This window comes from Serratia sp. ID 25-353 (assembly GCF_054792795.1).
The window spans coordinates 3,798,472-3,854,231 of sequence record NZ_CM139236.1; the positions used below are offsets into that span (position 1 = coordinate 3,798,472).

Consider the following 55,760-nt stretch of genomic DNA (forward strand, 5'->3'; position numbering starts at 1 on the left):
ATCCTGTCCGGCGCCAGCGCTGAACAGGAGCAGGCGCTGCAAGACTATGGCCGCTACCTCGGCACCGCTTTCCAGCTGATCGACGATCTGCTCGACTACAGCGCCGACGGCAGCACCCTGGGTAAAAACACCGGCGACGATCTGAACGAAGGGAAACCGACCCTGCCGCTGCTGCACGCGATGCACAACGGCGACGACGCGCAGCGTGACATGATCCGCGGTGCGATTGAGCAAGGCAACGGTCGTCACCTGTTGGAGCCGGTACTGCAGGCGATGCAACAATGCGGTTCGCTGGAGTACACCCGCAAACGCGCCGAAGAAGAAGCCGACAAGGCGATCGCCGCGCTGCAGGTCTTGCCGGCATCGGAGCACCGTACGGCGCTGGAAGGCCTGGCCCATCTGGCGGTGCAACGCGATTTTTAAGAAATAAATATTTCTTAAAAAACATCAGGCCCGCGTACGCGGGCCTGCCTAGCTATTGCTCTCTTCGTCGATGCGCGCCAACAGGCCGCCGATCCCTTCCCGCATCAGGAAAGCCACCATTTTCTCGCGCTCGCTCTCCGTCAAATGGTAGTAATACTCGATCCAGACCGCCAACGGTTCCTGGCGTTCTACGTCATATGCCGCCCCGTCTTCCTTCAGCACCAGCAGGTTACGCACACCTGAAGGCAGGCTGTCGATATGGTACTCCAACGCTTTTCCCTGCACGCCTTTACGCCTGCGGCTGACCCAGCCTTCGCGCCGGGCCATCAGATTGATTCCCTGTGGTGAGGAGGGTAATCCTGCGATGCCTGTCAGTTCCTTGGCGGCAAACCACTCGTTTTTCATAGCCATCATCTCTGGGCAATAGTGGGCAACGTCATTTTTTGGAAATTACTCGGGTATTTTTTAGGAAATTTAATGGTATTCTGGTTTCCTAATGAGCGTTTCACGTTGTTCAAGCACTTAACCTTGACCCGTTAGTTATACCACTAACGCAACTTTGGCTAATCAGAAAAGGAATGTAAACATGAATTCAAGGAACCCAGATTGGCACCCGGCAGATATCATCGCGGCGCTACGCAAGCAGGGCACCACGCTGGCGGCAGTGTCGCGCAAGGCCGGATTGAGCTCATCGACGCTGGCCAACGCGCTATCGCGCCCGTGGCCGAAGGGGGAATGGCTGATCGCCGAAGCGATAGGCATCCACCCTTCGGAAATCTGGCCAAGCCGCTATTACGATCCGCACAACGATTGCCTCCTGGATCGTAAGGCACGCATAAAATCGTGAACGCGGAGCAAAAAAAACCGCCGGAACAGCGTCCGGCGGCGTTTATCGGCTGACTATCGGCAACGATCAGTTATTGATGAACTTCTCGCCCAGCTCGATATCTTTGTGCAGCACGTCCAGCATCTCGTTAAGCGCTTTCTGCTCGAAGGCGCTTAAGGTGCCGATATCTTTGCGTTCTTCAACGCCGTTCTTGCCAAGCACCAGCGGCTGCGCGAAGAAGCGAGCGTATTTACCGTCGCCTTCAACGTACGCGCATTCCACCACGCCTTTCTCGCCCTGCAGCGCACGCACCAGAGACAGACCGAAACGGGCGGCCGCCTGGCCCATGGACAGCGTTGCAGACCCGCCGCCGGCTTTGGCTTCCACCACTTCGGTGCCGGCGTTCTGAATGCGTTTGGTCAGATCCACCACTTCCTGATCGGTGAAGCTCACACCAGGGATCTGCGACAGCAGAGGCAGGATGGTCACGCCAGAGTGGCCGCCGATGACCGGCACGTTCAGCTCTTCCGGCTGCTTGCCTTTCAGCTCGGCCACGAAGGTGTTGGAACGGATGATATCCAGCGAAGTCACGCCGAACAGTTTGTTCTTGTCGTAAACGCCGGCTTTTTTCAGCACTTCCGCCGCGATGGCGACCGTGGTGTTAACCGGGTTGGTGATGATGCCGATGCAGGCTTTCGGGCAGGTTTTCGCCACTTGCTCAATCAGGTTACGCACGATGCCGGCGTTAACGTTGAACAGATCAGAGCGATCCATGCCTGGCTTACGGGCCACGCCGGCGGAAATCAGCACCACGTCCGCACCATGCAGAGCCGGGGTCGCGTCTTCGCCGCTGAAGCCTTTGATTTTAACTGCGGTTGGGATGTGGCTTAAGTCGACGGCAACGCCTGGGGTAACAGGGGCAATGTCGTAGAGAGAGAGTTCAGAACCTGAAGGAAGCTGGGTTTTGAGTAGAAGGGCGAGGGCCTGGCCGATACCGCCAGCAGCACCGAGAACTGCAACTTTCATCCTATACTCCTTTATTATCTTAAATATATAAAGCGCCGTGAATGTGTTGGTAACGGACCTTAAGTTATTACACCTTTAAAAACAATAAATTAGCCAATTCTTGCCTGCAGGTGTAATAAAACGGCCGCTGTCGCGCCCATTTTAGATTAAATCGCTTACGCATGAAGGGCATAGCGCACACTAATCAAAAATAGTGCGAGGTTATTCACGAGCAAGTTAACCGGCCGTTACATTACACCCTTACGCAACATCAGAACAACATCATTTTAATAACATTTTATTTACCACCGCAGGCCGATTTTCCGTCGCCAAAAGGGCATATTCATCGCGGCCGGATTTTGTTAAAATGGCGCCCTTTCCTCGCCGCCCGGTCATGTTTATTTTCTTTGGGTCGGCCTTTGTTGCATAAAAATTCATCTATATGCATAATCATGACTTCCACTATCAACATTCCACGGTGCAAAATGCGTAATCCCGCAAAACAGGAAGATCTGATCAAGACGTTCAAAGCGTTATTGAAAGAAGAAAAATTCAGTTCTCAAGGCGAGATCGTTTTGGCGCTGCAAGAAGAAGGCTTCGAAAACATTAACCAATCCAAAGTATCGCGCATGCTGACCAAGTTCGGCGCGGTACGTACGCGCAATGCCAAAATGGAAATGGTGTATTGCCTTCCTGCCGAACTCGGCGTGCCGACCACTACCAGCCCATTGAAGAATCTGGTGCTGGACGTCGACCATAACGACGCCGTCGTGGTGATCCACACCAGCCCAGGCGCCGCACAGCTGATCGCCCGCCTGCTCGACTCATTGGGTAAATCCCAGGGCATCCTCGGCACGATTGCCGGCGACGATACGATTTTCGTCACCCCGTCCAACGGCTTTACCGCTCAGAAACTGCATGAAGCTATTCTGGGCGTATTCGAGCAAGAGCTGTGAAACCTGGCGCTAACAAAGTACGGCTGTAGCCCGCACTTTGTTAGCGCTTCTTTAACCTTCGCCTTACCTTTCCTACCCGCCACCGCGTTTAACACTGCTTTTTTATCCCTCAGGAACACATTTCCATGACATCTCCATGTAACCAGCAGTACCCACTGTGATCTTCCGCACTTTTGGTCAAAAGCACTTACCTCATTGAAATTACATAAATTTAACATCAAAAGATCGTTTTATGAGCGTTTTTTATTCCTTGTGGTTATAAAAAATAAGGATCATGAGGTTAAAGTTTCACTAGCAACTGTTAGCGAACTATTAATTTTTCACGTTACTAGCTGTATACTCATTTCCGTGAACTGAATCACAGTTCGTTGGAACTGATAAAAGAATACGATGAGGTGAGATGATGAAAATTAAAACTACCGTTGCAACCCTGAGCGTTCTGTCCATGCTTTCATTTGGTGCATTCGCAGCACAATCTGTTGACGCAACTCAGGCCGCAAAACTGCAGCCGGCCGGTGTGATCACCGTGAGCGGCGTCGCCGCTGCGCCTTCTGACATTCGTCAGGCGCTGTCCGACAAAGCTGACGCCAAAGGGGCGACCGCTTACCGCGTGATCGAAGCCCGCAATGAAGGCAACTTCCACGCAACCGCTGAAATCTACAAATAAGTACCGGCATTACCCGGCAACGGGCAATACATCTCTGGAATCAAACGCTGTCGTAACGGCCTTCAAGAATAAAAATCGCTGCCAAGCCCTTCCAGGCTGTTATGACCAAGGATCGCTACCATGAACATGAAAACTACTCTTGCTGCATTCGGCCTGCTGTCTGTCATCGCCTTCGGCGCGTCTGCCGCCCAGCTGGTGACTAACGATCAGACCGCCAACCTGCAATCTATCGGCACCATTACCGTCAGCGGCATCGACGGCGCGCCGACCGACATTCGCCAGGCGTTGTCGGAGAAAGCCGACGCTAAAGGCGCGACCGCCTACCGCGTGATCGAAGCGCGTAACGAAGGCAACTACCACGCCACCGCCGAGATTTACAAATAACAACTCTGGGAACGGCTTTGCAGAGCTGATTACCCTCGTCACTGCCACTGCCGAGTTCTGACGCAAACGCCGATTTCCCAGAGACCCTCTCGTCGTCCTATCCGACGAACCCCGTTGCCCTCGCTCGCGAGGGCTTTTTTATGGGCGAAAAAAAGGCCGCGAACGCGGCCCTTGATGTGGTTGAGCGATCAGTAGGTGACTTTCGGTTCCTGCTTTTTCGCCAGCGCGTCCAGCAGACGATCGTGAATACCGCCGAAACCGCCGTTGCTCATCACCAGAATGTGATCGCCCGGCTGTGCGGTTTTCACCACCATGTCCACCAACGTGTCGAGATCCGCGCTCCAGTGCGCCGGCTGCACGCAGGCATCCGCCACTTCCGCCACCTGCCACGGAATGTGGTGCGGCTGGAACAGGAACACTTCGTCGGCACGGCCGAGCGAAGGCGCCAGATCGTTTTTGCTGATGCCCATTTTCATGGTGTTGGAGCGCGGTTCCAGCACCGCCAGAATGCGCGCCGTGCCGCCGACCTTGCCGCGCAGCGCGGCCAGGGTAGCGAGGATCGCCGTCGGGTGGTGCGCGAAGTCGTCGTAAACCGTGACGCCGTTGGCTTCGCCACGCAGCTCCAGGCGGCGGCGGGCATTGATGAAATCGCCCAACGCGCGGCAGGCGTCCGCCGGCTGTACGCCGACATGACGGGTGGCGGCGATGGCCATCAGGCCGTTATGCATGTTGTGCTCGCCCACCAGCGCCCAGTTCACTTCACCGACCTGTTCGCCGTCGAGGAACACCGCGTAATGACTGGCGTCCGGCGTCAGCTTCTGCGCGCGCCAGGTACCCTCTTCCCCCACCAGCTCCTGCTCGCTCCAGCAGCCCATCGCCATCACCTGCTTCAGGTGGCTGTCGTTGTCCGGCAGGATGATCTTGCCTTTGCCCGGCACCAGGCGCACCAGGTGGTGGAACTGTTTCTGGATGGCTTTCAGATCGTCGAAGATATCGGCGTGGTCGAACTCCAGGTTGTTCATGATCAGCGTGCGCGGGCTGTAGTGCACGAACTTGGAACGCTTGTCGAAGAACGCGCAGTCATACTCGTCGGCCTCGATCACGAAGAACGGGCTGCCGCCGAGGCGGGCCGAAACGTCGAAGTTGCCCGGCACGCCGCCGATGACGAAGCCGGGCTGGTAACCGCAGGCCTCGAGGATCCAGGTCGCCATGCCGGCGGTGGTGGTTTTGCCGTGGGTGCCGGCGACCGCCAGTACCCAGCGATCGCGCAACACGGCGTCGTGCAGCCACTGCGGGCCGGAAACGTAAGGGATACCACGCTCCAGCACCGCCTCCACGCACGGGTTACCGCGCGTCATGGCATTGCCGATAATCACCAGATCCGGTGCCGGATCCAGCTGGGCTGGATCATAACCCTGAATAAGATCGATCCCCTGGTTCTCCAGCAGCGTGCTCATCGGCGGATAGACGTTGGCGTCCGAACCGGTGACGTCATGCCCCAGTGAACGCGCCAGCATCGCCAGCCCGCCCATAAAGGTGCCACAGATCCCAAGAATGTGAATGCGCATAGGTTTCTCATGTGAGTGCATCGAATGTCGGCATATTCTAACGCTCAGAATCGTCCAGAAGAAATGGATTTGCCTATGAATAGCGCGCATCTTTGGGCTACACTGCACGCGAAAACGTTGGCGGTTTGTTAACAGGCCGCTATCCATCCGTAGATTCAGGGATTGTGTCATGAAAACGTTAGGCGAATTTATCGTCGAGAAACAGCACGACTTCTCTCACGCCACCGGCGAGCTGACCGCGTTACTTTCTGCAATTAAACTGGGCGCCAAAATCATCCACCGCGACATCAACAAGGCCGGCCTGGTTGATATTCTGGGAACCAGCGGGGTGTCCAACGTACAGGGCGAAGTTCAGATGAAACTGGACCTGTACGCGAACGAAAAACTGAAAGCGGCGTTGAAAGCGCGTGGTGAAGTTGCGGGTATCGCTTCAGAAGAAGAAGATGAAATCGTGATATTCGACGGCGAGCGAGCTGAAAATGCCAAGTATGTCGTTTTGATGGATCCGTTGGACGGTTCGTCCAACATCGATGTCAACGTCTCGGTCGGTACGATTTTCTCTATCTACCGTCGCATCACGCCGGTCGGCACGCCGGTGACCGAAGAAGACTTCCTGCAGCCGGGCAGCGCCCAGGTCGCAGCGGGTTATGTGGTTTACGGTTCGTCCACCATGCTGGTGTACACCACCGGTTACGGCGTCCACGCCTTTACTTACGACCCGTCTCTGGGCGTATTCTGCCTCTCCCACGAGAAAGTGCGCTTCCCGGCGAGCGGCAACATGTATTCCATCAACGAAGGCAACTACATCAAGTTCCCTCTCGGCGTGAAGAAATACATCAAGTACTGCCAGGAGCAGGATGAAGCGACGCAGCGCCCTTACACCTCGCGCTACATCGGTTCCCTGGTGGCGGACTTCCACCGCAACCTGCTGAAAGGCGGCATCTACATCTACCCAAGCACCGCCAGCCACCCGCAAGGCAAGCTGCGCCTGCTGTACGAATGCAACCCGATGGCGTTCCTGGCCGAACAGGCCGGCGGTAAGGCCAGCGACGGCAAAAACCGCATTCTGGACATCACGCCGGTGAAACTGCACCAGCGCGCACCATTCTTCGTCGGCACCAAGTCGATGGTAGAAGACGCGGAACGCTTCATCGCCGAAAACCCGGACGAGTAACGCATTTCTGGCAAGGGTTCGGCGCCGCGCCGAACCCTTATCGCCTTACAGCTTGAACGCCGCCATGCTCTGCGCCAGCAGCTGAGCCTGATCTTCCAGCGAGCGCGTCGCCGCCGCCGACTCTTCCACCAGCGCCGCATTCTGCTGCGCCACCTGATCCATCTGCGCCACCGCCAGGTTCACCTGTTCGATACCGCTGCTTTGTTCGCGCGTCGCTGCCGAGATCTCACGCATCAACGCCGTCACCCGGCCTACTTCGCCGGTAATGCCGCTCATGGTCTGCGCCGCCGATTCCACCATCTGCTCGCCTTCCTGCACCCGGTTTTGCGACGCTTCGATCAACCCTTTGATCTCTTTCGCCGACTGGGCGCTGCGCTGCGCCAGGCTGCGCACTTCGCCAGCCACCACCGCGAAACCGCGGCCCTGTTCGCCGGCCCGCGCCGCTTCTACCGCCGCGTTCAGCGCCAGGATATTGGTTTGGAAGGCGATGCCGTCCATCACGCTGATGATGTCGGCGATGCGGCGCGAACTGTCGGTGATCGCCTGCATCTTGCTCATCACCTGGCTGACCACGTCGCTGCCCTGGTTGGCGATATCAGACACGCTCAGCGCCAGCTGATTGGCCTGCTCGCAGTTCTCGGCGTTCATTTTCACCGTCGAAGTCAGCTGTTCCATGCTGGCGGCGGTTTCTTCCAGCGAAGCGGCCGATTCTTCGGTGCGCTGCGCCAGATGCAGGTTGCCGGCCGCCAGTTCGCGTGAACCGGTGTCGATCTGGCTGCTGGCGTCGCGCACTTTGCTGACCGAACTGGCCAGCGCCTGCTGCATGCGCTGCATCGCTCGCACCAGGCGGCCCATCTCGGTATCGCCCTCGCCGCGGATCTCATGGGTCAGATCGCCGCCGGCGATGTGTTCCAGCTGCGCGATGGATTCGTCCAGCGGACGCAGAATGATCACCCGCAGCGCGAACCAGGCCAGCACCGCCAGCAGCACGCTGAGCAGGCCCGCCACCACGATCAACGAGATCTTGGTGTTGGCGTTGCTTTCCGCGTCATACACCTGCTGCGCGCCGAGCTTCATGGCAAAGCTGCGGAAATCGCTGAGATCCTTTTCAAACGCGATGCTCAACGCGGAGATGCGCGTCTCCTGAATGTGATAATACTCATCAATCTTGCCGGCTTTGATGGCGGCGGCCATCGGCTTCACGCCCTGCTCCAGATAGGCGTGATAGCTGTTTTGCAGACGATTGGAGAGTTCGCGGCCGCGATCGGTCACGGTGCCGACGCCGACAAAGCGCGCCATTTCCTTGTTCGACTGTTCGAGGTAACCGTAGATGCGGCCCACGGTGGCATCGGACACATCAGTCTGGCCTATCTCCCGTTGGCGCACCGCCAGCGAGGCGGCGGTTCGGGCGCGCAGCGTCAGGTTGGAGCTGTTGGCCAGCGAGCCCAGCTCTTCGCCGAGGATCTGGTTCAAGGTATGGATCGAGCGCGATCCTTCGTTAATCGCGTTGACGCCAATAACGCTGACCATGATCAGCAGCATGGTCATCAGGCTCAGCAGGGCGATCAGCCCAGCCTTCACCGTAATCTTTTTTAGCATGAGTTCTTCCCGGCTTCAGAATAGTGAGATCAGACGTAGTAGGGGTGGCAAAACGCGGAGCCAGCTTTGCTGGCTCATTATTGTTTGTTGAAGTTATCGGCAGGCGGAGGCAAAACTTCATGCCGCGGCGGGATTAATCTGGAAATTCTCCGTGCGCCGGCACGCTGGGTTTTCAACGATGAAAAGGGCAGGAAATCGCAAAAGAGTCCGCTATAATAGCCGCCACTCCATTTCTGGTTTGATGATTAAAGGAAACCGACATGAGCTTGAATCTGGTCCCTGCTGGCAAAGACCTGCCGGAAGACATCTACGTAGTAATCGAAATCCCGGCCAACGCCGATCCAATCAAATACGAAATCGACAAAGAAACCGGCGCGCTGTTCGTTGACCGTTTCATGTCCACCGCGATGTTCTACCCGTGCAACTACGGCTACATCAACCACACCCTGTCTCTGGACGGCGACCCGGTTGACGTGCTGGTTCCAACCCCATACCCGCTGCAGCCGGGCTCCGTGATCCGCTGCCGTCCGGTTGGCGTGCTGAAAATGACCGACGAAGCCGGTGAAGACGCCAAGCTGGTTGCGGTACCGCACAGCAAGCTGACCAAAGAGTACGATCACGTGAAAGACGTGAACGACCTGCCGGAACTGCTGAAAGCCCAGATCGCTCACTTCTTCGAGCACTACAAAGATCTGGAAAAAGGCAAATGGGTGAAAGTGGAAGGCTGGGCAGACGCTGCCGCGGCTAAAGCGGAAATCATCGCCTCCTTCGAACGCGCCGCCAAGAAGTAATTTCGCCGCCGTCCGATGAAAAAACACCGCTCATTGAGCGGTGTTTTTTTTTCTTACTGTTCTTCGAGGCGTTTCAGCCAGTCACCGCTGGTAATTCGCGGGTAACCATCCACGCTGTGTTTATACAGGTAGATCCACGCACTCCCATAAGGCGTCTGAATCAGCTCGCGCTTATAGTCCTTGGTGTTGCTTTTCAGTTCGTCCAGCTCTGCCAGAATCGATGAGTTAATACGATACACCTCGCAATGTATCGTGCCCTCTCCAGGGATCGCCGCCGGGTAATGGCCCAGGTTATAAATCTGGTAGCCTTCGAGCTCGTGCTCGCCGAGCCATTGGGCGTTGGTCATCCAATGGCTGTTTCCCTGTTTGCGCCGTAAACTGCCGTAGACAATTATTCGCATCGCTAAAACTCAAACTGATAGAGCAAATCTAATGCCTGGTCGAGACCAGACACCGCTTCAAGATACAACTTAGGCATCAGGCGATAACGCAACGTCAGCGTGGCCAGCGAGTCGAAAATGCCCACCCCATATTTTACTTGTAAGCCTGGGAGGACATAGCCGCTCACGACAACCTGGGAATTGTCGCCAACCCCTTGGGTGTCCAGAGCCAAATTACTCACGCCGAATGCCTCGCCGATTTTACCCACAAGTTGACCACTTTGTGCAACCCCCATGCCGATTAACATCGACGTCATGGCGTTGCCGTCGGCGCCGGAGCTGCTCAAGCCCTGACCGCGCAGCAGATAAGACAAGGCTTCCTGCTGCGATTTGGCCGGATCGGAGAACACTTCCAGCTTCGGTGCATCCGCCAGGCCGGTCACGCGCACGCCGGCGGTCACATCATCCTCGGTAGATTCCGGGTTGCGGATCGCTTCGATATTGAGCAGCGGCTGATCCGGCGGGCCGGAGAACATCAGTTGCCCTTTACGCACGATCAAATCCTGACCATAAGCATGGAAGCGACCGGAAGGGATGTCAATCTGGCCATTGAGGCCCAACCCTTTCTTGTCCTGCACCACTTTCAAATCGCCCTTCAGCCGGGCTTTCAAGCCGAAGGCATCCAGCCGCACGTCGTTACCGACGTGGATCATCAGGTTGCTGTTGATCGGGATCGAGGCGGTCTTCGGTTGAATCGGCTTGAGTTGGTCGTCCAGCATCACCTCATCGGAAGAAACGCCCACCGCGCTTTCCGGCAGCTCCTGCACCGTGATGCGCGCCCAGGGAATGTCGACCTTGCCGTTGAGCGAGAACAGCTGCGGCGTGGCTTCAAACACCAGATCCGGCGACACATCGATGCGGATCATCGGCGGCACCGTCACCCGCAGCTTGTCGCCTTTGGCGGCAATCCGCGCACGCCAGGCGTTGATGTCACGCCAGTCGGCGTCGCCCGCCAAATTCAGCTGGCCGCGCGTGGTGCTGAGCAACCCTTCCAGCGTCGAGGTCATGCCGTTGAAATTTACCGCCAGCCGCGCGTCGGTCATGTCGAACGGCATCCAGTGCCCCTGCACCTTCGCCCGATCCAACGCCAGGCGCCCGAACACCAGCGGCTTCTGCGCGCTGCCGCCCAGGCGCAGGTTGGCGTTCAGCATGCCCGCCGCGCTTTCGCCCTTCATCAGCGCCGGGTTGATCAGCGCCAGCGAGATATTGGTGATATTGACGTTGCCGCTAATGGTGCGCCGCACCTGCGGATCCGCCACCTGGATATTGCCGTCGAACTGGCCGTTGTTGGTCAGCTTGATCCGCCAGTCGGCCTGCGCGCGGCCGTTGTTCAGGCCGGCGTTGAGGGTCAGCGTATCGAAGGCGATCGGCAGCGCGTTGCCCTGCACCTGCTGCACCACCTTGACGCCGTTGCCGGCCAGCGTGACTTTCGCCTCCGGCAGCGCGCCGCCCGGCTTCCAGCTGACGTCGGCCCGGCCGGTGAACACGCCGCTCAGAGCGGTTTCCGGGCCGAGGAACGGCTTGATCATCGCCAGGTCGAACCGGTTGAGCACCACGCTGGCCTGGCCGCTCTGGCCGGCTTCAATGGTCTTAGGCACACACAGCTCGGCGTTCGGGTTCTGCCAACAGTGCGGCCCGACGCTGATTTTCTGCTCGGTGTTCAGGTAGTCCAGCGCGATGGCGCGCGTCAGGCGCCATTCCCCGACCGGCGTATCGAAGCGGGTGTTGTTCAGATTGCCGCGCCAACGCTGCTGCTGACGATCGAAACTGCCCTGCAACGCTAACTGGCCGGAGACCGGCTTGCCGTCAATCTTCAGCTGCAGCTGGTGCTGCTTCTCGCTGCCTTTGGCGTCGAGGGTCAGCAAGCTGACCTCCAGCGCGTCCTGCTTCAGCTGTTCGACGCGTACCGCCAACTGCCCCTGGATCTGATCCGTGGAGCGCACGTCGCCGTCTATTTTCACGCGGTTAATGCGCAGCGCCTGCCACTGCAAGCCGGAAGCGGTCAAATCCGCCAGCAGTTGCGGCGCCTGCAGATTGCCGCGCAGCTTCAGCAGCCCTTTGGCGGTGCCGCCCAGGCCCGGCAGCGCGCCATCCAGACGCGGCGCGTCGATGTTGGCGTCCAGGTTCCAGCTCTTCTCGTCCAATTGCCCTTTGACGTTCAGTTGGTTACGCCCCAGCGCCAGATCGATGCCGGGGATTTTCCACTGCCCGGCGGCGTTGCCGCTCAGCGTACCGCGCGCCGTGACCTTGTTCTGCTTCACGTTGCCGTCCAGCTGCAGCACCGGCACCTGCAGCTGCCAGCTGCCGCCGTGCAAACTGCCGCGCGTGGTGATCTTGCCGTCGAGTTTCGCCGGCCATTCCGGCCACTGCTTGGCGGTATTGATGCCGCTCAGCGTCAATTGCGAGGTCCAGCTGATGGCTTTGCTCCAGTCCACCAGCGCGGTGAGATCGGTATTGCCCTGCAGCGCCGCCAGCCGCAGTCGCTCCAGCTTGAACTGCTCGACGTTGCCTTTGCCGTCCAGCGTCAGCACCGCCGGCGGCAGATCCTGGCCTTTCAGATTGGCACGCGTCGACAGCGCATAGTCGGTCGCCTTGCCGTTAAAGCGCAGGCGGAAATCGTTGACCTGGTACTGCGCCTCACCGCTCAGCGGCCATTTCAGCTGTTTGCTCTGCAGCGTCAGCGCCAGCGGCAGGCCGGCTTCGGCCAGCCGGGTTTGCACATCAAGCTGGGCGCCGACCGGGCCGGACAGGTTCAGCGCGACCTTCAGCTCGTCGCGCAGTCCGCCGCCGATGTTCAGCTTCACCTTCTCGCCCTTCAGCGGCTCAATGTTCAGCGCGCTATTGGCGGTCAGGGCCACCGGCCAGCCGCCGGTCAGGGTCGCCTGCCCCTGCACCGACAGCGTGCCCTGCGGCGACTTCACGTCGAAGTTGTCCAGCTGGATATGTTGATCCTGCGTGCTGGCCTGCAACAACAGGCTCGTGATCAGCACGTCGGTATCGCCGGTCAAGCGCAGCTGCTCGCCGCGGATCTCTTTCACGGTGATATCCAGCGGCAGCCGAATGTCCGGCAGATCCGGCAACAGCGGTTTGGCAAACAGCTCCTTCAGCGTTTCGCCCAGCGGCTTCTCTTCCGACTGCGGTGCCGGCTTCGCCGCGTCGGTAACCTGTTCGCCGACCTTTTTCGCCACCTCGGCCGCCGGCTGCATCGCTTCCGGCAACGGGTTTTGCGGCGTTTTCGGCAATGCGATCAGCAGCGAGCCGATCTTGGTCGGCATCAGCGTCAGCGCGCGCTCTTGCCACTGCGCGCCGGTGCGGAACTCGGCCAGCGAGATGGCGGTGTCGTCGACGGTGACCTTGACGTTGTTCAGCGCCAACAGGCGCAGGGTGATCGGATAAGGGGTGCTGAGATTGGTGGTCGGCTCACTGCTCTCCTCCACCGGCGCGGAGGGTGCCATCTCTTTGGTGTTCACCGCCACGTCCACATCCTGGGCGGTCAAGGCGTTGACGCACAGCGAGCTGCGCTTAAAGCAGGACAGGTCAAGGGACAGATGGAACTGCCCGGCGTTGACCGTCACGCCCGGCATCTGATACTTCACGCCCTTCAGCGTCAAATCGCGCCAGCCGCCGCTGACGCCGGCGATCTCCAGCCCCGGCACCCAGCGCGCCGCGCCGTTGATGACCATATGCAAACCGGTGGTGGTACCCACCAGGAAGGCCAGACCGCCGATCAGCAACAGCAGAACGACCAGAAATCCGAGACAAATCTTTTTAACCAGGCTCATAGTTCAGGCCCCAAACCGATGTAGAACTGCATCCCGTGGGTGTCCTTGTCCCCCACGGGCGCGGCGATATCCAGCTTCACCGGCCCCACCGGCGACTGCCAGCGCACGCCTACGCCGGCGCCGGTCTTGAAGTTGCTCTTCTTGATATCGTTCACCGCTTCACCGGAGTCGACGAACATCGCCCCCCACCACTTGCCGGTCACGTTGTATTGGTACTCCAGCGATCCGGTCAGCATCTTGGAGGCGCCGGTCAGCTTGCCGTCGTCATCGCGCGGCGAAATGTCTTTGTACTTGTAGCCGCGAATGCTGCGGTCACCGCCGGCGAAGAAGCGCAGATCCGGCGGCACCTTGTCGAAGTCGTTGGTTTCGATCCAGCCCACCTGCCCGCGCGCCACGAAACGGTGCTTGTCGGCCAGGGTACGGATCCAGACGTTTTGCGCCTGCATCAGCGCGAAGTCCACGCCGGAACCCCAGGTGGTGTCGGACACGTCGATAGAGTAGCGCTGGCTGTCGCCCCAGGTCGGCATCAGGCCGCCGCGCGAGCGGGTGCGGTTGAAGCTGACGCCGGGGTACAGCAGCATGGTGGTGTTGCTGACGTTACCCTGGGTAAAGTTATCCCAGCGCCAGGTCAGGTTGATCGCCCGCTGCCAGCCGCTGGAAAGATCCCAGTTGCGCGAGGCCACAACTTTGGAGGTGACGGATTTAGTGTCGTTAAGATTGACGTTCTTGAGGCCGCCCTGCAGCAGGTAATACTGCTCCAGCGGGTTCTTCAGCAGCGGGATCTTGTAAGTCAGATCCAGCTGCTGCTCCGGCGCCGACACGCTGGCGCTGGTTTCCAGGCTATGCCCGCGATCGTTGAGCCAGGGCTTTTTCCAGGTGCCTTTCACCCGCGGGCCGACGTCGGTGGAGTAACCGATACCGGTTTCGACGGTGTTGCGCGTGCGCGGCGTCACCAGCGCGTCCAACGGCAAAATCTTGTTCTCTTTGGCATCGTTGAAATCAGGGGACACCACCACCGAGTTGAACCAGTTGGTGGCGGACAAACGGCGGTTCAGCTCGGCCAAATCCTCCGAACTGTAGTAATCCCCCTGATGAAAGGGCACCAGATTTTGCAGATAGTCTTCGCGGATTTGCGAACCGGTGAATTTCACCTTGCCGAAGCGGTAACGTTCGCCGCTGTTGAAATCGATATCCCAAAATGCCTTGTGCAAATCTTCGGCCACGCCGAGCTGGCTTTTGGTCATGTCGGCATCGAAATAGCCTTTGCGCAGCGCCAGGCCGGTGAGAGAGCCTTTGAAACTGTCATACTTGCCGTGGTTGAGGATCTCGCCGATGGTCGGCCGGTCCTTCTTTACCAGCGCCAGGTAGTCCTCATCGGTCTTCGCGCCGCCTTCCAGCACGATGTTGGCGCCGGCGATACGCACCGGTTCGCCCGGATTGACCTTGGCATGCAGCACCGGGCGCGACATCCCCGGCCGATCGTCCAGCGTAAATTCGATGGTCGGCTGGTAATAACCGAGCGCGCGCAGCCCCTGGCGCACCGCCTCATCCACCCGTGCGCGGAAGCGACCGTCGGTGCCGACCTCTTCAGGCGTGATCGACGACAGGCGCACCCGAACGTTTTTTTCCAACTCTCCGCTTAACCCTTCCACCTGCAACCGCACGTTCGCCGCGTAGGCTGCAGGTGCCGCAAGCAACACAGCTATCAAGCACATGACCGGGTACTTTGGCACGTGTTCTCCTTATTGATTTTACTTTCCTGTTATGGTGTTCGCTCCGGGGCCAGGGCAGACTCCGCGCTATCATGACGGCAGCCCTCTTCAGCCTTGTTCCGGACGCCGCCCGCCGCACTTTGCCACCGCCGCGCAACAGGCGAATTCTTCACTTTTGGCGCTCAAAATACTGCGTTAAGCTTATACAAAATCCAACTTGCCACTTATTGTGGGCAAAGACGCGGTGAGATACAACCGAACCGCCGCCATGTAGGGTCAATTCTTACTGTGACAACAGGAGTCAACCGTGGTGCCATTTTTTGATAAATCACAAACCGTCGATAAGGCAAGCGCGCTGCCAGGCCGCACCACGCCAATGCCTGTCGCAACGCTCAACGTGGTCACCGAACACTCGATGACCCAGGTGCCGGCAGGCATGGAGGTGGCGATCTTCGCCATGGGCTGTTTCTGGGGCGTCGAGCGCCTGTTCTGGCAGCAGCCGGGCGTCTACAGCACCGCCGCCGGCTACAGCGGCGGCTATACGCCGAACCCGACCTACCGCGAAGTGTGCAGCGGCCAGACCGGCCATGCCGAAGTGGTGCGCGTGGTGTTCGATCCGCAGGTCGTCAGCTACAAACAGCTGCTGCAGGTGTTCTGGGAAAATCACGATCCGGCGCAGGGCATGCGCCAGGGCGGCGACGTCGGCACCCAGTACCGCTCGGCGATTTATACGCTGAGCCCGGAGCAGCAGGCCGAGGCGGAGAGCAGCCTGCAGCGCTTTCAGCAGGCGATGGACGCGGCGGGCGACAAGCGCGTCATCACCACCGAGATCGCACCGGCGCTGCCGTTCTATTACGCGGAAGACGATCATCAGCAGTACCTGTTCAAGAATCCGGAAGGCTACTGCGGGCTGGGCGGCATCGGCGTTTGCCTGCCGCCGCAGGGCTGATCCGATGCCGGCCGGCGGCACTTTTTTAACCGCTGGCGGCCCCTGTGGGGCAACTGCTATACTATGCGGGCCGCTTCTGCGGCCCGATAGCTTCCCTTCTGGTTGTTATCGCTGCTTTTTTTACTATGTACTACCCTTCCTCAAGAGCGCCGGCATCCCGTCGGCACGTATGGATAGATTATGTTAAACAGTATTTTACTGATTCTTTTTCTGATCGCGGTGAGTGCGTTTTTCTCACTGTCGGAAATCTCTCTGGCCGCCTCGCGCAAGATCAAACTGAAGCTGATGGCGGACGAAGGCAACATCAACGCCGCCAGAGTGCTTAAACTGCAAGAAACCCCAGGTATCTTCTTCACCGTGGTGCAGATCGGCCTGAACGCCGTGGCCATCCTCGGCGGTATCGTCGGCGACGCGGCTTTTTCTCCCACTTTCAAGGTGTTGTTCGATCGTTTCCTGTCGCCCGAACTGGCGGAACAGGTCAGCTTCATCTGCTCCTTCGTGCTGGTGACCAGCCTGTTTATCCTGTTCGCCGATTTGACCCCGAAGCGCATCGGTATGATTGCACCAGAGACGGTCGCCGTCCGGATCATCAACCCGATGCGTTTCTCCATCATGATCTTCCGCCCGCTGGTGTGGTTCTTCAACGGCATGGCCAACCTGATCTTCCGCATGTTCAAGCTGCCGATGGTGCGTAAAGACGACATCACCTCCGACGACATCTACGCGGTGGTGGAAGCCGGCGCCCTGGCGGGCGTGCTGCGCAAGCAGGAGCACGAGCTGATTGAAAACGTGTTCGAACTGGAATCGCGCACCGTGCCGTCTTCGATGACCTCGCGCGAAAGCGTGGTGTACTTCGATTTGCGCGAAAGCGAAGAAAGCATCAAGGAGAAGGTCTCGACCCATCCGCACTCCAAGTTCCTGGTGTGCGACGGCCATATCGATCAGGTGGTCGGTTACGTCGATTCCAAAGACCTGCTGAACCGCGTGCTGGGCAACCAGAGTCTGGTGCTGAGCAGCGGCGTGCAGATCCGCTCGGCGCTGATCGTGCCGGATACGCTGACGCTGTCCGAAGCGCTGGAAAGCTTCAAGACCGCCGGCGAAGACTTCGCGGTGATCCTCAATGAATATGCGTTGGTGGTGGGCATCATCACCCTTAACGACGTGATGACCACGCTGATGGGGGATTTGGTCGGCCAGGGCCAGGAAGAGCAGATCGTGGCGCGCGACGAAAGCTCATGGCTGATTGAAGGCGGCACGCCGATCGACGACGTGATGCGCGTGCTGGATATCGACGAGTTCCCGCAGGCGGGCAACTACGAGACCATCGGCGGCTTTATGATGTATATGCTGCGCAAGATCCCGAAACGCACCGACTTCGTCAAATACGCCGGCTACAAGTTCGAAGTGGTGGATATCGACAGCTACAAGATAGACCAACTGCTGGTCACCCGCCTGAGCGACAAACCGGCGGCGGTGCTGCCGAAAGCACCGGAAGACACCCCGGCGGCTTGACGGCAGCCGGCAAAAACATCAGCGGCCCCATCGGGGCCGCATTTTTTTTACCGCTGTCAGCGAGGTGTTACCCCATCTCGGTCTGCAACAGCAGCACCTGACGGTTCACTTCAGACATCACGCTGAAATGGCGCTTGTCACGAATCTTCGGCGGCAGGATTTTCCCCTCGTCGAATTCAAATGCGCCTACGTCCTTGATATACAGCCTTCCGCGAAACAGGGTCTTAACGTACTTTGCCACTTTCAAAGGGTTATAACGCTGGAAGATTCTCATTCTTTTACGCTCCTCCCGTTGATCCATGCGCTCAGCGAGCCGCCAAAAGTGGCAGCCTCGAAATTCAGAACGCAACTTGATTGCATGTAGTAGACCCAGTAAAGACCAGAACGTTCACTTCTGCCCGGATATCTACGCTGGATTTACACTTTTTGACAGAATTGTATATGATAATTTATAACGTTTTCAGGATATCCCTTCAAAATCTGATGATTAGCGAACCAAGGGAAAATCTGCGATCCGGTTAACAGGACAGACCTCTTATCACATCCTATGCTTTAGGCTGTCGAAGTGCTGTCGCACAAATTCCCCCCATTACAAGGAGAAAGCATGAAAACAAGTCGCATGCTGATGGTATCCCTGCTGCTCGCCCCGCTTTTCGCTTCCGCGCACAACTTCCAGCTCCAGCAGCGCGTGGCGCCGGTTGGCGTCAGCGACAAAGGAGAGCTCAATTACGCTGACGGTAATTTTAGCTACCAGAACTGGAACAGCGCGCAGCTCAGTGGAAAAGTGCGAGTGATACAACATATTGCCGGCCGCAGCTCCGCCAAAGACATGAACGACCCACTGATTGAAGCGATCAAGAAGGCGAAGCTACCACACGATCGTTACCAAACGACGACAATCGTCAACACCGACGATGCCCTGATGGGCACCGCGATGTTCGTGCGCAGCAGCATTGAAGACAGCAAGAAGGAGTTCCCGTGGTCGCAGTTTATCGTCGACAGCGACGGTAACGTGCGCAAGGCCTGGGATCTGCAGCCGAAAGGCTCCGCCATCGTGGTGCTGGATAAGCAAGGGCGTATTCAGTTTGCCAAAGACGGCGCGCTGACGCCGGAAGAGGTGCAGCAGGTGATGTCCAAGCTGCACCAGCTGTTGGCGAACTAACTCAGAACAGCGACACCCGGAAGCCGGGGTTGAGGAAGGATTCACGCGGGGTATAGAGCAACGGCTTGCCCTGCCAATCGTGAATTTGCGCCCCGGCGGCCACCGCCACCGCATGCCCTGCGGCGGTATCCCAAATGTTGGTCGGCCCGAAGCGCGGATAAAGCTGCGCCTTGCCTTCCGCCACCAGGCAGAACTTCAGCGAGGAGCCGACGGACACGGTCTGGTGCTCGCCCAGTTGCTGTAAATAATCTTTCAGCTCGTCGTCGATATGCGAGCGGCTCACCACTACCAGCGGCGGATGCGCGTTGCTGACGCCGATCGCCTGCCGCACGCCCTTCTCTTCTTTCCAGGCCTTGCCGCGCTCTGCCAGATACAACACGTCGATCGCCGGGGCATACACCACCCCCATCACCGCCTGCCCCTCTTCAATCAGGGCGATATTGACCGTGAACTCACCGTTGCGGTGCAAAAACTCTTTGGTGCCGTCCAGCGGATCGACCAGCCAGTAACGCGTCCAGTTGCGGCGCTCTTCCCACGCCGGCGGATCTTCTTCAGACAACAGCGGCACCTCCGGCGTCAGCGCCGCCAGGCCGCGCTTGATGATGTGATGCGCCGCCAGATCGGCCGCCGTCACCGGTGAGTCATCTTTTTTCTGTGCGACATCAAGCGGTTGTTCACCGTCGTACACCGCCATGATCGCCGCCCCCGCCTCGCGGGACAGTTGGCAAATTCGCTCTAACATCATGCACCTCAACTCTGCATCTCCGTGGGAAATTTCCCTCTGTCTCTGCTAGCAGACTAGTTTTTTTTACGCCGAATATCCATCTCAACCGGCTAACCCCCAGGAATTCCTCAGATCTTGTTGGGCACAACTGTGAACTTCCCCGCGTTACCTGCTGCCGTTTTCTGCCACACTTCACAGTTTGCTGTGGCAAGCAGTGTTAATTACATTTCCCTCTGCGATAACACTCGAATAATGGAATGGAGAGAGCCCAAAATGATGAAGCATCCCCTGACGCTGTCCGCGCTTGCGCTACTGGTATGCGCCTCGGCGCAGGCGGCCACCGTCGACCTGCGCGTGCTGGAAACTACCGACCTGCACAGCAACATGATGGACTTCGATTACTACAAGGACACACCGACCGATAAGTTTGGTCTGGTACGCACCGCCAGCCTGATCCAGCAGGCGCGCCAACAGGTTACCAACGCGGTATTGGTGGACAATGGCGACATCATTCAGGGCAGCCCGCTCGGCGACTACATGGCGGCCAAGGGGCTGAAACCGGGCGACGTGCACCCGGTCTATAAGGCGATGAACACGCTGAACTACGTGGTCGGCAACATCGGCAACCATGAGTTCAACTACGGGTTGGACTACCTGAAGAACGCCATCGCCGGCGCCAAATTCCCGTACATCAACGCCAACGTCGTCGACGCCAAAACGCAAAAACCGCTGTTCACGCCGTACATCATCGTCGATACGCCGGTGAAAGACCGCGACGGCAAGGCGCATACGCTGCGCATCGGCTACATCGGCTTCGTGCCGCCGCAGATCCTGGTGTGGGACAAGGCCAACCTGCAGGGCAAGGTGACGGTGGACGACATCACCGCCACCGCCAAACGCTACGTGCCGGAAATGCGTAAACAGGGCGCCGATCTGGTGGTGGCGATCCCGCATTCAGGCCTGTCCAGCGAGCCTTACAAGGCAATGGCGGAAAACTCGGTCTACTACCTCAGCCAGGTACCGGGCATCGACGCCATCATGTTCGGTCACGCTCATGCGGTGTTCCCGAGCAAGGACTTCGCCAATATCAAAGGCGCGGATATCGATAAAGGCCTGCTGAACGGCGTACCAGCGGTAATGCCGGGCCAATGGGGCGATCATCTCGGCGTGGTCGACCTGCAGCTCAACAACGATAGCGGTAGCTGGAAAGTGACCGCCGCCAAAGCGGAAGCACGGCCGATCTACGACAAAGAGAACAAGAAATCGCTGGCGGTGGAAGACGCCGCGCTGGTGAAAGTGTTGGCGGACGATCACAAGGGCACGCGCGAGTTCGTCAGCCAGCCGATCGGCAAATCAGACGGCAACATGTACAGCTACCTGGCGCTGGTGCAGGACGATCCGACGGTGCAGATCGTCAATAATGCGCAGAAGGCCTACGTTGAACATTACATTCAGGGCGATCCGGATCTGGCCGATCTGCCGGTGCTGTCGGCGGCGGCGCCGTTCAAGGTCGGCGGCCGCAAGAACGATCCGGCCAGCTTCGTCGAAGTGGAAAAGGGCCAGCTCACCTTCCGCAACGCCGCCGATCTCTATCTCTACCCCAATACCCTGGTAGTGGTGAAGGCCAGCGGCAAAGAGGTGAAAGAGTGGCTGGAGTGCTCCGCCGGCCAGTTCAACCAGATCGACGTCAACAGCGCCAAGCCGCAGGGTTTGATCAACTGGGACGGCTTCCGTACCTATAACTTCGACGTGATCGACGGCGTCAACTACCAGATCGACGTCAGCCAGCCGGCGCGCTACGACGGCGAATGCCAGCGGATCAACGATAAGGCGGAGCGCATCAAGCAGCTGACCTTCAATGGCAAGCCAATCGATCCGAACGCCACCTTCCTGGTTGCCACCAATAACTACCGCGCCTACGGCGGCAAGTTTGCCGGCACCGGCGACAAACACATCGCCTTCGCTTCGCCGGATGAGAACCGTTCGGTACTGGCGGCCTATATCAGCGCCGAAACCCAACGGCACGGCGCGGTACACCCGCAGGCGGACAACAACTGGCGTTTGGCGACCTTCAGCAGCAAGCAGCCGCTGGATATCCGCTTCGAGACCTCGCCGTCGGACAAAGCGACGGCGTTTATCAAGGAGCACGCTCAATATTCGATGACCGCCGAGGGCAATGACCGCATCGGTTTCGCGGTCTATCGCATCGATTTAAGCGCGAAATAATCACCCGGCCGGGGCAATTCCCCGGCCATCTTCGCTATTTTCCCACTGGCGCGCCCTTTAAATTGCATTTAAAATGCATGTTATAAAATTCCTTCGTTTAAAGAGGCACTACCATGGATTACCGCAACCAATCCCTTGGCGCGCTCGCTATCGCCATTCCCCGGGCATCCCGTCTGTTTCGCCAGCATCAGCTGGATTTCTGCTGCGGCGGCCGGCAATCGCTGGCACGCGCCGCCGAGCGCAAAGGGCTGGACATCGACCAGTTGGAGAACGCGCTGGCCGCTCTCGCCGCCACGCCGGAGCAAAGCCGGGACTGGCGCACGGCGCCGCTCGGTGAGGTGATCGATTACATTCTGCCGCGCTTTCATCAGCGGCACCGCGAGCAATTGGCCGAACTGGTGCTGATGGCGGAAAAAGTCGAACGTGTGCACGGTGACAAACCCACCTGCCCGCGCGGACTGGCGAAGCAGCTGAATCTGATCCGTCTGGATCTGGAGAATCACATGATGAAAGAGGAGCAGATCCTGTTCCCGCTGATCAAACAGGGCATGGGGCCGCAGGCCGCCGGACCGATCTCGGTGATGGAGCATGAACATGACGAGGCGGGTGAACAGCTGGAGGTGGTGAAGTTCCTCACCGATAACGTAACGCCACCGGAGGGCGCCTGCACCACTTGGCGGGCACTGTACAACGGCATCGACGAGTTCATCGGCGATCTGATGGAGCACATCAGCCTGGAAAACAATCTGCTGTTCCCGCGCGCGCTGCGCGGCGCATAAAATAAGGGCGCCACAAAGGCGCCCGGAGCAATCCTCGGTGGGATTACAGGATTTCCAGCAGTTCGACGTCGAACACCAGCGCGCTGAACGGCGGGATGGACGCGCCTGCGCCACGCTCGCCGTAGGCCAGGTTGTGCGGGATATACAGCTGCCATTTGGAGCCGACCGGCATCAGGGTCAGCGCTTCGATCCAGCCTGGGATCACGCCGCTGACCGGGAATTCTGCCGGCTGACCGCGCTCGACCGAGCTGTCGAACACATCACCGTTGATCAGACGACCGGTGTAGTGCACACGCACGCGATCCTGACGGGACGGGATTGGGCCGTTGCCCTGCTCCAGCACGGAGAACTGCAGGCCGGACTCGGTCAACGTCACGTCGTCGCGCTTGGCGTTGTCATCCAGGAATTTCTGGCCTTCAACGGCCATCGCCTGCTGGCGCTCACGGCGCACCGCGTCCGCACGCTCGTGGATTTCACGCAGCGCACGGTGCACCACGTCTACCGGAACCGCCGGGGCATTCCCTTCCAGCGCGTCACGCAGGCCCGCCAGCAAAGCTTCCGGTTGCAAACCTTCCAGCCCGGACTCTTGCAGCTGCTGGCCGACCTGTAAACCAATCCCGTAACTTGCTTGCGCTTCAACGCTGTCAAAAGAAGGGGTTGTCATGGGGTTTTCCTTAAGTCTGTAAAAAGTCGAAAGCGCAGCATAACAGCGCGTCAATGCCGGGTAAAATCTTGTGTGGAGAATGATGACTTTTGTCGTAGAAAAAGAAACAATAACCTTCTGTTAACGCCCGCAGCCGCAAACCCCGGCCCTGCCGCTCAGCCGCCTTTCACTTCAATCAGTTAGCGGACTATACTGAAAGCAGGATATCGGGCAGGCGACGCGCTTGCCGCGCCGCGCTCATTATTACGCCGTCGAAGAGAGGTCACCATGGGCAGAATCGCGCCCAGGAGAAGGAAAACCACCCGCATCTACCAGCCGCTGCTGCGCACCTGGCTGAACGTCAGCCAGCGCCTGAAATCGGGCGCAGCACCCACGTCTGAAGGCGCGGAACCGCCATCGGAGCCACCGCCGGCCAACGATAAAATGCAGCAGGTCAAAGCGCTGCTGGCCAAAGTCTGGCATCTGCCGGACGGTTTCCATTGGATGGAGCCGCTGCCCTACTTCCACCGTCGCTGGGTGCTGATCTTCGGCATCATCCTGCTGTTGGCCCTGCTGTGGCCCTACTCGCCCGAAAGACAGCCGTTCCCGGTTTCCCAGCAGGAAACCAGCGTGCCGCTGCAGGCCGATCTGCAAAACGGCGGCGGCGCCACTTCAGCCAACGAACCGACACCGGCGGGCAACTGGCAGCGTTATCAGATCCAGCCCGGCCAGACCCTGGCCCAGCTGTTTCGCGACAACAATCTGCCGGTAAATGAAGTGTTCGCCATGGCGCAGGTGGAAGGCGGCGACAAGCCGCTGAGCAACATGAAAGCCGGCCAGGAAGTGCGCATCGAACGCGACGCCAACGGCGTGATTAACGCGCTGTCGGTCACCACGGTGGACAACAGCCAGGCGCTGTTCCGCCGCCAGGCCGACGGCAGCTACCGCCGGGAACGCTAATCCTTACAGCTGCGCCAGCAAAAACTCGCGCAGCACCACGCCCTGGTTGTGCTCGGTATCTTTGCTGCCATACAGCAGCGTCAGCGCTTGCCCCTGCCGTAACAGCACCACCAGCGGCTGCCAGGCGTCGTTGGCCGCCAGCTGTTGGCGGTAACGCGCCTCGAAGACCGCCCACTGGTCGGTATGCTGATGGAACCACTTGCGCAGCTCATCATCCGGCGCCACCTGTTTCAGCCACTGCACGCCCGTCAGCCGCGCCTTGCTGATGCCGCGCGGCCATAGCCTGTCTATCAGATAACAGTGTTCCGGCGCCGGCGCGCTGAAATCGTAAACCCGCTGTAGCGTAATCTTTGCCATCGCACGCTCTCCTTTTTATCCCGTCTTCAAGCGTAGCGCGTTTTGCCGGGCGCAGAAAAGCAAAACGCCAGCACGAGGCTGGCGTTTTAACCGGGTAACAGCAGCGTAAATTACGCTTCTGCAACCACAACTACATTCAGCTGTGCGAACACGTCGCTGTGTACCTGGAAGTGCACTTCGTGCTCGCCAGTGGTACGCAGAACGCCGTTCGGCAGACGAACTTCGCTCTTGGCAACTTCAACGCCTGCCGCAGTCACTGCGTCAGCGATGTCGCGGGTGCCGATAGAGCCGAACAGTTTACCTTCGTCGCCAGATTTGGAAGCGATGGTGACTGAACCCAGTTCGTTGATCTTGGTTGCGCGAGCTTCAGCAGCAGCCAGAACGTCAGCCAGTTTGGCTTCCAGTTCAGCACGGCGTGCTTCGAAGAACTCAACGTTTTTCTTGGTAGCAGGAACAGCTTTGCCCTGTGGTACCAGGAAGTTACGAGCGTAGCCCGCTTTAACGTTAACTTGATCACCCAGGCTGCCCAGGTTTGCTACTTTATCAAGCAGAATAACTTGCATTACCTTATCCTCTCAAAGTCGTTAATGGACAGTGGCCGATTACTGATGACGATCAGTGTACGGCAACAAAGACAGGTAGCGCGCGCGCTTGATAGCACGGGCCAGCTGGCGCTGATATTTTGCACGAGTACCGGTGATACGGCTCGGTACAATTTTACCACTTTCGGTGATGTAGTTTTTCAGCGTAGCGATGTCTTTATAGTCAATCTCTTGAACGCCTTCCGCGGTGAAACGGCAGAACTTGCGACGACGGAAATAACGTGCCATTTGGCTAGTCTCCAGAATCTATCAATTCAATCTGCTCGGCATGCAGAACCAATTTGCTCAGCCCGTTGCGCCCTTGATGGCAGCTTACAAAGCCTTGCACGGTAATCTGACTGCCGACCGTTAATCTTTGAGTTAGTGCTTGTGACTGTTGTCCGCTGACAACCACGGGCATTCGGCACCATGCTTGTCTGCTGAATCCGGCTTCCGTCTGCTGCGAACGGTGCTCTAGCACAAATTGGCAGTGCGGTATCCCGGAAGGACTCACTTTTCGAACCGGCGCCTTGCACACAGTGCCCGACAAAACCAGACGATTAGCCGTCACGGCGGCAATTACTCTTCAGAATCCCCAGCATCTGCATCATCTGCGGTTTCGTTAGCGAAGTCTTCGCGGCGATCGCCACGACGTTCGTCTTTCGCTTTAACCATCGGAGATGCTTCAGTTACCGCGTGCTTAACGCGCATAACCATGCTGCGGATAACGGCGTCGTTGAAGCGGAAGTTAGTTTCCAGCTCATCGATCGCTTCCTGCGGCGCTTCAACGTTCAGCAGAACGTAGTGAGCCTTGTGCAGTTTGTTGATCGGATAAGCCAGCTGACGGCGGCCCCAGTCTTCCAGACGGTGAATCTGACCTTGCGCGTTAGTGATGGTAGCACTGTAACGCTCGATCATGCCCGGAACCTGTTCGCTTTGGTCAGGATGGACCATAAAAACGATTTCGTAATGACGCATCGAATTGCTCCTTACGGATTATTCAGCCTCCTGTCAGGGTCAACCGCGGCCCATGGAAGCAAGGAACGTGTTTAGTGTGCGGCTGAAAAATGACGCGTAATCATACTGACGCAGGGCGGGAAACTCAAGGACTGCGTGGGTTTTATTCGCGTTAATGCGAGGCGTTATGGGAAATAGCACGATTTGCTCGTGGGAGAACCTATGTACGCCGATCCATCGGTTTCAAAAATCTTTCAATGAAATCAGCGCTGAGTCACAAATCTATTTCACTTTTTTTGAAGGAGGCCATCAAAAGACCCCGCTTTTTAATCCACCGCAACGGACTAAAATTAACCTTATCCGCCGCAGACAGCGCGACGAAAAAGATTCCAGGTTATTCAATGCAGATAAATGACTTTTTGCCGCAGCGACACTCGCTGTCAGGCCGTAACGGCAAAAGTAAGAGAGGCACTATGAAACGCATCATTCTCGCGACGGCGCTGGCCGCCCTTTTCTCCGCCAACGTGATGGCCGCGACGGAGATTACCTCGCACCAGGCCGATCAACGCCAGAGCGTCGGCTTCGTCACCCTGAACCAGAACGTGGTTTCGCCGGATGACGCCAGCAGCCAGGTCAGCAAAATCGCCGATCAACGCGGCGCAAGCTCTTATCGCATCATCGCCCTGCACGAACCGGGCGACAACAGCACGATGCACGTCAGCGCCGAGCTGTACCGCTAAAGAAACGCACCACGCCAGGGAAATCCCCAGGGCTTCATCAGAAAGCCCGTCCAGCCCGCATCGGAGCGCCGCTCGTTGGGCGCTCCGCTTCTCTCATCAGAGTTTGAGCAGCGTCGGCATGCTGAACGCCTTGTCCGGATTGTGCAATTGCAGCGCCGTCCGCAGATAGTTCGTTCGCGTTTGCAGCAGCTCGGCGCTTTTCATCAGGGTCGCCCGCTGTTCGAACGAGAGCGTACCGGCTGCCGCGGGGTGAATGGGCGCCGCTTTCGGCGCGGAGGCAAACAGCGCCGTCATGTTTTGCACCGTCTGCGCGGTGATGCGCGACAGCGGATTCGCCTTGTTTTGCCGCGCCTTGCCGTCGACGCTCCCCAACATCTCGCTGAAGGCCGCTGAGTTAAGCTCGGTGCGCGCTTTCATCGTTCCCATTAAACCGGCCGTACTGCCGATGTTTTTTATCATGCCCTCTGCTCCTTGCTGCCCTGAAAGAATTCACGCTGACATTCTCCCCTTCATTCGGCCAAACGATGGCCGAAACAGCAGGCACAGAGCGGTGCAATTCCAGGCATCGCGCCCGGCGCTGCATCACAGTTCGCGGCGGAAAAAGTCGGCCGTGGCGGACAGCGCCAGCGGCGTGATGCGGTGCTTCACCCCCGGTTCGACGAGCGAGGTCAAACGGCTGTCCGCACCTTGCTGCCGCAGTTCAGCCGCCAAACGCAGGCTGTCCGCCGCCGGCACCACGTCGTCCGTCTCGCCGTGCCACAGCAGCAGCGGCCGCCCGGCGATCGCCGCCAAACGCCCTTCCAGCTCATACTCCGCCAGCACGGCGGTGCGCGCCGCAAACGCCGCCGGCGAGAGCGCCTCGCCCTCTTCGCCCAACGGCGGGAACAGCGTTTGCGCCAGCGAACGGTAATAGCCGGAACCCATCAGGCTGGCGGCCGCCCGGACCCACGGGAAGCGCACGAAGGCGCCAAGCGCGGTCATGCCGCCCATTGAGGCGCCAGCCATGCCGATACGCCCGTCGGCAATCAGGCCGAGCCGCTCAAAATGCGCCTTGATCTGCGGCAGCTCGTCGATATTGCTGCGCAGGATCTCCCAAAACGTGGCCAGACGCCGCGCCTCATCGCCGTCGAAGCGCTCGCCGTGCCGATCGGCATCCGGCAACACCACCCGAAAACCGGCGCGCGCCAGCGCATAAGCGAAGTAGGCGTACACCTCTTTTGACGAGGTATAGCCATGACAGAAGAACACCGTCGGCAACGGCCGATGGTACTGCCCCGCCGGCACCGCATGGATCACCGCGATATCGCCCGCCCGCTCGTCATGAATTTCGATCATCCGTTCATCCTCACTCACCTGTTGGCTTTCATCATGACAAACTTGCGCCAGCCAGCGTTAGCTCAATCTGTTCCAGCTTATATTGCGTTACACTGAAGCCATCTACCGGCTCTTTCGAGGTCACCATGACGCTTGCCCGCACACTCATCGCCCTGACGCTGGCCGCACAGCTTTCTGCCTGCGGCATCATGACCACCACGCCGAAACCGCCGCCGCCGCCCACCGCACAGGCGCAGGAGATCGTGCGCGCACAGACCGCCGAGCTGGTGAAAATGGGCAGCGTCACCGCCGTGGTGCGCGGCAGCCCGATGGACGTGGAAGCGGAGATCCAACGCAAGGCCACCGCCGCCGGCGCCCGGTATTACGTGATCATCATGAACAGCGAAACCATCGTGCCGGGCCAGTGGTATTCCCAGGCGATCCTGTATCGTTAAGGCGGGGATTTTTTAAGCAGATTTACACTGGCTTTGCACTGGCTGAAGAAGGGTGTTGCACACTGAGGGACAGCATGCCGCATGTTGCGGGTGTCGATTCAGGATCTGACGAAGGGGAACGCCATGAAACGCTCCACCGCACTCACCTCCCTCCTGCTTTCAGTAGGGCTGCTCAGCACCGGCGCACAGTCCGCCGAGCTGGCGCCCGCCGATCGCGTGACGCCGCTCAGTGAAATCGCCGAGATCACCTTCAGCGATCTGCCCGGTTCGCCGCAGGAGGCGGAGCAGGCCATCGCCCGCACCGCCGGCCAACACGGCGCCAGCTATTACCGCATCCTGCGGATGGAAGAACAGGCGCACCCGCTTGGCTGGCGCGCCTCGGCCATCTTATACCTTTAGTAGCTCATGCAAGCCGCATTCAACACGCCGCCGCTGACGGAGACGCCCCCCAGGAAAATCCCGGCGGCCAGATGATTCGCTTCGATCTTTTCGCTGATGCGCGGCATGTAGATCTTCACGGCCGCGAACAGCAGCAATTGCACCACCAGCGCCACTACGCCCCACAGCAGGTAATCCAGCAGGCTGATCGAGTTGATCGCCGCGCTGGCCAACGGGATCACATACCCCAGGCAAGCGCCGATGAAAGCAAAGGCGGCGGATGGATTATCGGCCTTGATCAGCGCCCATTCGTCGTGCGGGGTGATGCGGGTATAGACGAACAGAAACACCAAAATCATGGCGAAACCGCTGAAGAAATAAGAGGCGAACGCCGCCAACGCGCTGAGAATATCCATGTGCATTTTCCTGTCAGAGTGAGGCTGAATTAAAAAGGTTTTCGCCGCCGCGCGCCACCCTTTTCCCTAACCGCCGATAGCGCGGTTGAGCAGCAGTTCGCACACCTCGGCCGACAGCAGGCTCTCGCCGCGGTGATCCAGCGTCAGGTGGCACCAGGCGTCGGCTATCTGCGGGCTGGCGTGCAGCAGCAGCTGCGCGGCGCAGCACAGGTCGAACAGCTGCTGGGTCAACAGCCGCCCCATCTCTTCACGCGGTTGCCGGGCGCGCTGCTGCCACTGCCGCCAGGCGTGATCGAACAACCGATTCTGGCCGCGCACCGGCTGCAGCTCGAACTGCAGCATCTCGAGCGCGCCCGGCAGCTTGTGCAGGCTGCGCAACACGTCCAGGCACATGATGTTGCCGGAACCTTCCCAGATGCTGTTGACCGGCATCTCGCGATACAGACGCGGCAGCTCGCTCTCTTCGCAGTAGCCGATACCGCCCAGCACCTCCATCGCCTCAGCGATGAACGGCATGCCCTGACGGCAGATGCTGTATTTGGCCGCCGGGGTCAGCAGACGGCTGTAGATCAGCTCGCCTTCATTGCTGCGACTCTCCCAGGCGCGGGCCAGCCGGAACAGCAACGCGGTATGCCCTTCCAGCCGCAGTGCCATGCGCGCCAGAACCTGACGCATCAGCGGTTGTTCGATCAAGAGCTTGCCGAACGCCTGCCGCTGCAGCGCATGATACAGCGCCACCGACAGCCCGCGGCGCATCAGGCCGTGGCTGCCGAGCGAGCAGTCGAAACGGGTCAGGCCGCCCATTTTCAGGATATGCCGCACGCCGTCGCCCTCATCCCCCAACAGCCAGGCGGTGGCGTCCTGAAACTCCACTTCGCTGCTGGCATTGGAGCGATTGCCCAGCTTGTCTTTCAACCGTTCCAGGCGAATGGCGTTGCGGCTGCCGTCGGGCAAAATACGCGGCAGGAAGAAGCAGGACAACCCGCCTTCGGCCTGCGCCAGCACCAGGTGCGCATCGCTCTGCGGCACCGAGAAGAACCACTTGTGCCCCACCAGCCGGTAGGCCTCACCCGGCCCGCGCGCGCCGAGCGGCGCGGCGGTGGTGGTATTGCTCAAGACATCGGAGCCGCCCTGTTTCTCCGTCATGCCCATGCCGATCAGCAGGCCGCGCTTTTGCCCGCCCGGCAGCAGGTGAGCGTCATAACGATCCGACAGCAGCGGCGTCAGCCAGGAGCGAAACTCAGCCGGCAACGCCTGCAGCAACAACGGTGTGGCGCCGAAGGTCATGGTCACCGGGCACAGCGTGCCGGCCTCGACCTGCGCATGCAGCATAAAGCGCGCGGCGCGCGCCACGAAGGAACCGATGCGCGCATCCTCCTGCCAGGGCAGGTTGTGTACCCGGTTGGCGATCAGCCCCTGCATCAGGATATGCCAGGCGGGGTGAAAACGAACGTCGTCCAGCCGCTGGCCGGTGGCGTCGTAGCGCAGCAGCTCCGGCGGGTTGGCGTTGGCCAGGCGCCCCAGCTCCAGCGACTCCTGGGTGCCGAGCTGCTGGCCCAGCGAGGCCAATACCTCGGCGTCCCAGCCGCCCTGCTCGCGCTGCAACGCTTCGCGCAGCGGCGTATCGGAGAGAAACAGGTTGCTGTTGCCCAGCGGCTTGGGTTGGTTAAAAACGGTGTGCGTAGTCCAGACCATGAGAGTGCTCCCTGAGAAAAGCGTCAGGAGTAAGTATGGTCGGCGCAGAGATTTCTGCCGAAGGCGGGATCACAAGAGGGGGAATTAACGGGGGCGCAGGCCCCCGTCAGGAGAATCAGCCGCGCTGACGCACCGCTTCGAACAGGCAGATGCCGGTAGCGACCGACACGTTCAGCGAAGAGACGGTCCCGGCCATCGGAATGCTGATCAGCTCGTCGCAGTGTTCACGGGTCAGACGGCGCATGCCTTCGCCTTCCGCGCCCATCACCAGCGCCATCGGGCCGGTCATTTTGCTTTGATACAGCGTATGGTCGGCTTCGCCGGCGGTGCCCACCACCCAGACATTCATTTCCTGCAACAGACGCAGCGTGCGCGCCAGGTTGGTCACGCGGATCAACGGCACGTTTTCGGCGGCGCCGCAGGCCACTTTCTTGGCGGTGGCGTTCAGCTGGGCGGAGCGGTCGCGCGGCACGATCACCGCGTGTACGCCGGCAGCGTCGGCGCTGCGCAGGCAGGCACCGAGGTTGTGTGGGTCGGTCACGCCGTCCAGCACCAGCAGGAACGGGGTCTCCACGCTTTCCAGCAGGCCCGGCAGGTCGTTCTCCTGATACTGGCGCCCTTCGCGCACCCGGGCGACGATCCCCTGGTGCACCGCGCCTTCCACCTTGTCATCCAGCCACTGGCGGTTCGCCACCTGGATCACGATGCCGGTCGCTTCCAGCTCGGCGATCAGCGGTTGCAGACGGCGATCTTCGCGGCCTTTCAGAATAAACACTTCCAGGAAGCGTTGCGGGTCGCGCTCTAACAGGGCTTTGACGGCGTGGATGCCGTAAATAATTTCGCTCATGATGCTCTTTTAAATTCGTGCGGCCGGCGATAACCGGCCGATGATAACGATGTGCGGCAGGTTAGGCCTGCTCGGCACCTTTCTTCTTGGCTGCGCGTTTGGCTTTGGTCGCCGCCGCGATTTTCCGCGTTTTGTCGGACGCTTTCTTGGCTTTCTTCTTCGCCTTCTTCACGTTGTCCGCGGGCTTGGCGTCATCCTGCTTGCGGAAGGCGCTGTCCGGCTCGAAGTTGGCCGGCGGTTTGCCGCCGCGACGCTTGCCGCGCCCCGCGCTGCCGTTGTCGCGCAGCGTACGCTGGCCGCCCTTCTTGGCGCGATCGCGCTCGGTTTTGCCTTCACCGCGCGCTTTGCGGGTGCTGGATACCAGCGCGAAATCGATCTTGCGCTCGTCCATATGCACCGCGTCCACGCGGATCTCCACCGTATCTCCCAGGCGATAGACCGTGCCGGAAGACTCGCCGATCAGGCGCTGGCCGATATTATCGTAGCGATAGTAATCATTATCCAGCGTTGATACGTGCACCAGCCCGTCGATGAACAGATCGTTCAGGCGCACGAAGAAGCCGAAGCCGGTCACGCTGGAGATGATGCCGCTGAACACTTCACCGACGTGATCCTGCATGAAGTCGCACTTCAGCCAGTCAGCGACGTTGCGCGTCGCTTCGTCCGCGCGGCGCTCGGTCATCGAGCAGTGTTCGCCCAGCTGCAGCATCTCTTCGAATTCGCTGTGCCAGCCGCCGGTCGGCGTCCAGCGCTCTTTCGGCTCGCCGTGTTCTTTGGCCAGTTGGTATTTGATCGCGCGGTGCAGCGCCAGATCCGGATAACGGCGGATCGGCGAGGTGAAGTGGCCGTAAGACGCCAACGCCAGGCCGAAGTGGCCGCGGTTTTCCGGATCGTAAATCGCCTGCTTCATCGAGCGCAGCAACATGGTTTGCAGCATTTCGTGGTCAGGGCGTTCAGACACTTCATCCATCAGCACCGCATAGTCCTTCGGCTGCGGCTTGTTGCCGCCGCCCAACGTCAGCCCCAGCTCGCTCAGCACGCTGCGCAGCGCGGAGATGTGGTCGTCGCTCGGACGATCGTGCACGCGGTACAGTGCCGGCTCGTTGTGTTTCTCGACGAAGCGCGCGGCCGCCACGTTGGCCATGATCATGCACTCTTCGATCAGCTTGTGGGCGTCGTTGCGCACCGTCGGCTCCACGCGCTCGATGCGGCGTTCGGCGTTAAAGATGAATTTGGCTTCTTCGGTTTCAAATGCGATGCCGCCGCGCTCGGCGCGCGCCTTATCCAGCACCTTGTACATCGCATGCAGCTCTTCCAAGTGCTTGACCAGCGGATGGTAATGCTCGCGCAGCTCCTGATCGCCCTGCAGAATGTGCCACACCTTGTTGTAGGTCAGGCGGGCGTGAGAACTCATCACCGCCTCGTAGAACTTGGCCGTGGACAGGCGCCCCTGAGCGGAGATGGTCATCTCGCACACCATGCACAGGCGATCGACCTGCGGGTTCAGGGAGCACAGCCCGTTGGACAGCACTTCCGGCAGCATCGGGATCACCTGCGACGGGAAGTACACCGAGTTGCCGCGGCTGCGCGCTTCATCGTCCAGCGCGGTGCGCGGGCGCACGTAGTAACTGACGTCGGCGATCGCAACCCACAGACGCCAGCCGCCGCCGCGTTTTTTCTCGCAGTACACGGCGTCATCGAAGTCGCGCGCGTCTTCACCGTCGATGGTGACCAACGGCAGCTTGCGCAGATCGACGCGGCCCTTCTTGGCCGCTTCCGGCACCTGTTCGCTGAGATCGGCCACCTGCTTTTCCACCTGCGGCGGCCAGGTATGCGGGATCTCATGGGTGCGCAGCGCGATGTCCACCGCCATGCTGGTGCCCATCTTGTCGCCGAGGATCTCGACGATCTTGCCGACCGCCTTGGTACGGCGGGTCGGACGCTGAGTCAGCTCCACCACCACCATAAAGCCCATGCGCGCGCCGCTGACGCTGTCTGCCGGGATCAGAATATCGAAGCTCAGACGGCTGTCGTCCGGCACCACGAAGCCGGTACCGGCATCCATGAAGAAGCGGCCGACAATCTGGCTGGTTTTCGGCACCAGCACGCGCACGATGCGCGCTTCGCGGCGCCCTTTGCGATCCGCGCCCAAGGCCTGCGCCAGCACCACGTCACCGTGGATCGCCATTTTCATCTGTTCGGCAGACAGGTACAGATCGTCTTTGCTGCCTTCAACGCGCAGGAAGCCGTAGCCGTCGCGGTGGCCGATCACCGTGCCGCGCAGCAGATCCAGACGTTCCGGCAGCGCGTAGCACTGGCGGCGGGTAAACACTAACTGGCCATCGCGCTCCATGGCGCGCAGGCGGCGGCGCAGCGCTTCCAGCTGCTCTTCACCGCTGAGGCCCAGTTCGTTGCCCAGCTCTTCGCGGCTGGCCGGCGTTTCTCGTTTCGCCAAATGGGCCAGGATATATTCACGACTGGGGATAGGGGATTCGTATTTTTCTGCTTCTCGTTCCAGGAATGGATCTTGTGACATTGCGGTTCCTCCGTTGTCATCAGCAGGATGACGTTGAGCCTTGTCTTCTCAACGTCGTTTTATTCGACAAGCAATAGCTTGTAGAGCGGCGGATTGTCTTCGACCATGTCGGCCAACGTATGCTTATCCAGCTCTTCAAGGAAATTCTGTACGCCCTGGTGGAGCACCTGCTTCAATCGGCAGGCAGGGGTGATGTGGCAAAAATCACTGCTGCAGTTAACCAGCGCAAGCGGCTCCAGCGCCCGCACCACGTCACCGAGGCGGATGCTCTCGGCCGGTTTGCCCAATCGAATGCCGCCATGCTTGCCGCGCACCGCCGTGACAAAACCTACCCGGCTCAACTGATTGATGATCTTCACCATATGGTTGCGAGACACGCCATAAACCTCGGTCACTTCCGAGATGCTGGTCATCTTGTCCTGCGGCAACGAGGCCATGTAGATCAACGCCCGCAGACCATAATCAGTAAAACTTGTTAACTGCACATCTTACCTCTGGGTATCACTTTACCCGTCTGATACGCCGCTTTTCGGCGCTATTCAAAAGATTACTCATTGGATAATAAACCAGCCGGAGAGTTCGTCGCTAATTATTTAGCGAATCCCGCGCCCTAAGGCGGGTTTATGAAAGGATTTTTTGACGTGAAACCGCAATCGGAGGGAGTCAGGATAAAAACAAACCGGGACGCGCCCGGTTTGTTTAATGCCGCAAAGCCTGATTATGCGTCGAACGGGTCGCGCAGGATCATGGTTTCGCTGCGATCCGGGCCGGTAGAGATAATGTCTACCGGTACACCGGTCACTTCTTCGATGCGCTTGATGTAGTTCAGCGCAGCCTGAGGCAGCTTGCTGTGCTCTTTCACGCCAAAGGTGGTTTCGCTCCAGCCTGGCATGGTTTCGTAGATAGGCTCGATGCCTTCCCAGCCTTCAGCCGCCAGCGGAGTGGTATCCACTTCACGGCCGTCCGGCATGCGGTAGCCCACGCAGATCTTCACTTCTTTCAGGCCGTCCAGGACGTCCAGTTTGGTCAGGCAGAAGCCGGACAGGGAGTTGATCTGCACGGCGCGACGCACCGCTACCGCGTCCAGCCAGCCGGTACGACGACGACGGCCGGTGGTGGCGCCGAACTCGTTACCCTGCTTGCACAGGTACTCGCCGGTTTCATCGAACAGTTCGGTTGGGAACGGGCCTGCACCCACGCGAGTGGAGTAGGCTTTCACGATGCCCAGCACGTAGTCCACATAACGCGGGCCGATGCCGGAACCGGTAGCCACGCCGCCGGCAGTGGTGTTGGAAGAGGTGACGTACGGGTAAGTACCGTGGTCGATATCCAGCAGGGTGCCCTGAGCGCCTTCGAACATGATCAGATCGCCACGCTTGCGCGCGCCGTCCAGCAGTTCAGAAACGTCAACCACCATGGCGGTCAGGATGTCGGCGATAGACAGCACGTAGTCCAGCGTCGCCTGATAATCGACGGCTTCAACTTTATAGTAGTTGACCAGCTGGAAGTTGTGGTAATCGACGATCTCTTTGAGCTTAACGGCGAAGGTTTCTTTGTTGAACAGGTCGCTGACGCGCAGGCCGCGACGAGCCACTTTATCTTCGTAAGCCGGGCCGATGCCGCGACCGGTGGTGCCGATCGCTTTCGCGCCGCGCGCTTTCTCACGCGCGTTGTCCAACGCGACGTGGTAAGGCAGGATCAGCGGGCAAGCTTCAGAGAGTAACAGACGTTCGCGTACCGGGATGCCACGCGCTTCGAGTTCACCCATTTCTTTCATCAACGCGTCCGGCGCCAGAACAACACCGTTGCCGATGATGCTGGTGACGTTTTCACGCAGAATGCCTGAAGGAATTAAATGAAGGACGGTTTTTTCACCGTTGATTACCAGAGTGTGGCCAGCGTTATGGCCACCTTGGTAGCGCACAACATATTGAGCCCGTTCAGTCAGCAGGTCTACAACCTTGCCTTTACCTTCGTCACCCCATTGGGTGCCCAGTACGACGACGTTCTTACCCATTTTTCAAAATCACCGATTGCTTAAAAATGGATTCTACCACCGTAATTTTCGATTTTCAGCACTTTTAGCATACGATTGCATAAATTTTGGGCTAGACTTTAAAGACCCGTGCGGCCGCTCAACATGTAGTAGATCACGCAGCCCGCAACCACTATTCCACCGCCAAATCGCCGCAGCGTCGCGTCCGGCAGCTGCGACATCGCCACGATCATTTTGCGCCAGGCCTGCGGAAACAGCATCGGCCCCAATCCTTCCAACACCAGAACCAGCCCGAGCGCCAGCCAAATCGTTGAGTTCATGCATCCCCCAAAAACGAGAAAGGGCCCGCGTAAACGGGCCCTCGATCAGATTGCCTGCCGCGCTTATTTGCGCAGGGTATCAGGCGACTTCATGTAGCGGAAGAAATCGCTGTCCGGGCTCAGTACCAGCACGTCCTGGTTGTCCTTGAAGCTGGCTTCATAGGCACGCAGGCTACGGATAAAGGCATAGAAGTCCGGATCCTGGCTGAACGCGTTGGCGAACAGCTTGGCCGCTTCGGCATCGCCTTCACCGCGGGTGATACGCGCCTGACGCTCGGCTTCCGCCAGGGTACGGGTCACTTCGTAGTCCGCGCTGGCGCGCAGCTTCTCGGCTTCTTCCTGGCCCTGCGAGCGCAGACGACGGGCTACCGCTTCACGCTCGGCGCGCATACGCTGGTAGATGGCGTCGGACACTTCCGCTGGCAGGTTGATCTGCTTGATACGCACGTCGATCACTTCGATGCCCAGCGCCGCCATGCTGTTCGGGTTAACCTGCGGCTGTTTGCCGGTAGTTTCCCGTTCAACGCGCGCCGCCGCAGAGGCGATAGCGTCATCGGCTTCGGTGGTCGCCACTTCTTCGCCGTCACCCACGGTGCCGGTGTTCAGCGCATCACGCACATCGGACATCAGCTTGCCGCGCGAGTCGGTCACGATGTCTTTCACGTCCAGGCGGCCGATTTCAGAACGCAGACGGTCGCTGAACTTGCGTTTCAGCAGCACTTCGGCCTGGGAGACGTCGCCACCGCCGGTCGCCAGATAGTAACGGCTGAAGTCGCTGATGCGCCACTTCAGATAGGAGTCAACGATCAGGTCTTTCTTCTCGCTGGTCACGAAGCGATCGGCCTGGTTGTCCATGGTCTGGATGCGCGCATCCAGGTTCTTCACGGTCTCGATGAACGGGATCTTGAGGTGCAGACCCGGCGCATACACCAGCGGCTTGTTTTCGCCGTCGCGCAGAACCTTGCCGAAGCGCAGCACGATGCCGCGCTGGCCTTCCTGCACCACGAACAGCGAAGCGTACAGCACCACCAGCACCGCGAGGACAATAACTACAAAAGACTTACGCATTGATTACTCTCTCCCTACGCGAGTGGTGTCGTCACGCTGCGCATTCGCCCGGCGCTGATCCATAATCGAACCGCCGCTGGTGCGCGGGGCGCTGCTGTTGGCAGCCGGCGCAGGATTCGGATTGAGGCGAATCAGGCTGGTATCCTTGTTGCCGCTCTCCGGCGCCGCGCCTTGACCGCGCAGCATCTGATCCAGCGGCAGCACCATCAGGTTGTTGCCTTTGTCGCTCACCAACACCTTACGGGTATGGCCCAGCACTTTTTCCATGGTTTCGATATACAGACGCTCGCGGGTGATCTGCGGTGCGGACTTGTATTCCGGCAACAGCTTGGCAAAGCGCGCCACCTCACCCTGAGCTTCCAGGACGGTACGGTCCTTATAAGCCTTGGAGTCTTCCAGCAGACGCTGCGCCTGGCCGTTCGCACGCGGCTGAACTTCGTTGGCGTAAGCTTCCGCTTCACGGATGTATTGCTGCTCGTTCTCACGCGCGGCAATCGCATCGTCGAACGACGCCTTCACCTCTTCCGGCGGACGCGCCGCCTGGAAGTTGACGTCCAGCAGCGTGATGCCCATGTTGTAAGGACGGATGGTCTCTTCCAGCATGCGCTGCGTATCGTTACGCACCACGGTACGGCCTTCGGTCAGGATGCGGTCCATCGAGTATTTGCCGATCACGCCGCGCAGGGCGCTGTCGGTCGCCTGGCTCAGGCTGTCGTCGGCATTGACGACGCTGAACAGGTACGCTTCCGGGTTGGTCACGCGGTATTGCACGTTCATTTCCACGCGCACCACGTTTTCATCGGAGGTCAGCATCACGCCGGACGCCGCCAGCTCGCGCACGGATTCCACGTTCACCGGACGCACGTCGTCGATGAAGGTCGGCTTCCAGTTCAGGCCCGGCTGCACCAGGTGGCTGAACTTGCCGAAACGCGTCACGACGCCGCGCTCGGCTTCCTTGATGGTGTAGAAGCCGCTGGCGGCCCAGATCACCACCACGGCCACCGCCGCGATACCGATAATGCGGCCGCTGAAGCCCGGACCAGAGGTGCCGGTGCCGCCGCTATTGCTGTTGGAGCCTTTGCCCCCGCCGAAACCGCTCAATTTCTTGCTCAGTTTGCGGAAGATATCGTCCAAATCAGGTGGCCCTTGATCACGACCGCCTTTGTTGTTACCGCCAGAGTTGCCGCCATTGTTATTGCTGCTCCCCCACGGGTCGCGGTCCTGTCCGTTATTACCGGGCTGATTCCACGCCATGTTTTAGCTCCATATTCTGTGATTGGGTACTTCAGGCTTTCGCGAAGCATAAATGTAACAGGATATGATCATACGATAAAGTCAATCAGGTCCTGTTCTTGCTTGCAGAGACGACGCCATTCGACGATCGGCATTCGCACCACCACGCCAATGCTGCCGTCTTCTTCGTTCCACTCTTTTTCAATCGCCTGAAGCTGGTAAAAACGGCTGCGAAGACGGCCTGCCCGTGGCGGTAAGCGCAATTCGTAATGCGCGATCTCCCCCGATAAGCGCTCCGTCAACGCCTGATACAGCAACGGAATTCCCTCTCCGCTGGCGGCGGACAGCCACACCCGGATCGGCAGGTTTTCGTCGTTGCGGTCGATACGCGGCACAAAATCGTCCAGCATATCTATTTTGTTCATCACTAACAGTGTAGGGATTTCATCCGAGTCTATCTCCGCCAGCACGGTGTTCACCGCTTCGATGTTCTCATCGACGCGCGGATCTGCGGCATCGATGACGTGCAGCAGCAGAGATGCCTGGCGCGTTTCCTGCAGCGTTGCCTTGAAGGCGGCCACCAGATCGTGCGGCAGGTGCCGGATAAAGCCTACGGTATCCGCCAACACGGTATCTCCTACGTCCGGCACGTCGATGCGCCGCAACGTAGGATCCAGGGTGGCAAATAGCTGGTCCGCCGCATACACCTCGGCAGACGTTATTCGGTTAAACAGGGTGGATTTGCCGGCGTTGGTGTAGCCCACCAGCGATACGGTCGGCACATCGGCGCGGGTCCGCGCACGTCGGCCTTGTTCACGCTGCTTTTCTACCCGCTCCAGGCGGCGCAGAATCAAGCTGATGCGATCGCGCAACAGGCGACGGTCGGTCTCAAGCTGGGTTTCCCCCGGCCCGCGCAGGCCAATCCCCCCTTTTTGCCGCTCCAGGTGCGTCCAGCCGCGTACCAGACGCGTGGCAATGTGACGCAACTGCGCCAGCTCCACCTGCAGCTTACCTTCATGGGTGCGGGCACGCTGGGCGAAGATGTCTAAAATCAGCCCGGTGCGATCGATCACCCGGCATTCGCACAGGCGCTCGAGGTTTCTTTCCTGCGCCGGGGAAAGGGAATGATCAAACAGGACAACAGACGCGCCGCTGGCTTTCACCGCATCTGCAATTTCTTCGGCCTTTCCTTCGCCGACAAAGTACTTCGGATGCGGGGCTTTGCGGCTACCAGTCACCACTTGCAAAGCTTCGACACCGGCTGAGGAAACCAACGACTCGAACTCGTTGAGGTCTTCCGTATCTTTGTCTTGCGAGAAATAGATATGAACCAGTACGGCCTGCTCACCGGCTTCATAACGGTCAAACAAGCGTGCAACCTCTCAAACGGACACTCACCGTGAGTTTGGGGGACATAAACAGCCCGCGGCTGCTTATGCTCCCCGTCATGGTTGACTTGCAACGCGCTTTATTCAGCGTCATCGCTTTCCTGCTGCGGCTGTTGCTGCGCAGACGGATTGTTGCCATGGTGATAGTTGCTTGAACCGCCGCTCGGGTTGTTGCTGTGATGCGAAACCGGGCGTGACGGGACAACGGTAGAGATAGCGTGCTTGTACACCATCTGGCTCACCGTGTTCTTCAACAGGATGACAAACTGGTCAAAAGACTCAATCTGGCCTTGCAGCTTAATACCATTCACCAAATAAATAGAAACCGGAACACGTTCACGACGCAATGCGTTCAGGAACGGATCTTGCAAAGATTGCCCCTTAGCCATTCTATCTTTTCCTTATTTGCTTGTTGTTTGTAACTAAGAACCTGTCGGCTCTAAAATAAACGACGTAAAAAATTTGCGCGCTGAATACTCAGCAATTGTACACAATCACCCAACCTATGCACTAACAACCTGTGTCACCGAGTCCAAAGCCTCTCCCGGCTTTTCACTGTCCAACCAATGGACCGACTCCCAACCCCGTAACCAGGTCATCTGGCGTTTAGCCAACTGACGTGTTGCGCAAATACCACGATAAACCATCTCATCGTAACTAATTTCACCAGACAAGTATGACCACATCTGGCGGTAACCGACACAGCGAATGGAGGGCAAGTCCGTATGCAAATCACCCCGTGCGAAAAGTGCACGCGCTTCCGTCTCAAAACCCGCCGCCAACATTTGATGGTACCGCAGCTCGATGCGTTGATGGATCAACTCACGGCTGGTCGGCGCTATCGCAAATTGGTGAACTTGATACGGTAACGATTCACCCGAAATTTTAGTCAGTTCCGTTAAAGTTTTACCCGAAATAAAAAAAACTTCCAGTGCTCTGGACAGTCTCTGCGGATCATTCGGATGAATTCTCACTGCCGCGACCGGATCGATCGCCTGTAACTGGCGGTGCAACGCCTCCCAGCCCTGCTCCGCCGCTTGCCGTTCGATGCGCTCGCGCACCGCGGGATCGGCGGACGGCAGCGGCGACAATCCTTCCAGCAACGCCTTGAAATACAACATGGTGCCGCCAACCAGCAGCGGAATGCGCCCGGCGGCGGTGATGTCGGCCATCTCCTTCAGCGCGTCGGCGCGGAACTCCGCGGCCGAGTAAGCTTCGGCGGGATCGCGGATATCGAGCAGCCGATGCGGCGCCTGCGCCAATTCTTCGGCGCTCGGCTTGGCGGTGCCGATATCCATGCCGCGGTAGATCAGCGCGGAATCGACGCTGATCAGTTCCACCGGCAGGCGTTCGCGCAGCGCGATCGCCAGCGCGGTCTTGCCCGAGGCGGTCGGCCCCATGATGAAAATAGCCGGGGGACGTGGTGTCATTTCAGTGTTAGTCATGCTTGAGGGCCGCCAGTGCGACCTGTAAATCAACGGGTTGTAAAAGTCCGCTCGGTGGCGATTTGACCAGCTGCGGGCAAAGTCGTTCAACGTCGGTCAGCAATTGTATCGCTTGCGAGGTGTTCCACTGTTCATGCTCGCTGCCAAGACGGCGAGCGAGCCAGGTGGCCAGCACCGCGGGCGACATCTCCTGATGTTCGGCCAGATAGCCTAACAGTTCGGGTATCAGTTTTTGTAAATTTTGTTGGCGTAATGGTAAAGGCACTGCGCGCAGCGTCACACGGCCGTGATCCGCCTGCAGATCCAGCCCCATCATCGTCAGCAGCGCCTGATGCCGTGCAATGGCCGCCGCTTCGCTCTTTTCCAACGTCAGCTTGACTGGGATCAGCAGCGGCTGCGGCCGCAGCCCTTCCGTCGGCGGGTTGAGCTGCGCCTGGCGCAGCCAGCGCTCGGCCACCGTCAAATTGAGCAACGCCGGCTGCTGGCGCTGTTCAATCAACGCGTAGCACGGCGGATGAATCATCAGCACCCGGCCAAAACTGTGCGAGCCGCCCGCCAACGGCATTTCCGCTGCGGCTTTCGCCGGCGGGAACAACGGCGGCTTGCTTGAGACTTCCGGCGCCGCATCGGCCTGCGGCTCGGCGACGGGCTGCATCAGTTTACCGTACAGCTCGCCTTCGCGTTTCTGGTAACCGCCGGTCGTTTGCCAACCCGGCTGCGGTGCACGCTCGCGAGCGGTGCCGGCCGGTGGCGGCGTTTCGCGACGCGGCGCAGGCTGAGAAAAATGGTTGCCGCCGGCGGCGACGCGGTTTTCCTGCTGCCAGACCGGCGCGGGCGCTTCGTCAGGCGTTTCCGCCAGCGGCAGCGGCGGCGTCTGACCGGCCTGCTGCAGCACGGTGGTTACCGCCTGGTAGATAAAATCGTGCACCAGCCGCGCCTGATGGAAACGCACCTCGTGCTTGGCGGGATGAACGTTGACGTCCACCTGGTGCGGGTCGACCTCCAGATACAGCACGTAAGCGGGCTGCTGATCGTCCTTCAGCTGATCCTGATAGGCCTGACGAATAGCGTGATTGATCAAGCGATCGCGCATCATGCGGCAGTTGACGTAGCAGTATTGCATTTCACCCAGTTGGCGCGCCCCGGCCGGATCCGCTACCCAACCGCGGATGCTCAGATCGCCGTGCTGCCAGTCGATGTTCAGCGCATGCTGCAAAAACGCCGGGCCGCAGATACTGCCCAAACGGCGCTCGTGCTGGCTTTCTTCTTTCGCCGCCCGGTATTGGCGGATCAGTTTGCCGTTGTGGCTGAGATTGATCGCCACATCGAAACGCGCCAGCGCGATGCGCCGCACCACTTCATCGATATGGCCGAATTCGGTTTTCTCGGTGCGCATGAACTTGCGGCGCGCCGGCGTGTTGTAAAACAGATCCAGCACTTCCAGCGTGCTGCCGACCGGGTGCGCGGCGGGTTTGACGGTGACCGCCTGCTCGCGCCCTTCGGCATAGGCTTGCCACGCTTCACTCTGCTCGGCGGTGCGTGACGTCAGGGTCAAACGGGAAACCGAGCTGATACTGGCCAGCGCTTCGCCGCGAAAACCGAGGCTGACGATCGCTTCCAGATCGTCGAGCGTGCTGATTTTACTGGTAGCGTGCCGCGCCAGCGCCAGCGCCAGATCGTCCTTGCCGATGCCGCAGCCGTTGTCGCGAATGCGGATCAGCTTGGCGCCGCCGCGTTCAATATCGATATCGATGCGCGTCGCCCCGGCGTCCAGGCTGTTTTCCACCAGCTCCTTGACGACCGACGCGGGGCGTTCAACCACCTCTCCGGCGGCGATCTGGTTGGCAAGCTGTGGCGGTAACACCTGGATAGGCATGCTGACTCCTGTAGCGATGGCGCTAGGCCTGCGGAATGGTCAGCGTCCGATCCAGCGGCGCGACGTCCGACTTCAGATTATTGACCCGTTTCAGATCGCCGACGCTGACCCCGTAGCGAGAAGCGATGGAGGAGAGCGTATCCCCGCGGGCCACTTTATGTTTAGACGGCTTCTTGGCCGGCGTTTTCACCTTGGCGACGGTGGTGACGGCGGCGGCTTTCCCCGCCGGCACCTTCAGGCGTTGCCCCACCCACACGCCGTCTTTCTTCAGTTTGTTCAGATCCCGCAGCGCCGCCATGGTCGTGCCGTAGCTGTCGGCGATGCCGGACAGCGTTTCCGCCCGCTTCACCACGTGGATCTGGGTCTTGCCGCTTACGCTGCGGCTCGCGCCGGCCGAGCTGACGATAGGCTCAGGCTGGCGCACGTCTGGTGTTGAGGTGTTAACCGCCGCTGCGACGTCCAGCGGTCGGTTTTCCACCTTTGGGTCGGCTTGCAGCGGATGCGCCAGGAAATAGCTGCGCAGGCCGTTATGGATGGCCTTGGCAATCTTCTCCTGATACGCGCTACTGCCCAGCAGCCGCTCCTCCGTGCTATTACTGATAAATCCTGTTTCCACCAGCAGCGATGGAATATCCGGCGAACGCAGTACACCCAGGCTGGCGTGTTCCGGCCGGCGTTTATGCAACGATCCGACGCTCTGCAACTGCTGCAGCACTTTCACCGCCACATCGTACCCGACGCGCTGCGAGTGGCCGAACTGCAGATCCAGCACCGCCTGGCTCAGATAAGGATCGGCCTGGCTGTTGGCCAGCAGATCGCCGGCACCGCCGAGCAGTTCGGATTGCTTCTCATGCTGTTCAAGCCAGCCGGCCATTTCGCTGTTGGCGCGGCGATTAGACAGCACCCAGACGGAGGCACCGCTGGCGCTGCGGTTTGGCGCGGCGTCGGCATGGATGGAGACCAGCACGTTGGCGCCCTGTTTACGCGCAACGTCGGAGCGCCCCATCACCGAGATGAAATAGTCACCGGTACGCGTCAGCACCGGTTTGAACTGCGGATCGGCGTCCAGCATCGCCTGCAGGCGACGCGCGATGGCGATGGTGACATTCTTTTCTTTCAGCCCGCTCGGGCCAATGGCGCCCGGATCCTGGCCGCCGTGGCCGGCGTCGATCGCCACCACCACCCGATCGCCGGAACCGGCGGAAACGCGGCTGCTGCGCGGCGTGACCTCTGTGGCGGTGCCTGCAACCACGGTCTGTTTATGGGTAAAGGGATTCGATCCCGCCGGCGTTTTGCGCAGCGGCGGCTCCGGCGCTTCACGCACCACGACCGGCGCCTGACGCGGCGGTGGGTTGACCGCAACCGGCGCAGGCGTTTGCACCGGCGCCTTGCGCACCACCGTATTGGCACTGCCTTCGGCCGTAATGGTGAACACCACGGTATGCACCCCGCCGTTCTGGCGGGTGGCGACGCGGGTTTTGGCGCGCTGGGTCAGATCAAACACCAGGCGCACGCTCTGAGCGTCTTTCGGCGCGCTGGAGCGAATGCTTTTCACCAGGTTTTGCCCGCTGAAATTGAGCGGCAGGCCGCCGACCTTGCCCTTCTGGTTAACGTCCAGCACCACGCGTTCCGGGCCGTGCAACGGGAAAAACGCGTAGTCCGGCGGGCCATTGAAGCTCACCGACACCGTCGCTTCGCGTTGGGCGTTCGACACTTTGATATCGGACAGCGAGGACGCCGCCAGCGCGTTCAGCGCGCCGAGCGGCCCCAGCACGGCGATCAGCATGATGACCGCAAATTTTTTCAACACGTGCGTCATTGCAGCATCATCCCTGTGATCCATGAATGCGGTCTAACAGCTGGCTGCCATAAGCAGAAATCGCCTCGATCTTCGCCTCTCGCCCCTCGCCCTGATAGCAAAGATGCAGCGCCAGATCCGGCTCCGGCAGCACGCCGGTGCCCTGCTGCGGCCATTCGACCAGGCAGATGGCGTCTTGCGCGAAGTAATCGCGAATGCCCATGAATTCAAGCTCTTCCGGATCGGCCAAGCGATACAGATCGAAGTGATACACCGCCAGCGGCTGCAAGGCATAGGGCTCCACCAGCGTATAGGTCGGACTTTTGACGTTGCCCTGATGCCCTAACGCCTGCAGGAAACCACGGCTGAAGGTGGTTTTACCGGCGCCCAGGTCGCCGTAGAGATAGATGACGCTGGCACGATCGCAGGCCTTGGCCAAAGTGGTGCCCAAAGCGACAGTCGCTGCCTCGTCTGGTAGAGGTAAAACGAGTTCTTTCATTCGATAAAGTCTATTTTGCCCACTCAGGGTTAACGAAATGAAGGATGTCCGGCAGTAAATCGGTCGCCAACATGCCTCTTGTTCCTTGTCTTTCCGCTACGCGATCGCCGGCCGCGCCATGTACGACGCAGCCCGCACAGGCGGCATCATACAGCGAGAGCTTTTGCGCCAGCAAACCGCCGATGATGCCCGACAGCACATCGCCCATGCCGCCGGAGGCCATGCCGGCGTTGCCGACGTCGGCAATCGCCATCTGCCCCTGCTCATCGGCGATCAGCGTACCGGCGCCTTTCAGCACCGCCACGCCGCCGTAGCGCGCCGTCAGCTTACGCACGGCAAGTAAGCGATCACTCTCGATGTCGGCAGTGCTGCAGCTCAACAGCCGCGCCGCCTCTCCAGGATGCGGAGTCATCACGCGATTCTGCCGTTTCTCGGGATTTAATGCCAGCAAGTTCAGCGCATCGGCGTCCCACAAGGCCGGTTTATCGCTGGTTTGCAGCACGTTCAAGGCGTTTTTGCCCCATTCAGCCTGGCCCAGTCCCGGGCCAATCACCAGCACATCCGCCCATTGCATCGCCTGCCGCAGCGTCGCCTCGTCCAGCGCCTGCGCCATCAGCTCCGGCCGGGCTGCCAGCAGCGGTGCGACGTGATCCATGTGAGTAAGCACTCGCACCAATCCCGCCCCGCTGCGTAGCGCCGCCTCCGCCGCCATGCGAATGGCGCCGCCGAATCCGCGGTCGCCACCCACCAACAGCAGGCGGCCATGCTCGCCCTTATGGGCGCAGGGACGACGCGGATGCAGCCAGCGCGGCAATACCTCGGCGGTAAGCCGCTGAATCTGCTCCGGTTGCTTCGCCAACCAACCCGATAAGCCTAGCGCATTCTGATGAAGTTGCCCGACCCAGTCGCGCGCCTGGCCGGTCAGCAACCCCGGTTTGAGGCCGATGAACGTGACGGTGTGCGCGGCACGCACGACCGCGCCCGGCGCCGCGCCACTTTCCGCCAGCAGGCCGGACGGGATATCGAGTGCTACCACCGGCGCCGCATGGCGGTTGGCGGCCTCTATCAGCGCGTCGTAAGGCGCACGCGGCGCGCTGCCCAGGCCAGTGCCTAACAGGCCGTCGATGATGAGAGAGACGGACGCCGGCCAGCGGCTGTTTGCAGGCAGAATATCACCGCCGGCGGCCAACCAGGCCTGGCGGGCCGCTGCGGCTTCCGGCGGCAAAGGCCGTGCGCCTTCGCAGGCGATCAACGTCACCTGCAGGCCCGCCGCCTTCGCCAGGCGCGCCACCACATAGCCGTCGCCGCCGTTGTTGCCGTGGCCGCACAGCACCAGCCAGTGGTCGCGGGAGGGGTACGCGTTGCGCGCCAATGCGTAGGCCGCCTGACCGGCGCGCTGCATCAAATCGTAAAGAGAAATACCGAGCGAGGCCGCCGCCGCGGGTTCCGAGCGCCGGATCCAATCCGCAGGCCAGACAGAGTGTGGTAAACTGTCAGCGTATGCTTTTTCACTGTGGCCCGTCATGACGCACCCCCTCGATCTCCATCAACTCGCCCAACATATCAAGCAATGGGGGCAATCGCTAGGATTCCAACAGGTTGGCATCTGCGATACCGACCTGAGCCTCGAAGAGCCGAAACTGCAGGCCTGGCTCGACAAGCAGTACCACGGCGAAATGGAATGGATGGCGCGCCACGGCATGCTGCGCGCGCGTCCTCACGAACTGTTGCCGGGCACGCTGCGGGTGATCAGCGTACGCATGAATTACCTGCCGGCCAAGGCGGCGTTTGCCAGCACCTTGCAAAATCCGCAGCTGGGTTACGTCAGCCGCTACGCGCTGGGGCGCGACTATCACAAACTGTTGCGCCAGCGCCTGAAAAAGCTGGGCGATCAGATCCAGGCCTACTGCGGCGAGTTGAATTTCCGCCCCTTTGTCGATTCCGCGCCGGTGATGGAGCGCGCGCTAGCCGCCAAGGCGGGCATCGGCTGGGTTGGTAAACACTCACTAATTCTCAACCGCGAAGCCGGGTCGTGGTTTTTCCTCGGCGAGCTGCTGATCGACCTGCCGCTGCCGGTGGATAAGCCGCAGGAAGAGCAGTGTGGCCGCTGCGTCGCCTGTATCACCACCTGTCCGACCGGCGCCATCGTCGCCCCCTATACCGTCGACGCCCGACGCTGTATCTCCTACCTGACCATCGAGCTGGAAGGCGCGATCCCGGAGGAGTTCCGCCCGCTGCTCGGCAACCGTATCTATGGCTGCGACGACTGCCAGCTGATTTGCCCGTGGAACCGCTTTTCACAGCTCACCGACGAAGACGATTTCAGCCCGCGCGCCACGCTGCATGCGCCGCAGCTGATCGATCTGTTCAACTGGACGGAAGAAAAGTTCCTGCGCATCACCGAAGGCTCGGCGATACGCCGCATCGGCCACCTGCGCTGGCTGCGCAATATCGCCGTGGCGCTGGGCAATGCGCCCTACGGGGACAGCGTCGTGCTCGCACTGCGCACGCGCCTGGGCCAGGACGCCATGCTGGACGAACATATCCACTGGGCGCTGACGCAACAGCTCGCCCGCCGCGAAGCGCAGGGCGTCGAGGTGCAGACGGCGCAGAAAAAACGGCTGATACGGGCTGTGGAAAAAGGTTTGCCGAGGGACGCCTGACGGCGTGCGCCGCGCGGCCATCTCACCGGATGTCTCACTCTGTGGATTTGTGCATAAAAATAAAAACACGTTGTCTTTCAACTGCAACAAAAAGAGCAAGTGATCGGCATAACGTTTTGGGATAAATAAATAAACTTATAAATCAGAGAGATAAATATTTAATTTGTATGACGTTGATTTTTCAGGCAGGCGAGTCTATGTACAGAGGCTGTGGATAACTCTGTTCACAACATTTTTACGAGGCGTGTAAAAGGGACAAAAACCCGCACCGGATAAGGCGTTGGATTTGAGTTTGAAACGAAGAGAAAATTGGAGCGGGAAACGAGACTCGAACTCGCGACCCCGACCTTGGCAAGGTCGTGCTCTACCAACTGAGCTATTCCCGCATTGAGATGCTTTTGGCATCCGGCCACCAAACACTGGCGTGACCTTTGAATTTTTGGAGCGGGAAACGAGGCTCGAACTCGCGACCTCAACCTTGGCAAGGTTGCGCTCTACCAACTGAGCTATTCCCGCGTCGCATAGGTACTGCTTGATACTGCTTTTTTATTCATCATGCCGCATCGCGACATTGTTGAATTTGGAGCGGGAAACGAGACTCGAACTCGCGACCCCGACCTTGGCAAGGTCGTGCTCTACCAACTGAGCTATTCCCGCCCGGCGTATCGATGGTGGAACGTTACGAAATTCTTCATCGGTACGGGGTGCGCATTATACGAGAAATCCTTTTTGTCGCAAGCCCCTGAAAGCAAAAAAACGCGATTTTTGTTTGATTGCCGATTAAAGCACCAGATTGGCGAATTAAGCGGCTAAAAACGGCGTTTTTTCCCCGCAGGGGCCGCCATCGCCTTAAAGCTGAATGAAATGTTCGCGGTAATAAGCCAGCTCGGCCACCGATTCGCGGATGTCGTCCAGCGCCTGATGGGTGCCCTGCTTCTTAAAACCGGTGAGAATTTCCGGCTTCCAGCGGCGCGCCAGCTCCTTCAGCGTGCTGACGTCCAGGTAGCGGTAATGGAAGTAGGCCTCCAGCTCCGGCATATAGCGGAACAGGAAACGGCGGTCCTGGCCCACGCTGTTGCCGCAGATCGGTGATTTGCCGGCCGGCACCCACTGTTGCAGGAAGGCTATCGTTTCCAGCTCGGCGGCGCGATCGTCCTGGCGGCTGGCTTTCACCCGCTCCACCAGCCCGCTGCCGGTATGGGTGCGCACGTTCCACTCGTCCATCAAGGCCAGCTGCTCGTCGGACTGGTGCACGGCGATCACCGGCCCTTCCGCCAGGATGTTCAGGTTAGCGTCGGTGACCAGCGTGGCGATCTCGATAATGCGGTCACGCTCGGGATCCAGCCCGGTCATCTCCAAATCGATCCAAATCAGGTTATTTTCGTTTCCTGTCATGATGTTTCCTGCCTAAAAGCCGAGAGAAAAACGCTGTGCGGACGAGACGACGGGCGCCGCCGGTGGCGACGCGCCGCAGCCGGCGGCTAACAACGGTTATTTAATATAAAATAGCGTGTATCATAGTCTTTTTGGTCGCCCTGGGCGACATATACCCCTATGGGTTCAAGGCTGCGGCCGGGGAAATCCCCTACCGCCGCCGTACATGTAAAGGTATAAAACCGAGTCAAGTGAGGCGCAGTGAGTAAGAACAAACTGTCCAAAGGTCAGCAACGCCGCGTGCAGGCGAACCATCAGCGTCGCCTGAAGCGCACTGATAACAAACCGGAACCGGATGATTCCCAACTGGGCGAGCCGCAGGAAGGCGTCGTCATCAGCCGTTTCGGCATGCACGCCGACGTTGAGGCGCCGGATGGCACTCAGCACCGCTGCAACATCCGCCGCACGCTGCGTTCGCTGGTGACCGGCGATCGCGTGGTGTGGCGCCCCGGCCTGGGCACCCATGAAGGGGTAAAAGGCATCGTGGAAGCGGTGCACGAGCGCACCTCGGTGCTGACGCGCCCGGACTTCTACGACGGCGTGAAGCCAATCGCCGCCAATATCAATCAGATCGTCATCGTGTCGGCGATCCTGCCCGAGCTGTCGCTGAACATCATCGACCGTTATCTGGTGGCCTGCGAAACGCTCGAAGTCGAGCCGCTGATCGTGCTCAACAAAATTGACCTGCTGGACGCCGAAGCGCGCAAGCTGGTCGACGGCATGATGGATATCTATCGCAAGATTGGCTACCGGGTGCTGGAAGTCTCCAGCCAAACGCGGGAAGGCATGGCGGAGTTCGAACAGGCGCTGGCCGGGCGCATCAGCATCTTCGCCGGCCAGTCGGGGGTCGGCAAGTCCAGCCTGCTTAACGCGCTGCTGCCGCCGTCTGATGAGCAAATTCTGGTAAATCAGGTTTCCGACGTCTCGGGCCTCGGGCAACATACCACCACCGCCGCGCGGCTGTACCATTTCCAGCACGGCGGCGACGTGATCGACTCCCCAGGGGTACGCGAGTTTGGCCTGTGGCATCTGGAGCCGGAACAAATCACCCGCGGCTTTGTCGAATTCCGTGATTATTTAGGCGGTTGCAAATTCCGCGACTGCCGCCACGATACCGATCCCGGCTGCGCCATCCGCGCGGCGATGGAGAAAGGCGATATCGCGGAAGAGCGTTTCGACAACTATCACCGCATTCTGGAAAGCATGGCGCAGGTGAAGGTTCGCAAGAACTTCACGGACGCCGCAGACTGACACTGACGGGCGGGCATTGACGACGGCGGAGCCCTCGTTACAATGCGCGCCCTTTACCCTGATTCACGAGGTTAACGTGCTGGATAGCATTAAGATTAAATTGCAATATTGGCTGCCGAAGCTGGCGCTGACCCGCCTGGCGGGCTGGGGCGCCGACAAACGGGCCGGCTGGCTGACCCAACTGGTGGTCAAGGCCTTCGCCCGCTTCTACCGCGTCGATATGCAGGAAGCGAAAAATCCGGACCTGGCGTCTTACGCCACCTTCAACGACTTCTTCGTGCGCCCGCTGCGCGACGGCGCGCGCCCGATCGTCGCCGACGCCAACTGGCTGGCGCTGCCCGCCGATGGCGCCATCAGCCAGCTCGGCCCGATCCGCGAGGACCAAATCTTCCAGGCCAAAGGCCACCATTACAGCCTGGAGGCGCTGCTGGCCGGCAACTACCTGCTGGCCGAGCCGTTCCGCAACGGCCTGTTCGCCACCACCTATCTGGCGCCACGCGACTACCACCGCGTGCACATGCCGTGCGCCGGCGTGCTGCGCGAAATGATCTATGTGCCGGGCGATCTGTTCTCGGTCAACCCGCTCACCGCCGCCAACGTGCCTAACCTGTTCGCGCGCAATGAGCGCGTGATCTGCGTGTTCGACACCGACATCGGGCCGATGGTGCAAATCCTGGTCGGCGCCACCATCGTCGGCAGCATCGAGACCGTCTGGGCCGGCACCGTTACGCCGCCGCGCGAAGGCATCATCAAACGCTGGACCTACCCGGCCACCGGTGAAGAAGGCGCCATCGCGCTGGAAAAAGGCGCCGAGATGGGCCGTTTCAAACTCGGCTCCACGGTGATCAACCTGTTTACCGCAGGTAGCGTGCAGTTCGCGCCGCAGTTGCATAACGGCAGCGTCACCCGCATGGGTGAGGCCTTCGCCGAAATCCCGGCCGCCGCTGAAACACCACAGACCCCGATCTAAAGGAATCGACGCCGTGCGCCTGATCATCACGCTTTTGCTCGGTTGCCTGCTGTGGCAACCGGCGCTGGCCGCCCCCGTGCCGACCGAGAACCAGCTCAAACAGGAGCTGAAGCAGGCGGAAAGCAGCAAAAACGCGCCGAATCAGGCGGAGACCACCGAGGCGCTGCAAAGCGCCCTCAACTGGCTGACGGAGCGTAAAGAGTCGCAGACTCGCTCCGAGCAGTATCAGAGAGTGATCGACGATTTCCCGAAGATGACGCAGGAACTGCGCCGTCAGCTGGTGCTAGAAAGCAACAAGATCCTGCCGAACGGCGACGATCTGCCGGCCGCCGAGCTGGAACAGCAGATCCTGCAAACCAGCAGCCTGCTGCTGGAACAGGCGCGCCTGCTGCAGCAAGAGCAGGATCGCACGCGGGAAATCAGCGATTCGCTCGGCCAGCTGCCGCAGCAGCAGACCGACGCCCGCCGTGCGCTGACGGAAGTGCAGCGCCGTCTGCAGGCGCAGCCCGCCAACCCGACCACGCCATACGCGCAGGCCGCCCTGGCCCTGCTGCAGACCGAAGCCGCAGCGCGCAAAGCCAAAGTGGACGAGCTGGAGCTGGCGCAGCTGTCGGCCAACAACCGTCAGGAGTTGGCGCGTATGCGCGCCGAGGTCTATAAAAAGCGCCACGAGAAAATAGACATTCAGCTGCAGGCGCTGCGCAACAACCTCAATGCCCAACGCCAACGCGAAGCGGAACTGGCGCTGGAAAAAACCGAGCAGTTGGCCGAGCAGAACGGCGATTTGCCAAAAAGCATCAGCCAACAGCTGCAGATCAACCGCGAACTGTCCGCCGCGTTGAACAGCCAGGCTCAGCGCATGGATCTGATTTCGTCGCAGCAGCGGCAGGCGGCAGCGCAGACGCTGCAGGTGCGTCAGGCGCTGAGCACCATCATCGAACAGGCCCAGTGGCTCGGCTCATCGTCGGCTTTGGGGGAAACCCTGCGCGCCCAGGTGGCGACGCTGCCGGAAATGCCCAAACCGCAACAGCTGGACGGCGACATGGCCCAGCTGCGCGTGCAGCGCCTGCAGTTTGAAAATCAGCTGGAAAAACTGTCGCAGCGCGAATTCAAACGTGATGACGGCAGCGCGCTGACCAACCAGGAGCAGCGCATCGTCGATGCCCAATTGCGCACCCAGCGCGAGCTGCTGAACTCGCTGCTGTCCGGTTGCGACACCCAAATCCTCGAGCTGACCAAGCTGAAGGTGGCCAACACCCAGCTGATCGAAGCGTTGAACGAAATTCGCGACGCCACCCACCGCTATCTGTTCTGGGTGCCGGACGTCAATCCGATCAACTTTTCTTATCCGCTCAACGTAGCGCACGATCTGACGCGCGTCCTGTCGCTGGACACGCTGTCGCAGCTCGGCGGCGCCTTCATGATGATGGTGACCAGCCGCGAAACGCTGATCCCGATCTTCGGCGCCCTGCTGCTGGTGATTTTCAGCATCAGTTCGCGCAAGCACTATCACGCTTTCCTCGAGCGCGCCAGCAGCCGCGTCGGCAAGGTGACGCAGGACGAATTCTTCCTGACGGTGCGCACCGTGTTCTGGTCGATTCTGGTGGCAATGCCGCTGCCGGTGCTGTGGGCCGCGCTCGGTTACGGCCTGCAGAGCGCCTGGAACTACCCGGTGGCGGAAGCGATCGGCAAAGGGGTGACCGCCACGCTGCCGATCCTGTGGCTCTGCATGATCTGCGCCGCCTTTGCCCACCCGCAGGGGCTGTTCATCGTGCACTTCCGCTGGCCGGCGAAGCAGGTTTCGCGCGCCATGCGCTACTACAAGATGTCGATCTGGCTGATCGTGCCGCTGATCATGGCGCTGATCACCTTCGATAGCCTGAAAGAACGCGAGTTCGCCAACACGCTGGGACGGCTGTGCTTCATCCTGCTGTGTCTGGCGCTGGCGCTGGTCACCCATAGCCTGAAGCGCGCCGGCATCCCGCTGTATCTGGATAAAAACGGCTCCGGCGACAACATGCTCAACAGCGCCTTCTGGGGGCTACTGCTGTCGGCGCCGCTGCTGGCGGCGCTGGCCTCGACCGTCGGTTACCTCACCACCGCGCAGGCGCTGTTGGCGCGCCTGGAAACCTCGGTGGCGATCTGGTTCCTGCTGCTGGTCATCTACCACATCATCCGCCGCTGGATGTTGATCCAACGGCGGCGCATCGCCTTCGATCGCGCCAAACAGCGCCGCGCCGACATTCTGGCCCAGCGCGCCCGCGGCGAAGACGAAACCTCGCACACCCCGAACAGCACCGAAGGAGCCATCGATCCGGACGATTCGGACTTCGATCTGGACACCATCAGCGCCCAGTCGCTGCGGCTGGTACGTTCGATCCTGACGCTGATCGCGCTGGTGTCGGTGATCGTGCTGTGGTCGGAGATCCACTCCGCGTTCGCCTTCCTGGAAAACATCTCGCTGTGGGACGTGACCTCGACGGTGAACGGCGTGGAAACCGCCCATCCGATCACCCTCGGTGCGGTTCTGATCGCCATTCTGGTGTTGATCATCACCATGCAGCTGGTGCGCAACCTGCCGGCGCTGCTGGAGCTGGCTGTGCTGCAGCACCTGGATCTGACGCCGGGCACCGGCTACGCCATCACCACCATCACCAAGTACCTGCTGCTGGTGTTCGGCGCGGTGCTCAGCTTCGCCTGGATCGGCATCGAATGGTCGAAACTGCAATGGGTGGTTACCGCGCTCAGTCTGGGGTTGGGCTTCGGCATGCAGGAGATCTTCTCCAACTTCATCTCCGGCCTGATCATCCTGTTCGAGAAACCGATCCGCATCGGCGACACCGTGACGATCCGCAACCTGACCGGCACCGTCACCAAGATCAACACCCGCGCCACCACCATTTCAGACTGGGACCGCAAAGAGATCATCGTGCCGAACAAAGCCTTCATCACCGAGCAGTTCGTCAACTGGTCGCTGTCGGATAATCTGACCCGTGTGGTGCTGACCGTGCCGGCGCCGGGCGAAGCCAACAGCGAAGAGGTGACCAAGATCCTGATGAACGCCGCCGAGCGCTGCTCGCTGGTGCTGGATAACCCGGCGCCGGAGGTTTACCTGGTCGATCTGCAACAGGGCATCCAGATCTTCGAGATGCGTATTTACGCCGCCGAGATGGGCCACCGCATGCCGCTGCGCCACGAGATCCACCAGCTGATCCTGGCGGGCTACCGCGAGCACGGCATCACGCTGCCGTACCCGCCGTT

54 protein-coding genes and 3 tRNA genes (2 of these 57 only partly in view) are annotated in these 55,760 nt (G+C 59.8%); 20 read left to right on the plus strand and 37 right to left on the minus strand.

What is annotated here, in order from left to right; genetic code table 11:
- Positions 1-423, plus strand: partial view of an octaprenyl diphosphate synthase gene (ispB, locus tag ACYF6X_RS18340; RefSeq protein ID WP_063991610.1) — the 3' portion only. The gene continues 549 nt to the left of window position 1, outside the view; the window shows 423 of its 972 coding nt (coding positions 550-972); its start codon lies beyond the left edge, outside the window; the stop codon is at positions 421-423.
- 48 nt (positions 424-471) lie between these two features.
- On the opposite strand, the gene ACYF6X_RS18345 is transcribed toward ispB, so the two are convergent.
- On the minus strand, positions 472-828 hold the full coding sequence (locus tag ACYF6X_RS18345) for a DNA-binding protein (RefSeq protein WP_063991611.1): 357 nt from the start codon (positions 826-828) through the stop codon (positions 472-474).
- Between the two features lie 181 nt (positions 829-1,009).
- On the opposite strand from ACYF6X_RS18345, the gene ACYF6X_RS18350 reads away from it, so the two are divergent.
- On the plus strand, positions 1,010-1,270 hold the full coding sequence (locus ACYF6X_RS18350) for a helix-turn-helix domain-containing protein (RefSeq protein WP_016929333.1): 261 nt from the start codon (positions 1,010-1,012) through the stop codon (positions 1,268-1,270).
- Positions 1,271-1,336: 66 nt separating this feature from the next.
- Here the strand turns inward: ACYF6X_RS18350 and mdh are convergent, their stop codons facing one another.
- Positions 1,337-2,275 carry a malate dehydrogenase gene (mdh, locus tag ACYF6X_RS18355; protein ID WP_130017357.1) on the minus strand — a complete coding sequence of 313 codons (939 nt, stop codon included), beginning with the start codon at positions 2,273-2,275 and terminating at the stop codon, positions 1,337-1,339.
- Positions 2,276-2,739: 464 nt separating this feature from the next.
- Between mdh and argR the strand changes: the two genes are divergently transcribed.
- The 3 genes from argR (at position 2,740) to yhcN (ACYF6X_RS18370) (ending at position 4,261) form a co-directional block, all read left to right on the plus strand.
- On the plus strand, positions 2,740-3,210 hold the full coding sequence (argR, locus tag ACYF6X_RS18360) for a transcriptional regulator ArgR (RefSeq protein WP_004933572.1): 471 nt from the start codon (positions 2,740-2,742) through the stop codon (positions 3,208-3,210).
- A gap of 403 nt (positions 3,211-3,613) precedes the next feature.
- Positions 3,614-3,877, plus strand: a complete 264-nt coding sequence (gene yhcN, locus ACYF6X_RS18365; RefSeq protein WP_063991659.1) for a peroxide/acid stress response protein YhcN — start codon at positions 3,614-3,616, stop codon at positions 3,875-3,877.
- A gap of 120 nt (positions 3,878-3,997) precedes the next feature.
- On the plus strand, positions 3,998-4,261 hold the full coding sequence (gene yhcN / locus ACYF6X_RS18370; protein WP_063991612.1) for a peroxide/acid stress response protein YhcN: 264 nt from the start codon (positions 3,998-4,000) through the stop codon (positions 4,259-4,261).
- Positions 4,262-4,449: 188 nt separating this feature from the next.
- On the opposite strand, the gene mpl is transcribed toward yhcN (ACYF6X_RS18370), so the two are convergent.
- Positions 4,450-5,829 (minus strand): UDP-N-acetylmuramate:L-alanyl-gamma-D-glutamyl-meso-diaminopimelate ligase, encoded by a 1,380-nt coding sequence (gene mpl, locus ACYF6X_RS18375; RefSeq protein WP_033636810.1) that lies wholly within the window; start codon positions 5,827-5,829, stop codon positions 4,450-4,452.
- A 169-nt stretch (positions 5,830-5,998) separates the two neighbouring features.
- On the opposite strand from mpl, the gene fbp reads away from it, so the two are divergent.
- Complete coding sequence (gene fbp / locus ACYF6X_RS18380) at positions 5,999-7,003, plus strand: class 1 fructose-bisphosphatase (RefSeq protein ID WP_004933587.1); 1,005 nt, start codon at positions 5,999-6,001, stop codon at positions 7,001-7,003.
- A 45-nt stretch (positions 7,004-7,048) separates the two neighbouring features.
- Here fbp and ACYF6X_RS18385 read toward each other — a convergent pair whose 3' ends face one another.
- Entirely contained in the window at positions 7,049-8,602 is a 1,554-nt protein-coding gene (locus ACYF6X_RS18385; RefSeq protein WP_063991614.1) for a methyl-accepting chemotaxis protein, read from the minus strand.
- 260 nt (positions 8,603-8,862) lie between these two features.
- On the opposite strand from ACYF6X_RS18385, the gene ppa reads away from it, so the two are divergent.
- The gene (gene ppa / locus ACYF6X_RS18390; protein ID WP_004933594.1) at positions 8,863-9,393 is read left to right on the plus strand and encodes an inorganic diphosphatase; all 531 of its coding nucleotides are present in this window, start codon (positions 8,863-8,865) and stop codon (positions 9,391-9,393) included.
- A 53-nt stretch (positions 9,394-9,446) separates the two neighbouring features.
- Here ppa and ACYF6X_RS18395 read toward each other — a convergent pair whose 3' ends face one another.
- From ACYF6X_RS18395 to tamA, 3 genes are read right to left on the minus strand one after another with little or no spacing between them, the layout of a single operon-like run.
- Positions 9,447-9,794, minus strand: a complete 348-nt coding sequence (locus ACYF6X_RS18395) for a gamma-glutamylcyclotransferase family protein (protein WP_025159589.1) — start codon at positions 9,792-9,794, stop codon at positions 9,447-9,449.
- 2 nt (positions 9,795-9,796) lie between these two features.
- Complete coding sequence (tamB, locus tag ACYF6X_RS18400; RefSeq protein ID WP_130017356.1) at positions 9,797-13,615, minus strand: autotransporter assembly complex protein TamB; 3,819 nt, start codon at positions 13,613-13,615, stop codon at positions 9,797-9,799.
- Positions 13,612-15,330: an autotransporter assembly complex protein TamA gene (tamA, locus tag ACYF6X_RS18405; protein ID WP_208523685.1), complete on the minus strand. Its 1,719-nt coding sequence runs from the start codon at positions 15,328-15,330 to the stop codon at positions 13,612-13,614. Before tamA ends, tamB begins: the two co-directional genes overlap by 4 nt.
- Before the next feature lie 304 nt (positions 15,331-15,634).
- On the opposite strand from tamA, the gene msrA reads away from it, so the two are divergent.
- Together msrA and paeA are read left to right on the plus strand one after the other, a co-directional pair.
- Positions 15,635-16,276, plus strand: a complete 642-nt coding sequence (gene msrA, locus ACYF6X_RS18410; protein ID WP_043139288.1) for a peptide-methionine (S)-S-oxide reductase MsrA — start codon at positions 15,635-15,637, stop codon at positions 16,274-16,276.
- Between the two features lie 180 nt (positions 16,277-16,456).
- The gene (gene paeA / locus ACYF6X_RS18415) at positions 16,457-17,788 is read left to right on the plus strand and encodes a polyamine export protein PaeA (RefSeq protein ID WP_049270169.1); all 1,332 of its coding nucleotides are present in this window, start codon (positions 16,457-16,459) and stop codon (positions 17,786-17,788) included.
- Positions 17,789-17,855: 67 nt separating this feature from the next.
- On the opposite strand, the gene ACYF6X_RS18420 is transcribed toward paeA, so the two are convergent.
- Complete coding sequence (locus ACYF6X_RS18420; protein ID WP_004933604.1) at positions 17,856-18,062, minus strand: DUF1107 domain-containing protein; 207 nt, start codon at positions 18,060-18,062, stop codon at positions 17,856-17,858.
- A gap of 330 nt (positions 18,063-18,392) precedes the next feature.
- On the opposite strand from ACYF6X_RS18420, the gene ACYF6X_RS18425 reads away from it, so the two are divergent.
- Positions 18,393-18,950, plus strand: coding sequence for a YtfJ family protein (locus ACYF6X_RS18425; protein ID WP_025159587.1), 558 nt, complete (start codon positions 18,393-18,395; stop codon positions 18,948-18,950).
- 1 nt (position 18,951) lies between these two features.
- Here the strand turns inward: ACYF6X_RS18425 and cysQ are convergent, their stop codons facing one another.
- Complete coding sequence (gene cysQ, locus ACYF6X_RS18430; RefSeq protein ID WP_063991660.1) at positions 18,952-19,692, minus strand: 3'(2'),5'-bisphosphate nucleotidase CysQ; 741 nt, start codon at positions 19,690-19,692, stop codon at positions 18,952-18,954.
- Positions 19,693-19,947: 255 nt separating this feature from the next.
- On the opposite strand from cysQ, the gene ACYF6X_RS18435 reads away from it, so the two are divergent.
- Positions 19,948-21,900, plus strand: coding sequence for a bifunctional 2',3'-cyclic-nucleotide 2'-phosphodiesterase/3'-nucleotidase (locus tag ACYF6X_RS18435; RefSeq protein ID WP_130017355.1), 1,953 nt, complete (start codon positions 19,948-19,950; stop codon positions 21,898-21,900).
- Between the two features lie 113 nt (positions 21,901-22,013).
- On the plus strand, positions 22,014-22,679 hold the full coding sequence (ytfE, locus tag ACYF6X_RS18440; protein ID WP_107226632.1) for an iron-sulfur cluster repair protein YtfE: 666 nt from the start codon (positions 22,014-22,016) through the stop codon (positions 22,677-22,679).
- Between the two features lie 43 nt (positions 22,680-22,722).
- Here the strand turns inward: ytfE and fklB are convergent, their stop codons facing one another.
- Entirely contained in the window at positions 22,723-23,343 is a 621-nt protein-coding gene (gene fklB, locus ACYF6X_RS18445; protein WP_004933618.1) for an FKBP-type peptidyl-prolyl cis-trans isomerase, read from the minus strand.
- A 267-nt stretch (positions 23,344-23,610) separates the two neighbouring features.
- Between fklB and ACYF6X_RS18450 the strand changes: the two genes are divergently transcribed.
- The gene (locus ACYF6X_RS18450; protein ID WP_107226631.1) at positions 23,611-24,282 is read left to right on the plus strand and encodes an OapA family protein; all 672 of its coding nucleotides are present in this window, start codon (positions 23,611-23,613) and stop codon (positions 24,280-24,282) included.
- Between the two features lie 3 nt (positions 24,283-24,285).
- Here ACYF6X_RS18450 and ACYF6X_RS18455 read toward each other — a convergent pair whose 3' ends face one another.
- The 5 genes from ACYF6X_RS18455 to rpsF form a co-directional block, all read right to left on the minus strand.
- Positions 24,286-24,639 (minus strand): DUF488 domain-containing protein, encoded by a 354-nt coding sequence (locus tag ACYF6X_RS18455; protein ID WP_063991620.1) that lies wholly within the window; start codon positions 24,637-24,639, stop codon positions 24,286-24,288.
- A 110-nt stretch (positions 24,640-24,749) separates the two neighbouring features.
- Positions 24,750-25,202, minus strand: a complete 453-nt coding sequence (gene rplI, locus ACYF6X_RS18460; protein WP_004933629.1) for a 50S ribosomal protein L9 — start codon at positions 25,200-25,202, stop codon at positions 24,750-24,752.
- Positions 25,203-25,241: 39 nt separating this feature from the next.
- Complete coding sequence (gene rpsR / locus ACYF6X_RS18465; protein ID WP_000135199.1) at positions 25,242-25,469, minus strand: 30S ribosomal protein S18; 228 nt, start codon at positions 25,467-25,469, stop codon at positions 25,242-25,244.
- A gap of 4 nt (positions 25,470-25,473) precedes the next feature.
- Entirely contained in the window at positions 25,474-25,791 is a 318-nt protein-coding gene (gene priB / locus ACYF6X_RS18470) for a primosomal replication protein N (RefSeq protein WP_004933632.1), read from the minus strand.
- Between the two features lie 8 nt (positions 25,792-25,799).
- Positions 25,800-26,198: a 30S ribosomal protein S6 gene (gene rpsF / locus ACYF6X_RS18475; protein WP_004933634.1), complete on the minus strand. Its 399-nt coding sequence runs from the start codon at positions 26,196-26,198 to the stop codon at positions 25,800-25,802.
- 452 nt (positions 26,199-26,650) lie between these two features.
- Between rpsF and ACYF6X_RS18480 the strand changes: the two genes are divergently transcribed.
- Positions 26,651-26,917, plus strand: coding sequence for a YdgH/BhsA/McbA family protein (locus tag ACYF6X_RS18480; protein ID WP_004933636.1), 267 nt, complete (start codon positions 26,651-26,653; stop codon positions 26,915-26,917).
- Between the two features lie 96 nt (positions 26,918-27,013).
- Here ACYF6X_RS18480 and ACYF6X_RS18485 read toward each other — a convergent pair whose 3' ends face one another.
- Together ACYF6X_RS18485 and yjfP are read right to left on the minus strand one after the other, a co-directional pair.
- Complete coding sequence (locus tag ACYF6X_RS18485) at positions 27,014-27,376, minus strand: hypothetical protein (RefSeq protein WP_130017354.1); 363 nt, start codon at positions 27,374-27,376, stop codon at positions 27,014-27,016.
- Between the two features lie 123 nt (positions 27,377-27,499).
- The gene (gene yjfP, locus ACYF6X_RS18490; protein ID WP_063991622.1) at positions 27,500-28,252 is read right to left on the minus strand and encodes an esterase; all 753 of its coding nucleotides are present in this window, start codon (positions 28,250-28,252) and stop codon (positions 27,500-27,502) included.
- Positions 28,253-28,377: 125 nt separating this feature from the next.
- On the opposite strand from yjfP, the gene bsmA reads away from it, so the two are divergent.
- Together bsmA and ACYF6X_RS18500 are read left to right on the plus strand one after the other, a co-directional pair.
- Complete coding sequence (bsmA, locus tag ACYF6X_RS18495; RefSeq protein ID WP_063991623.1) at positions 28,378-28,686, plus strand: biofilm peroxide resistance protein BsmA; 309 nt, start codon at positions 28,378-28,380, stop codon at positions 28,684-28,686.
- A 123-nt stretch (positions 28,687-28,809) separates the two neighbouring features.
- A complete protein-coding gene (locus ACYF6X_RS18500) occupies positions 28,810-29,085 on the plus strand; it encodes a YdgH/BhsA/McbA family protein (RefSeq protein WP_063991661.1) in 276 nt (91 codons plus the stop codon).
- Here the strand turns inward: ACYF6X_RS18500 and ACYF6X_RS18505 are convergent.
- The 16 genes from ACYF6X_RS18505 to nnr form a co-directional block, all read right to left on the minus strand.
- A complete protein-coding gene (locus ACYF6X_RS18505; RefSeq protein ID WP_063991624.1) occupies positions 29,082-29,480 on the minus strand; it encodes a DUF350 domain-containing protein in 399 nt (132 codons plus the stop codon). The two genes, ACYF6X_RS18500 and ACYF6X_RS18505, sit on opposite strands and share 4 nt — an antisense overlap.
- Positions 29,481-29,546: 66 nt before the next feature.
- A complete protein-coding gene (locus ACYF6X_RS18510; RefSeq protein WP_063991625.1) occupies positions 29,547-31,175 on the minus strand; it encodes an isovaleryl-CoA dehydrogenase in 1,629 nt (542 codons plus the stop codon).
- Positions 31,176-31,290: 115 nt separating this feature from the next.
- The gene (gene rlmB, locus ACYF6X_RS18515) at positions 31,291-32,022 is read right to left on the minus strand and encodes a 23S rRNA (guanosine(2251)-2'-O)-methyltransferase RlmB (protein ID WP_063991626.1); all 732 of its coding nucleotides are present in this window, start codon (positions 32,020-32,022) and stop codon (positions 31,291-31,293) included.
- Between the two features lie 61 nt (positions 32,023-32,083).
- Positions 32,084-34,558: a ribonuclease R gene (rnr, locus tag ACYF6X_RS18520; protein WP_063991627.1), complete on the minus strand. Its 2,475-nt coding sequence runs from the start codon at positions 34,556-34,558 to the stop codon at positions 32,084-32,086.
- 59 nt (positions 34,559-34,617) lie between these two features.
- Positions 34,618-35,043 (minus strand): nitric oxide-sensing transcriptional repressor NsrR, encoded by a 426-nt coding sequence (gene nsrR, locus ACYF6X_RS18525; RefSeq protein ID WP_033636784.1) that lies wholly within the window; start codon positions 35,041-35,043, stop codon positions 34,618-34,620.
- Between the two features lie 233 nt (positions 35,044-35,276).
- On the minus strand, positions 35,277-36,575 hold the full coding sequence (locus ACYF6X_RS18530) for an adenylosuccinate synthase (protein WP_033648701.1): 1,299 nt from the start codon (positions 36,573-36,575) through the stop codon (positions 35,277-35,279).
- Positions 36,576-36,673: 98 nt separating this feature from the next.
- A complete protein-coding gene (locus ACYF6X_RS18535) occupies positions 36,674-36,874 on the minus strand; it encodes a DUF2065 domain-containing protein (protein ID WP_004933666.1) in 201 nt (66 codons plus the stop codon).
- Between the two features lie 63 nt (positions 36,875-36,937).
- Positions 36,938-37,942, minus strand: a complete 1,005-nt coding sequence (gene hflC, locus ACYF6X_RS18540; RefSeq protein ID WP_004933669.1) for a protease modulator HflC — start codon at positions 37,940-37,942, stop codon at positions 36,938-36,940.
- A gap of 3 nt (positions 37,943-37,945) precedes the next feature.
- Positions 37,946-39,196: an FtsH protease activity modulator HflK gene (gene hflK / locus ACYF6X_RS18545; RefSeq protein WP_033636782.1), complete on the minus strand. Its 1,251-nt coding sequence runs from the start codon at positions 39,194-39,196 to the stop codon at positions 37,946-37,948.
- A gap of 68 nt (positions 39,197-39,264) precedes the next feature.
- Entirely contained in the window at positions 39,265-40,545 is a 1,281-nt protein-coding gene (hflX, locus tag ACYF6X_RS18550; protein ID WP_004933675.1) for a ribosome rescue GTPase HflX, read from the minus strand.
- A gap of 98 nt (positions 40,546-40,643) precedes the next feature.
- Positions 40,644-40,952 (minus strand): RNA chaperone Hfq, encoded by a 309-nt coding sequence (gene hfq, locus ACYF6X_RS18555; RefSeq protein ID WP_004933678.1) that lies wholly within the window; start codon positions 40,950-40,952, stop codon positions 40,644-40,646.
- 114 nt (positions 40,953-41,066) lie between these two features.
- On the minus strand, positions 41,067-42,008 hold the full coding sequence (miaA, locus tag ACYF6X_RS18560; protein WP_130017353.1) for a tRNA (adenosine(37)-N6)-dimethylallyltransferase MiaA: 942 nt from the start codon (positions 42,006-42,008) through the stop codon (positions 41,067-41,069).
- Positions 42,001-43,884 (minus strand): DNA mismatch repair endonuclease MutL, encoded by a 1,884-nt coding sequence (gene mutL / locus ACYF6X_RS18565; RefSeq protein ID WP_130017352.1) that lies wholly within the window; start codon positions 43,882-43,884, stop codon positions 42,001-42,003. Before mutL ends, miaA begins: the two co-directional genes overlap by 8 nt.
- 22 nt (positions 43,885-43,906) lie before the next feature.
- Positions 43,907-45,703, minus strand: a complete 1,797-nt coding sequence (amiB, locus tag ACYF6X_RS18570) for an N-acetylmuramoyl-L-alanine amidase AmiB (protein WP_107226629.1) — start codon at positions 45,701-45,703, stop codon at positions 43,907-43,909.
- A 7-nt stretch (positions 45,704-45,710) separates the two neighbouring features.
- On the minus strand, positions 45,711-46,181 hold the full coding sequence (gene tsaE / locus ACYF6X_RS18575) for a tRNA (adenosine(37)-N6)-threonylcarbamoyltransferase complex ATPase subunit type 1 TsaE (RefSeq protein ID WP_130017351.1): 471 nt from the start codon (positions 46,179-46,181) through the stop codon (positions 45,711-45,713).
- A 10-nt stretch (positions 46,182-46,191) separates the two neighbouring features.
- Complete coding sequence (nnr, locus tag ACYF6X_RS18580; RefSeq protein ID WP_130017350.1) at positions 46,192-47,706, minus strand: bifunctional ADP-dependent NAD(P)H-hydrate dehydratase/NAD(P)H-hydrate epimerase; 1,515 nt, start codon at positions 47,704-47,706, stop codon at positions 46,192-46,194.
- Here nnr and queG point away from each other — a divergent pair.
- Positions 47,705-48,844 (plus strand): tRNA epoxyqueuosine(34) reductase QueG, encoded by a 1,140-nt coding sequence (queG, locus tag ACYF6X_RS18585; protein ID WP_130017349.1) that lies wholly within the window; start codon positions 47,705-47,707, stop codon positions 48,842-48,844. The genes nnr and queG overlap by 2 nt on opposite strands.
- 310 nt (positions 48,845-49,154) lie before the next feature.
- On the opposite strand, the gene ACYF6X_RS18590 is transcribed toward queG, so the two are convergent.
- From ACYF6X_RS18590 to orn, 4 genes are all read right to left on the minus strand, one after another.
- A tRNA-Gly gene (locus ACYF6X_RS18590) sits at positions 49,155-49,230 on the minus strand.
- Positions 49,231-49,284: 54 nt separating this feature from the next.
- A tRNA-Gly gene (locus tag ACYF6X_RS18595) sits at positions 49,285-49,360 on the minus strand.
- A 65-nt stretch (positions 49,361-49,425) separates the two neighbouring features.
- Positions 49,426-49,501: transfer RNA gene (locus ACYF6X_RS18600), tRNA-Gly, on the minus strand.
- A gap of 192 nt (positions 49,502-49,693) precedes the next feature.
- Entirely contained in the window at positions 49,694-50,239 is a 546-nt protein-coding gene (gene orn, locus ACYF6X_RS18605; RefSeq protein WP_130017348.1) for an oligoribonuclease, read from the minus strand.
- Positions 50,240-50,479: 240 nt separating this feature from the next.
- Here orn and rsgA point away from each other — a divergent pair, with 240 nt between their 5' ends.
- The 3 genes from rsgA to mscM all read left to right on the plus strand — a co-directional run.
- The gene (gene rsgA / locus ACYF6X_RS18610; protein ID WP_038879228.1) at positions 50,480-51,529 is read left to right on the plus strand and encodes a small ribosomal subunit biogenesis GTPase RsgA; all 1,050 of its coding nucleotides are present in this window, start codon (positions 50,480-50,482) and stop codon (positions 51,527-51,529) included.
- A 76-nt stretch (positions 51,530-51,605) separates the two neighbouring features.
- Entirely contained in the window at positions 51,606-52,499 is an 894-nt protein-coding gene (gene asd, locus ACYF6X_RS18615; RefSeq protein WP_130017347.1) for an archaetidylserine decarboxylase, read from the plus strand.
- 13 nt (positions 52,500-52,512) lie between these two features.
- Positions 52,513-55,760, plus strand: partial view of a miniconductance mechanosensitive channel MscM gene (mscM, locus tag ACYF6X_RS18620; protein WP_130017346.1) — the 5' portion only. It continues 100 nt past the right edge of the window; the window shows 3,248 of its 3,348 coding nt (coding positions 1-3,248); its start codon is at positions 52,513-52,515; its stop codon lies off the right edge, out of view.

Excerpts from the sequence above, each read along its gene's own strand:
- ACYF6X_RS18345 (WP_063991611.1), bottom strand. The coding sequence starts at position 828 with ATGAAAAACGAGTGGTTTGCCGCCAAGGAACTGACAGGCATCGCAGGA.
- ACYF6X_RS18350 (WP_016929333.1), top strand. The coding sequence starts at position 1,010 with ATGAATTCAAGGAACCCAGATTGGCACCCGGCAGATATCATCGCGGCG.
- mdh (WP_130017357.1), bottom strand. The coding sequence starts at position 2,275 with ATGAAAGTTGCAGTTCTCGGTGCTGCTGGCGGTATCGGCCAGGCCCTC.
- argR (WP_004933572.1), top strand. The coding sequence starts at position 2,740 with ATGCGTAATCCCGCAAAACAGGAAGATCTGATCAAGACGTTCAAAGCG.
- yhcN (WP_063991659.1), top strand. The coding sequence starts at position 3,614 with ATGAAAATTAAAACTACCGTTGCAACCCTGAGCGTTCTGTCCATGCTT.
- yhcN (WP_063991612.1), top strand. The coding sequence starts at position 3,998 with ATGAACATGAAAACTACTCTTGCTGCATTCGGCCTGCTGTCTGTCATC.
- mpl (WP_033636810.1), bottom strand. The coding sequence starts at position 5,829 with ATGCGCATTCACATTCTTGGGATCTGTGGCACCTTTATGGGCGGGCTG.
- fbp (WP_004933587.1), top strand. The coding sequence starts at position 5,999 with ATGAAAACGTTAGGCGAATTTATCGTCGAGAAACAGCACGACTTCTCT.
- ACYF6X_RS18385 (WP_063991614.1), bottom strand. The coding sequence starts at position 8,602 with ATGCTAAAAAAGATTACGGTGAAGGCTGGGCTGATCGCCCTGCTGAGC.
- ppa (WP_004933594.1), top strand. The coding sequence starts at position 8,863 with ATGAGCTTGAATCTGGTCCCTGCTGGCAAAGACCTGCCGGAAGACATC.
- ACYF6X_RS18395 (WP_025159589.1), bottom strand. The coding sequence starts at position 9,794 with ATGCGAATAATTGTCTACGGCAGTTTACGGCGCAAACAGGGAAACAGC.
- tamB (WP_130017356.1), bottom strand. The coding sequence starts at position 13,615 with ATGAGCCTGGTTAAAAAGATTTGTCTCGGATTTCTGGTCGTTCTGCTG.
- tamA (WP_208523685.1), bottom strand. The coding sequence starts at position 15,330 with ATGTGCTTGATAGCTGTGTTGCTTGCGGCACCTGCAGCCTACGCGGCG.
- paeA (WP_049270169.1), top strand. The coding sequence starts at position 16,457 with ATGTTAAACAGTATTTTACTGATTCTTTTTCTGATCGCGGTGAGTGCG.
- ACYF6X_RS18420 (WP_004933604.1), bottom strand. The coding sequence starts at position 18,062 with ATGAGAATCTTCCAGCGTTATAACCCTTTGAAAGTGGCAAAGTACGTT.
- ACYF6X_RS18425 (WP_025159587.1), top strand. The coding sequence starts at position 18,393 with ATGAAAACAAGTCGCATGCTGATGGTATCCCTGCTGCTCGCCCCGCTT.
- cysQ (WP_063991660.1), bottom strand. The coding sequence starts at position 19,692 with ATGTTAGAGCGAATTTGCCAACTGTCCCGCGAGGCGGGGGCGGCGATC.
- ACYF6X_RS18435 (WP_130017355.1), top strand. The coding sequence starts at position 19,948 with ATGATGAAGCATCCCCTGACGCTGTCCGCGCTTGCGCTACTGGTATGC.
- ytfE (WP_107226632.1), top strand. The coding sequence starts at position 22,014 with ATGGATTACCGCAACCAATCCCTTGGCGCGCTCGCTATCGCCATTCCC.
- fklB (WP_004933618.1), bottom strand. The coding sequence starts at position 23,343 with ATGACAACCCCTTCTTTTGACAGCGTTGAAGCGCAAGCAAGTTACGGG.
- ACYF6X_RS18450 (WP_107226631.1), top strand. The coding sequence starts at position 23,611 with ATGGGCAGAATCGCGCCCAGGAGAAGGAAAACCACCCGCATCTACCAG.
- ACYF6X_RS18455 (WP_063991620.1), bottom strand. The coding sequence starts at position 24,639 with ATGGCAAAGATTACGCTACAGCGGGTTTACGATTTCAGCGCGCCGGCG.
- rplI (WP_004933629.1), bottom strand. The coding sequence starts at position 25,202 with ATGCAAGTTATTCTGCTTGATAAAGTAGCAAACCTGGGCAGCCTGGGT.
- rpsR (WP_000135199.1), bottom strand. The coding sequence starts at position 25,469 with ATGGCACGTTATTTCCGTCGTCGCAAGTTCTGCCGTTTCACCGCGGAA.
- rpsF (WP_004933634.1), bottom strand. The coding sequence starts at position 26,198 with ATGCGTCATTACGAAATCGTTTTTATGGTCCATCCTGACCAAAGCGAA.
- ACYF6X_RS18480 (WP_004933636.1), top strand. The coding sequence starts at position 26,651 with ATGAAACGCATCATTCTCGCGACGGCGCTGGCCGCCCTTTTCTCCGCC.
- ACYF6X_RS18485 (WP_130017354.1), bottom strand. The coding sequence starts at position 27,376 with ATGATAAAAAACATCGGCAGTACGGCCGGTTTAATGGGAACGATGAAA.
- yjfP (WP_063991622.1), bottom strand. The coding sequence starts at position 28,252 with ATGATCGAAATTCATGACGAGCGGGCGGGCGATATCGCGGTGATCCAT.
- bsmA (WP_063991623.1), top strand. The coding sequence starts at position 28,378 with ATGACGCTTGCCCGCACACTCATCGCCCTGACGCTGGCCGCACAGCTT.
- ACYF6X_RS18500 (WP_063991661.1), top strand. The coding sequence starts at position 28,810 with ATGAAACGCTCCACCGCACTCACCTCCCTCCTGCTTTCAGTAGGGCTG.
- ACYF6X_RS18505 (WP_063991624.1), bottom strand. The coding sequence starts at position 29,480 with ATGGATATTCTCAGCGCGTTGGCGGCGTTCGCCTCTTATTTCTTCAGC.
- ACYF6X_RS18510 (WP_063991625.1), bottom strand. The coding sequence starts at position 31,175 with ATGGTCTGGACTACGCACACCGTTTTTAACCAACCCAAGCCGCTGGGC.
- rlmB (WP_063991626.1), bottom strand. The coding sequence starts at position 32,022 with ATGAGCGAAATTATTTACGGCATCCACGCCGTCAAAGCCCTGTTAGAG.
- rnr (WP_063991627.1), bottom strand. The coding sequence starts at position 34,558 with ATGTCACAAGATCCATTCCTGGAACGAGAAGCAGAAAAATACGAATCC.
- ACYF6X_RS18530 (WP_033648701.1), bottom strand. The coding sequence starts at position 36,575 with ATGGGTAAGAACGTCGTCGTACTGGGCACCCAATGGGGTGACGAAGGT.
- ACYF6X_RS18535 (WP_004933666.1), bottom strand. The coding sequence starts at position 36,874 with ATGAACTCAACGATTTGGCTGGCGCTCGGGCTGGTTCTGGTGTTGGAA.
- hflC (WP_004933669.1), bottom strand. The coding sequence starts at position 37,942 with ATGCGTAAGTCTTTTGTAGTTATTGTCCTCGCGGTGCTGGTGGTGCTG.
- hflK (WP_033636782.1), bottom strand. The coding sequence starts at position 39,196 with ATGGCGTGGAATCAGCCCGGTAATAACGGACAGGACCGCGACCCGTGG.
- hfq (WP_004933678.1), bottom strand. The coding sequence starts at position 40,952 with ATGGCTAAGGGGCAATCTTTGCAAGATCCGTTCCTGAACGCATTGCGT.
- miaA (WP_130017353.1), bottom strand. The coding sequence starts at position 42,008 with ATGACTAACACTGAAATGACACCACGTCCCCCGGCTATTTTCATCATG.
- mutL (WP_130017352.1), bottom strand. The coding sequence starts at position 43,884 with ATGCCTATCCAGGTGTTACCGCCACAGCTTGCCAACCAGATCGCCGCC.
- amiB (WP_107226629.1), bottom strand. The coding sequence starts at position 45,703 with ATGACGCACGTGTTGAAAAAATTTGCGGTCATCATGCTGATCGCCGTG.
- tsaE (WP_130017351.1), bottom strand. The coding sequence starts at position 46,181 with ATGAAAGAACTCGTTTTACCTCTACCAGACGAGGCAGCGACTGTCGCT.
- queG (WP_130017349.1), top strand. The coding sequence starts at position 47,705 with ATGACGCACCCCCTCGATCTCCATCAACTCGCCCAACATATCAAGCAA.
- nnr (WP_130017350.1), bottom strand. The coding sequence starts at position 47,706 with ATGACGGGCCACAGTGAAAAAGCATACGCTGACAGTTTACCACACTCT.
- orn (WP_130017348.1), bottom strand. The coding sequence starts at position 50,239 with ATGACAGGAAACGAAAATAACCTGATTTGGATCGATTTGGAGATGACC.